Below are 57671 nucleotides of genomic sequence, written 5' to 3'. Positions count from 1 at the left end.
AGATTGATATAAGATGGGTCAAACTTTTCCATCCGATGAATCAAGCCAGCATAATCATGCTTATCAGCAAGAGCAATCCCAATCAAGACTGGCCCTGTCCCCTTGCTTGCTCGTTTGATATATTCAAAACGAGTGATGTCATCATTTGGCCCCAAAATGTCATTTACAAACTCCCGTAGAGCTCCTGGACGCTGTGGGAAGTTCACAACAAAGTAATGCTTGATGCCATCATAAATCAAGGCACGTTCTTCCATCTCCGGCATACGGTTGATGTCGTTGTTCCCTCCAGAGATGATACAACAAATGGTCTTACCTTTGATATAGTCCGATAGAACTTCCAAGGCTGCAATGCTGGCCGCTCCAGCAGGTTCGGCGACAATTCCTTGCTTGGAATAAAGATCAATCAAGGTCTCCGAAATCAAACCCTCATCTACTCCAATAAGAGTTTCAACATTCTGACGAGTTGCTTCATAAGTCAACTGCCCAACTTTCTGCACAGCTATTCCATCAGCAAATTTGTCAATTTCTTTGAGTTTAACTGGTCCTCCAGCCTCAAAGGCTGCCTTCATCGAACGGGCACCATTGGCTTCTACACCAATTACTTCGATAGCGGGATTGGTTTCTTTGATATAGGTCGAAACCCCTGCAATCAGTCCGCCACCACCTACCGGAACTAGTACTGTATCAAAATCAATAGACTCTTTACGGGCTTCTTCAAGAATTTCATAGGCTACAGTCCCTTGACCAGCCTGAACATGGATATCATCAAAAGGATCAATGAAGGTACGGTTTTCTGACAACGTAAACTCTTGCGCTGCCTTAGCAGAAGCATCAAAGGTATCCCCAACCAACTTGATTGTCACAAACTCTCCACCAAAAAAGCGAACCTGCCCAATCTTTTGTTGCGGTGTTGTGATGGGCATAAAAATTGTTGCAGGAATCTTCATCTCCTTACAAGTATAGGCGACACCTTGGGCATGATTTCCCGCAGAGGCACAGACTACACCACGCTCACGTTCTTCTTTTGATAGTTGAGAAATGGCATAATAGGCTCCGCGAATCTTAAAGGAACGAACACGCTGGGCATTTTCCTTCTTCAAATAAATCTTAGCACCATACTTCTCCGATAAATAATGATCATATTCTAGTGGTGTATCAACTACTACACCACTCAAAACTTTGTGGGCTTTCACCACATCTGTTGCACTTAGCATGTCTCCTCCTCAAATACTTTACAAGGTAAAAAGCGAGTTAGGTACCCCCCAACTCGCCTTCTGTTTTTATTCTAAGAATTAGTTATAGATTTTGAAAGCATCGTCATCGTTTTTACCAACGAAAGGCATTGCTTTACGTAATTCAGCACCAACTTTTTCAATTTCAAGATTAGCTGCTTGTTCACGGTAAGCAGTGAGTTTTGGACGACCAGCCTTGTAGTCATTTACAAAGTCATTTGCAAATGTACCATTTTGGATGTCTGCAAGAACTGCTTTCATGTTTTCTTTAACTTGCTCAGTAATCACACGTGGGCCTGATACATAGTCACCGTACTCAGCAGTATTTGAAATAGATTGACGCATTTTCTTGAATCCACCTTCATAAATCAAGTCAACGATCAATTTCATTTCATGAAGAACTTCAAAGTAAGCCAATTCTGGGGCATAGCCTGCTTCTGTCAAGACTTCAAAACCTGCTTCGATAAGGGCAGTCAAACCACCACAAAGTACAGCTTGTTCACCAAACAAATCTTCTTCAGTTTCTTCTTTGTAAGTTGTTTCAAGCAAACCTACACGAGCTGCTCCAACACCTTTACACCAGTCCATAGCAATGTTTTTCGCATTTCCTGTGGCGTCTTGGTAGACTGCATAAAGAGCTGGAACACCAAATCCTTCTTCATAAGTACGGCGCACCAAGTGTCCTGGCCCTTTAGGAGCACACATGAAGACATCTACATCTGCAGGAACTTTGATAAATTCAAAGTGAATGTTGAAACCATGAGCAAATCCAACTGCGTTTCCAGCTTCCAAGTTTGGAGCGATTTCTGCTTCGTACAATTCTTGTTGGATTTCGTCTGGCGCCAAGATCATGATAACGTCAGCCAATTTAGTTGCTTCTGCTACTGTGTAAGTGTCAAATCCATCTTCTTTTGCTTTGTCAAAAGATTTACCTGGACGCACACCAATGATGACATCACGACCTGAATCGCGCAAGTTTTGCGCATGCGCATGTCCTTGTGAACCATAACCGATAACGGCGATTTTTTTACCGTCAAGCGCTGCTACTTTAACATCTTTTTCGTATTCCATTTGAACTGCCATAGTTTTTCTCTCTTTTCTATTATTTATTGCCTCTTAGGCGGTTTTACCAAATTTAAGCTGGATTTTTAATCGCGGGTAAATCCAGTTGCACCCGTACGAGCGATATTTTTAATACCGTATGGTCGAATCACTCGCAATAAAGCTTCACTCTTTTCAGCATTTCCCGTCATCTGAATAGTGATGGAGCTTGGAGCCACATCTACTACCGTTGCACGGAAAGGTTGGATAATGGCCAAGATTTCTGCACGCTTTTCAGCAGGAGCAGATACCTTCACCAAGATAACCTCTCTTTCCAAGTGTGGTTTATCTGTGATATCTCGAATGCGAATCACATCAATCTGACGATTGAGTTGCTTGATAATTTGCTCTACTTCGTCGTGTGAAGCTACATCGATAATGATAGTAATCCGTGATACATCAGGATTCTCTGTCGCACCAACTGAGATACTCTCAATGTTGACCTGACGACGAGATAGGACACCTGTAAAGCGATTGAGGACTCCTGAACGATTTTGTAGTTTTGCTGTTAACATTCTACGCATGGAACTTCACCCCCAACATCTCATGATTGCTCTTACCAGCTGGTACCATCGGTAAGACCTGTTCCTTACGAGAAATATCCACCTCGATAAACATCGGCACATCCTCCAGAATAGCCTCTAGATCTTTTTCTATCGTTTCTGGATTGTCAAATTTATAATTTTTAATGCCGTAAGCCTGTGCCATCAGCTGGAAGTCAGGAAGAGTGTCAAAGACCGACTCTGAAGTTCTACCCTCATAGAAGGATTCTTGCCACTGACGAACCATTCCCAGGGAGTGGTTATTCAACATGACAACCTTAATCGGCACCTTGTAGATGTTTAGGATAGCTAGTTCTTGGTTGGTCATTTGGAAACCACCATCACCGACAAAAAGAACTACTTCTTTTTCTGGATTGGCAATCTTGGCTCCGATAGCTGCAGGAACTCCGAACCCCATGGTACCCAAACCACCTGAAGTGACTAATTGACGCTCATTTTGGTAAGGATAATACTGAGCTGTCCACATTTGATGTTGCCCTACGTCAGTGACAACAATGGCATCTCCATTCGTCAACTCGCCGATGCGTTCAATAACGGCCTGAGGTTGAACCACACGTTCTTTCTTATCATAAGAACGAACACGATTCTTGTCCTTGGTAACTTTGTCAATCCACTTTTCAGTATTGTTATGAACAGTTGGTTCTGCTAAAAGCATCTGCAAAGCTTTCTTAGCGTCCCCGACCACTGGAATATCTGCACTGATAATCTTACCAATCTCAGCTGGGTCAATGTCGATATGAGCAACCTTGGCATTTTTAGCAAAGGTCTTAGGATTTCCAGTTAAGCGGTCATCGAAACGGCAACCAATACTAATCATAAAGTCCGCTTCGGTCATGGCAATGTTAGCTGCGAAAGAACCGTGCATACCTCCCATTCCTAGGAAGAGCGGATGGCTAGTCGCAATCGTACCTTGCCCCAAAAGACTGGTCACGACTGGAATTTGGTAACGTTCAGCAAACTCATTGAGCTCGGCAGCCGCTTCTGCATAACTAACCCCGCCACCAGCTAGCAATACAGGTTTCTTAGCCTTAGACAATTGTTTCAAGATTTTCTTGATTTGCATGTCATTCGGATCAAGCGTCGGTTGATAGCTTGGTAAATTTACCTCTGGTGAATAGATGAAGTCCGTCTCTAAGGCAGATACATCCTTTGGCAAGTCAATTACAACTGGACCTGGACGACCAGTCGTTGCGATATGCACAGCTTCCGTAATGATACGAGGAATGTCAGCCGTTTCACGGACTTGGTAATTGTACTTGGTAATGGGCATGGTAATACCGACAATATCCGCCTCCTGAAAGGCATCCTTCCCAATGCCTGCTCGAGCGACTTGTCCCGTAAAGACCAAGAGGGGAACGCTATCGCTCATGGCATCCGCGATTCCTGTAATGGCATTTGTTGCTCCCGGTCCACTCGTGACGACGGCAACGCCCAACTTTCCAGTTGATTTGGCATAACCTTCAGCTTCATGCAAACAGCCTTGTTCATGGCGACCCAAGATGTGGCGTATGCCTTTGAAATTATAAATCGCATCATATAAAGGCAAGACAGCCCCACCAGGATAACCAAATATGGTATCAATTCCTAAATCACGGAGGGTTTCCAAAACTAGATCCGATCCCGTCTTAGGAGCGTCTAAACTGATTTTTTCCATTGTTCCCCTTTCTCTTCTCTTAAAAATAGCTTGTTACTATCATACCATTTTTTCAAAAATTTTCAAGACAAAAGAAGCAATTTTCTGAATTTTCTATCTAAACGTGTTTTTATGAATGTTTTTCCTATTTTTATAAATATGAATAGGGAATTGAACGATTTTATTACTGCCAAATTTAGTTTAGAGTATATTTTTCTAACCTTCCTTGACATAGAACATAAAAAGGAAGCCACTAAGTGACTTCCTTCTAGAGTGAGGACTGATTAGTCTTCACCTTTGTTTTTCTTAATGATTTCTTCTTGTACTGACTTAGGTACATCTTCGTAGTGGTCGAATACCATCATGAAAGTACCACGTCCTTGAGATGCAGAACGAAGAACTGTTGCGTAACCAAACATTTCAGCAAGTGGAACGTAAGCACGAACGATTTGGCTGTTACCGTGTGCTTCCATACCATCTACACGTCCACGACGAGCAGTTACGTGACCCATAACATCACCAAGGTTCTCTTCAGGAACAGTGATGGTTACAAGCATCATTGGCTCAAGGATAGCTGGTTGTGCAGTCTTAGCAGCTTCTTTAAGAGCAAGTGAAGCCGCGATCTTGAAGGCAGTTTCAGATGAGTCGACATCGTGGTATGAACCATCGTAAAGCTTAGCTTTAACGTCAACCATTGGGTAACCAGCAAGAACACCGTTAGCCATAGATTCTACCAAACCTTTTTCAACCGCTGGGATAAATTCACGAGGAACCACACCACCGACGATTGCGTTTTCGAATTCGAATCCTTTACCTTCTTCGTTTGGAGTAAATTCAATCCATACATCACCGAATTGACCTTTACCACCAGACTGACGTTTGAAGAATCCACGTGCTTGAGTAGAAGCGCGGAATGTTTCACGGTAAGATACTTGAGGAGCACCTACGTTCGCTTCAACTTTGAACTCACGACGCATACGGTCAACAAGGACGTCAAGGTGAAGCTCACCCATACCTGAAATAACTGTTTCACCAGTTTCAACGTTTGTTTCAACGCGGAATGTTGGATCTTCTTCAGCCAATTTTTGAAGGGCGATACCCATCTTATCTTGGTCAGCTTTAGATTTTGGCTCAACCATCAATTGGATAACTGGTTCTGGAACGTTGATTGACTCAAGGATGATTTTAGCTTTTTCATCTGTCAATGAGTCACCAGTTGTAGTATCTTTCAAACCAACGGCAGCAGCGATGTCACCTGAGTAAACAGTGTCGATTTCTTGACGGCTGTTAGCGTGCATTTGAAGGATACGTCCGATACGTTCACGTTTACCTTTAGAAGTGTTCAATACATAAGAACCTGATTGAAGAACACCTGAGTAAACACGGAAGAATGTCAAACGACCTACGAATGGGTCTGTCATGATCTTGAAGGCAAGAGCTGCAAATGGCTCTTCGTCAGATGCTGGACGAGTTTCTTCTTCGTCTGTATCTGGGTTGATACCTTTGATTGCTGGGATATCAAGTGGGCTTGGAAGGTAGTCGATAACTGCATCAAGCATCAATTGAACACCCTTGTTCTTGAAGGCTGAACCACACAATACTGGGAAGAATTCAACGTTGATAGTCGCTTTACGGATACCAGCTTTCAATTCTTCGTTAGTGATTTCTTCACCTTCGAGGTATTTCATCATCAATTCTTCGTCAGTTTCAGCAACTGCTTCGATCAATTTTTCACGGTATTCTTGAGCTTGGTCAAGGTATTCAGCTGGAATATCTTCTTCAAGGATATCTGTACCAAGATCGTTAGTATAGATTTCAGCTTTCATCTTGATCAAGTCGATGATACCACGGAAGTCATCTTCAGCACCGATTGGCAATTGGATTGGGTGTGCGTTTGCTTGAAGACGGTCGTGAAGTGTGCTTACTGAGTAAAGGAAGTCAGCACCGATTTTGTCCATTTTGTTGGCAAATACGATACGTGGAACTCCGTACTCAGTTGCTTGACGCCAAACTGTTTCAGTTTGAGGCTCAACACCTGATTGTGAGTCAAGAACAGTAACCGCACCGTCCAATACACGAAGAGAACGTTGTACTTCGATTGTGAAGTCCACGTGTCCTGGTGTGTCGATGATGTTTACGCGGTGGTTGTTCCATTGAGCTGTTGTCGCAGCAGATGTGATAGTGATACCACGTTCTTGCTCTTGCTCCATCCAGTCCATTTGTGACGCACCTTCGTGAGTTTCACCGATTTTGTGGATTTTACCAGTGTAGTAAAGAATACGCTCAGTAGTTGTTGTTTTACCAGCATCGACGTGAGCCATGATACCGATATTACGAGTTTTTTCAAGTGAAAATTCGCGTGCCATGAGGTTAGTTTCTCCTATTTTTTATTTTACAATCTATTATAACATTATTTAGAAAAAACGGATAGGCAGGACCTACCCGTTCTCAATGTTTATCTTGTTTTTGTTGGTTTCAACTTACGAGCTGGTAAGTTGAATTGAACTCGGGCTAAAAGCTCGGAAAATAGATAAGCTCTCCTAGAATCGTTGATTCTTCGTCAAGCTTCCTAATTTTCAGTCACTTTTTTAACGCCCTTAGTATCTTAATCTTACCAACGGAAGTGTGCGAAGGCACGGTTAGCTTCAGCCATACGGTGAGTGTCTTCACGTTTCTTAACTGCTGCACCAGTGTTGTTAGCAGCGTCCAAGATTTCTTTAGCAAGACGGTCTTGCATTGTGTGTTCACCACGAAGGCGAGCGATGGTTACCAACCAACGAAGTCCAAGTGTTGTACGACGTTCTGGACGAACTTCAACTGGGACTTGGTAGTTAGATCCACCAACACGACGTGCACGTACTTCAAGTACAGGCATGATGTTTTCCATAGCTGTTTCAAATACTTCAAGTGCATCGTTTCCAGTAGCTTCTTTGATTTGCTCAAAAGCACCGTAAACGATTGAAGCAGCTGTACCACGTTTACCATCAAGCATAACGCGGTTGATAAGACGAGTAACTAGTTGTGAATTGTAAAGCGGATCTGGCAATACGTCACGTTTTGGAGCTCTATTTTTACGACTCATTTCTCTTTATCCCCTTTCCTTATGCTTTTGGACGTTTAGTACCGTATTTAGAACGGCCTTGTTTACGATCGTTAACACCTGCAGTATCAAGTGCACCACGGACGATATGGTAACGTACCCCTGGAAGGTCTTTTACACGTCCACCACGAAGAAGCACCACGCTGTGCTCTTGCAAGTTGTGTCCGATACCTGGGATGTAGGCAGTAACTTCGATAAGGTTGCTCAAACGTACACGAGCGAATTTACGAAGGGCTGAGTTAGGTTTTTTAGGTGTCATTGTTCCTACACGAGTTGCAACACCACGTTTTTGTGGTGAAGAAACGTTTGTTTGAACTTTTTTATGACTGTTGTAACCAACGTTCAAAGCTGGTGATTTAGATTTTTCTACTTTTGATTTACGCGGTTTGCGAACCAATTGGTTAATTGTAGGCATCTACATTCTCCTGTGTTTTTTTATTTTTGGTGATGATACACTTGGTGACAGCTACCATCTGTGTGTACTTTTGCAACATTTGTCAGCACGTCCCTGTACACTTTTGAGAGACCAAAAGTAAAAAGTACCGTCTATTATTGTAACACAATTTTTCCTTCATTGTCAAGATATTTTTCATTTTTATTCTGATCTTTTAACTCTTTGACACTAGCTTTCACCGCTTTTCTAAACCAGAAAAGGAGGCGATTTGCCTCCTCCTTTCTAGTATGGATTTCCTTCGATTCAAGTTATCGTTTCGGAATTGTTTAACCCTTCTTATCAAAGCCAACCAGATTCTTTTGCAATGTTGGCTGCCTCTGTTCGATTACCAGCATCTAGTTTCGAAAGAATATTGGTGACATAGTTTCGGACGGTTCCATTTGATAGATAGAGTTGGTCTGCGATTTCTTGGTTAGACAAGCCCTGAGCGATTCCCTTTAAGACAGCAATCTCTTGTTCTGTCAATGGATTGGGATGCGTCATCACCACTTCCATCAATTCAGGCGAATACTCCTTGCGCCCTTCGAGAACAGTGTGCAAGGTTTGCATGAGGTCTGCAATGCTTCTTTCTTTCAAGACATAGGCATCCACTCCAGCCTTAATCGCGCGTTCAAAATAGCCGGGGCGCTTGAAGGTCGTTACTACAACTACCTTTGTTTCTAGCTTTTCTGCTCGTATCCACTCCAAGACTTCGAGGCCTGTCTTAACAGGCATTTCTACATCAAGGATGGCAATATCGACAGTCTCTTTTTCTAAGAGTTGGATTGCTTCTTGGCCATCCTTAGCTTGTAGGACAGAATCTACATCTGGTTGGAAGGTAAGCAACTGGCACATAGCATCTCGCAACATACTTTGATCTTCTGCAACAAGTAGTTTCATCTTAGTTTCTCTCCTTATAAGGTAGTCGAACCTGCACTTCAGTTGGATGTTTCTGACTGATCACCTTTACTTCTCCAGAAAAAGGAAGGACACGATCTCGGACAGTATGGAGTTCATCCCCCTTTAGAGAAAAAAAGCCACAGCCATCATCTCTCACTGTTAAAACGAGTTCTTTCTCTGTTCGTTCTAATTTTAAGTAGGCTTTAGACGCTTTGGCATGTTTGATGATATTGGTCACCAATTCAAGCAAAATCATGGAAGCCGTTGACTCCAATTCCTGAGTTAAGCTAGCAGCATCTAGTTGGTGATTGATTTCCGTTTCAATTCCTGCAATTTCCAGCATTTTTTTAACAGTCACAAACTCGGAGGCAAGGGTTCTGGTTTTAAGATTTTCAATGATGGTACGAACTTCACTCATGGATTCTTTACTGATCTGATGAATTTCTTTTAATTCTTTTTCCACTTGAGGATAGGCTTGCATTTGAAGTAGCTGGAGGGCAAGGTCCGTCTTCACACTCAGCATAGCAAAGGTATGACCTAGGCTGTCATGGAGATCCTGCCCGATACGACTGCGTTCATTTTCAGCTAAGAAAAGACTGAGCTTGGCATTTTGTTTCATCTTTTCTTCTTTTATCTGTTCAGATACCTGAATACGATAAAGACCGAAGGTCAAGGCATCAGAAACGATAAAGGTCACCAAGAAAAAGAGGAGGTGCCAGGGACTAACTTGATCAACCATATAAATGCCTGTCAAAATCAAGGGTTGCAAGACAATAAAACTGACAAAACGCCAAGAGTGAAAAGAAATCTCATCCAGCTCATAAATAAGGAGATTAGATAAATAAAAGATAAACCAAGCGAAGCTCGCATTTAGCCAGATGGAACTGTAAAAAATGTAGGCAAGCATGATCCACCAAGCCAGCCACTGCACGGTGCGATTCTGACTGATTAAAACCGAGTAGAAGGCAAGGACAAATAGTAAAGTCCATAACAAGGTTAAAAGCGGGTACTCTCCAACGATGACACCCGCTATAGGAAAGATGATAAACACTATTGAAATATGAAACATATAATGCGTGTTTTTTAATTTTTCCAACAATTTATTTTACCTCAATCCGTTTTTTCAGTTGAATGACCAATACACCAAAGAAAACTGTATAACCTAGTACAACCAAGGCGGCAAGAATGTTAAACTCGTGGTGCTCCAAATAAGTAGAGACGACCTGCATCAGTTGATAGGTTGGGGTCAGTTTTCCAATGGATTGGAGCCATTCTGGGAAGGAACTCAAAGGGAACCAGAGTCCACCTAGGACAGCCAAAGCGATATAGGCAATATTTCCAATCACCGTCATCAATTGAGCACTGGGAAGCAAACTCACCAAGACACCCATGCTGATAAAGACCACGCTTCCGACCAGCAACATAACTCCAATCACCAACCAATCAAGCCAAGGAAGAGTCACTCCACGGACAAAATGACCAACCGAAAAGACAACAATAATTGATAACAAGAAAGTCAGTAGGGTACTGAACAGTTTTGATACATAATATTCTACCATAGATACGGGAGAATGTTGAATCAATTTTTGCCAGTTGTTTGTCTTATCAGACTCGAGTGTGCTAGGGATGCTGAAAAAGGCGCTTGACATGATACTAAAGAGCGTCATGGCAAAAAGATAGGCTTGAAGAGCAATTTCTGGAATGTCTGAGCCTGACATCATACCAGAAAAAATAAGGTAAAACACACTTGGGAGTCCGATGGACAGCAAGTAGTAGACAGCTTGCCGTTTCATCAGAATGATTTCCACTTTCATGAGACTTGTCATATTTTTCATCGTCAATCTCCTTTAGTCTTGAGTCGTTTCGAAGATACTGTCTAAGAGAGTTCGATTCCGAACTTCAATTTCTTCGATCGTGCAACCCTGTTCTTGCAAGACTTTCCATACCTGGCTGGCTTCTTTGGTTGTGAAGGAAAGAGCATTTTGCTTGATTTCAATCTCTTGAACCATAGTCAGGGTACTGACAAAATCCTGATAAGTTAGAGGTACCGTAAAGTGTTTTTCTTGTTCTTCACCACGCATGGCATAAGGCGTCGTATCGCGAATCAATTCTCCCTTGTGGAGGACCAAAATGCGGTCAGCCGTATGCTCCACCTCTTCGATATAGTGAGAAGAATAGACAATGGTCACACCATTTTTCTTTAACTGATTGACAATTTCCCAAAAATGCTGACGTGTCGAGGTATCCATGGCAGCAGTTGGCTCGTCTAAAAATAGAATTTTCGGACGACCGATTAAAGCCAACACAAAAGAGAACAAACGTTTTTGCCCACCAGACAACTTGCCCGCTAGCTGATTTTTCTGCTTGTCTGAGAATCTCAGCAAGTCATCAATTTCTTTGTCTGAGAGACTGTCGGGATAAAGTGACTTGAAAAATGATAGAAGTTCTTTCACTTTCAAGCTTTGAACAACTGCATTTTCTTGAGGCAAGACAGAAATAAGCTGCTTTAATCGAGGATCTGTTGGTGCAAACCCTTGAATGGCTATCTGACCTGAGCTCATGAACTTGTCGCCCAAGAGGCAATCAATCAAGGTTGTTTTACCTGCTCCGTTAGGCCCGATCAAGGCGACACATTCACCATGGTGGATTTCAAAAGAGATGTTCCGCAAGATCTCCTTGTCTTTTATTTTCTTACTCAATTTCTCAACTTTAATCACAGTCATGAGATTCTCCTTTCAACCACTCCATTCCCATAGGGAAAACAACGAAAATCATAAATCCAAAACCCCAAGCACCACGAATGAATTGGCGAAGCAAGGTTTGGTCAAACCAACCAGTAAACATTTCCACTAACCATACCAAGAGTGACAGGCCGATAAAGAAATAGATGATTGTTTTTTTCATTCCTCAAACTCCTTTTTCACATCTCTGAATAATTTCAAACCTTCTCTGACAAGCCAAGACATCATTCCAAAGCCAGCAAAGAGCTCCCAAGGAAAATGATAGAAACCCTCATCCAATCCTGAAAACATGAGATAGGTCATAACTCCCGCTGCTACTAAACTCACTGCGATAATCATTTTATTTTTCATTTCTTCTTCCTCCAGTTTCTACTTCAATTATAGTCTTTTGAAGTTGGCGGAGCTAGATGCTTCTGTCACTGGGAAATATGACAAATGTCATAAAAAAAGAAAGTTGCAAAATCAACTTTCTTTTTAATCTATTAAATTTTTATTCCACACTGAAAAGATATGGGTAAACTGGTTGTTGTCCTTGGTGGATTTCGACTTCAACGTCTTCGAATTCTTCTGCGATTTCTTGGGCAATTTCATTGGCAAGTTCTTCGCTTCCGTCTTCACCGACATAGAAAGTCACGATTTCACTATCTTCGTTTAGCATGTGTTTCAATGTTTCAGTCAAGGTTTGGTGCATGTCAGGGTTTGACACAAGGATTTTGCCATCTACCATACCAAGATTGTCATTTTCATGAATTTCCAAGCCATCGATAGTTGTGTCGCGAACGGCAGTCGTTACACTACCGCTGATGACATCACCAAGGGCTGCAGTCATGCGTTCTTTGTTTTCTTCGATTGATTTGCTTGGATCAAAGGCAAGAAGACTGGTCAACCCTTGAGGAATTGTACGTGCTTCTACCACAACAGCTGGTTGTTCCAATACCTCTGCGGCAGATTGAGCTGCCATAAAGATATTTTTGTTGTTTGGCAAGAAGATGATGTTACGAGCATTAACTTGCTCAACAGCCTTGATAAAGTCCTCTGTTGAAGGATTCATCGTTTGACCACCTTCGATGACATAATCCACACCTTGAGCACGGAAGATATCTGCCAAGCCTTGACCAGCTACTACTGCGATAAGGGCATATTCCTTCTCTTCAGCTGGCTTGCTGACTTGTGCTGCTTCTTTTTCAACTTGTGCTTCGTGTTGGTTGCGCATGTTGTCCACTTTAACCTTGACCAAGCTACCATATTTAAGCCCTTCTTGCATAACAAGACCTGGATCTTCTGTATGGACGTGGACTTTGACGATTTCATCATCGTTGACAACAAGGAGCGAGTCCCCAAGTTCATTCAAGTAGTTACGGAATTCATCATAATCAAAATCTTTGGCATAAGTTGGACCTTGTTTGAGAGCAACCATAATCTCAGTACAGTAACCAAAAGTGATATCTTCTGTTGCCACATGACCTGCTACAGACTTGTGGTGCTCTGCATTAATCATTTCACTCATGTTGGCAGGAGTTGCTACAAAGTCCTCAGAAGCGCTGTATTCACCAGTGAGTGCTGAAAGGAAACCTTCATAGATGAAGACCAAACCTTGACCGCCTGAGTCTACCACACCAACCTCCTTAAGAACTGGAAGCATTTCCGGTGTCTTAGCTAGAGCTCTCTTAGCACCTTCCAAGGCCGCACGCATGACCTCAACAGCATCATCTGTCTCCTCAGCTTTTTTCTTGGCACCGATAGCTGCTCCACGAGAAACTGTCAAAATAGTTCCCTCAACTGGTTTCATAACCGCCTTGTAGGCTACTTCGACACCAGATTGGAAAGCAAGAGCCAAGTCTTGACCTGTTAATTCATCTTTATCTTTGATAGCTTGGGAGAATCCACGGAAAAGTTGAGACGTGATAACTCCTGAGTTTCCACGCGCACCCATCAAGAGCCCCTTAGCAAGAATGCTCGCTACTTCTCCAACTGTAGAAGCTGGCTTGTCTGCTACTTCTTTGGCACCATTCTCGATGGTCATTCCCATGTTTGTCCCAGTATCTCCATCTGGAACTGGAAAGACGTTTAATGAATTGACATATTCTGCTTGCTTATTCAAACGAGTTGATGCAGCCTGCACCATCTCTTGAAATAAGCTGGTAGTAATTTTTGACACGATTATTCTCCTACAACTTTGATATTTTGAATGTAGACATTCACAGTCTGAGCAGTGATTCCTAGTTGGTTTTCCAAACTAAAACGAACACGCTCTTGGATGTTTTTTGAGACTTCACTAATCTTTGTTCCGTAGCTCAAGACGGTATAAACATCAACTGCAATACTGCCATCCTCGGCTGCCTTCACGACAACACCTTTTGCATAATTTTCCTTACCAAGAAGGGCTTGGAAATTATCTTTGAGGGTATTTTTGCTAGCCATACCGACCACACCAAAAATCTCAGTTGCTGCACCACCTACAACGGTTGCAATCACTTCATCTGTCAGTTCGATTTGACCATCTTTTGTATTAATTTTTACAGTCATTTTTTTTACCTCAACTAGTTGATACTCTATTTTATCATATTTCATTCCAAGTGTAAAAGCAGAATGCTGTATCGGCGGATATTTACTCTATTTTTCAAATGGTTTTATCTATAGAGCAAAAGAAAAAGACCAGTTAGGTCTTTTCATTTTTATTAAACGCGTTCAACTTTACCTGATTTCAAAGCACGAGCTGAAGCCCAAACTTTTTTAGGTTTACCATCGATAAGAACAGTAACTTTTTGAAGGTTTGGTTTTACGGCACGTTTTGTTTGGTTCATCGCGTGTGAACGGTTGTTTCCTGATACAGTCTTACGACCTGTAAAGTAACATACTTTAGCCATTGTGTTTTCCTCCTATTAGATCTAATATAGCGGATGTGCTAGCACCACATACCGTACTATGTTATCACACTTTCTTGAATTTATCAAGAGAATTAAAATATTTTTTTATTTGACGTAAACAACACCAAGTTTACCAAAAGCAACTTCCCCGCGAATAATCAAGGTTTTGTTAGTTGGCGCTACAGGAGCATCTGCTTTTGCTGCACCAAAGGAGGTTTCTACTTTCAAATCGACACGCCAGTGTTGTGGAACATAGACAGTTGCATTACCAAAAGCCACTTCGATATTCAGAGTGGCAAAATCACCTAACATCTCTGCGTTATCATAGTAGATTTTTGCGTCACCAAAAGCGACTTCCACTTGGTCATCTACAAGATCTTGATCTTGTTTATAGAAGGTTCCACTACCAAAAGCGACTTCCTTATCCGTGATGACTGTTCGCTCACCATTGTACCACCATTTTTTCCCATACCAAAACTTACTTGAGTGAGTGAGATAGCCAACACCTAGCACTGCTAAGATACTAGCCCAAAATAAAGACTGATTTGGGATAGGCAAAATGTTATAAAAATGATTCGCAATCATTAAGGCTACTAGAGCAGTAAACACTGCTGATGTCAGGTGACGACGAAGCAAAGCTTCAACTGACTGGTAGGCAAAAAAGGCGATACCAATCAAAGGCCATATTTTACCATCCAAAGAAGGAATTCCAAAGTTTCCTTGCAGCAAAATCCAGGCCGCTAGAACCAATAAAACAATACCAAATGCTTTCTTTTTCATGTCTTTTACCTCATGTTTCTAAGATTTTCTTTTAGGAGGGATTGGTAATGTCGTGAGACATGAACCTCCTTGTGGGTCTGATAAAAGGAAATGGTGCCAGTCCCTGAAAAGGACTTGTCCACTGAGTAAATCTGACGGATGTTTGCGATAGTTGACTTGGATACTCGAATAAAATAACGAGGCAAAATGGACTCCAACTCATAAAGTTTGAGACGAACTTCATAGGCTTCCTTCTGGTTATGAGCGTAGATCTTGCTCCCTTCTGTTTCAAAGAAGAGAATTTCTGACAGGTCTAGATAATATTCACCTGTCCCCTTGTAAAAAGTCAACCTCGGAGCCTTTGACTCTTGCAAGAGTCGTTGCAAGTCTGCAATTTCATCTGTCAAATTGGGGGTCTTGATGACAATTTCAGTCTCCTCTAAATTGCCGTCAATCTCAATTCGTAACTTCATCAAATCTCCTTTCTGACTCTACTATATCAAAGCTAGGATAGGAAAACAAGGGCAAAAAAGCAAGTGGTGAATTTGAAGCAGTAAGTGGTTGTAGGACTAGCTTGACTTACATATCAGAATAGGAAGAAAAGGAATCCCCACACCAGACCACAAGCATAGCCAACCAAGACATCCTTGGGATAATGAACACCCCCTAAAACCCTCACCAACCCCAGCAAAACTGAAAAGAGCAAGCATGCCAATCCAACAGGTAGACTAGCATGCAGACAGGCCATGGAGATGATAGTTGCCGAAAAGACATGGCGACTGGGCATCGACTGTCCCGAACTATCTTTTTCAAGCAGGGGACGGATGTCCCAAGTTTCGTAGGGGCGCGGATGATTGATTTTCTTACGGAAAAGAGACAAAATTATAAAACCTGTTGCAGGAATAAGCACATAAACCCCAACTTGCTTCCCAAGTCCTAGTTGCAGGTAAGTGGTGACTAGCAAGGTCAGGTAGACCAGGGGCATGGCGACTGTCATCAAGCGATTGAAACTGCGTAATAGAAATAAAAGGGTGGAATGACTGATTAGTCTGGAGCTGATGTTTTGATACCATTCTTGATAATTTTTCATTTATGTTTCTCATATTTTTCTAGAACTTGTTGAGATGTTTTCCCCTTGGCAAGCCAATCCACTAGTTTGTCCAACCGACGTATTTCCTGCATCAGAGGGTCATCAATTTCCTCAATACGGACACCGCAAATCTTCCCTGTAATCGCAATTCGTTCAGGGACATAATAAGGTGCTTGGCGAAAAAAATCTCCGTAAGTAACATCCCTATCCAGACAAGCAAGAACGTCACTCACTTCATACCCTGTCAACCAACTGGTCACTTGGTGAACTGACTCTGCCTTTCCACCCTTTCGCTCAACTTTTGCAATCAAGGCTGAGTAGACAGCAGCAAATTTCATATTGTATAATTTCTGACTCATACTTCTCTCTTTCTATGTGTACTAGTATAAATAAGAAAAAGAAGGCCGTCAAGCCTTCTTTTGATTTATTCTTCTGCTTCGTCTTCTGTAAACTGACTATTGTACAAGTCAGCATAGAAGCCACCTTGCGCCATCAGCTCCTCGTGGTTGCCTTGTTCGATGATATTGCCATCTTTCATGACCAGAATCAAGTCAGCGTTACGGATGGTTGACAAGCGGTGGGCAATGACAAAGGATGTGCGTCCTTCCATCAAACGGTCCATGGCTTTTTGAATCAATTCCTCTGTACGTGTGTCGACTGAGGATGTCGCCTCGTCCAAAATCAAGAGCGGTGCATCCTTGAGAAGGGCACGAGCAATGGTCAAGAGCTGTTTCTGTCCGACAGACAAGGTCACGGTATCATCCAAAACAGTATCGTAGCCATCTGGCAAAGTCATGATAAAGTGGTGGATTCCCACAGCCTTGCTGGCTTCCATCATTCGTTCATCACTGATGTCTGTCTGATTATAGATCAAGTTCTCTCGAATCGTTCCTTCAAAGAGCCAAGTGTCCTGCAAGACCATAGAAAAGGCATCATGCACTTCTGAACGCTTCATGTCCTTGGTATCCACACCATCGATACGGATACTTCCCTTATCTATCTCATAGAACTTCATCAAAAGATTGACAATGGTTGTCTTACCAGCCCCAGTCGGTCCAACGATAGCGACTTTCTGACCTGCATGAGCCGTCGCAGAAAAGTCATGGATGATGGTGCGCTCTGGTATATAGCCAAAGGACACGTGATCAAAAACCACTTCCCCTTTCATATGGGCCAATTGTCTGTTCTTATGAGATTCATCCTGCATCTCTGCTTCAGCTAGAAATTCTAATACACGAGTCATGGCTGCACTCGCTTGTTGCAGGCTCGTAATCCCTTGGGCAATCTGTGACAGAGGTTGGGAGAAGGTCCGTACGTAAACCATAAAGGCTACAATAATCCCTATTGTGATATGCCCTTCTAACGCCAGCGCAGCTCCAACGATGATGACTAATACATAACTAAAGTTTCCAACAAAGAACATAGCTGGCATCATGATACCAGAGATAAACTGAGATTTCCAGATACTATCATGCAAGTCTTGATTTAAACCTGCAAATCTTGCTTTGGAGGTGTTCACAGCGTTGTAGCTGGTCACTACATTATGGCCAGAGTACATCTCTTCCACATAACCATTGACGGCCGCTAGATTATTTTGTTGAGCTTTAAAATAACCCTGTGACTTGGCCATGATTACGGAAACCGCCGCAAAACCAACAAGGGTTGATACAACTGTTACCAATGCCAAAATCCAGTTCATCTCAAACATGGTCACCAAGACAGCAATCAACAAGAAACTAGCTGAAAGAACTGTCCCAAGACTTTGGTTGAGAGATTGCGCTGCTGTATCCACATCATTGGTCACGCGCGAAAGGGTATCTCCTTGTGAATGACGGTCAAAATAGCCAAGTGGCAAACGATTAATCTTTTCAGCGATAGCCGTCCGCAAGCGTTTTGAAAAATGCTGAATGCTCGTTGAAAAGATATAGGCCTGTGTATAGTTAAGGATAGCTCCAAATACATATAGGACAACTAAAAATCCAGCAATGTTTGATACAGCTACCAAGTTGATTTCTGTAGCCAAACCATCTGAAATCAAGTTAGTAATTTCTTTAATCTTAGTTGGCCCATAAACAGTAATGATGCTTGAAATGACTGCAGCCACAACTGCTATTAGAAGAGGGAGTTGGAGGCCTGCCATATAAGGTTTGCACTGTTTCCAGAACGACACTTTTTTATTTTCCATGTTCCAATTCCTCCTTCGATAGTTGTGAGTAGGCAATTTCTTGGTAGACTTCGTTGGTAGCTAGAAGTTCCTTGTGGGTGCCTTGTCCCACGACTTTTCCTTGATCCAATACTAAGATCAGGTCAGCATCCATAATGGTAGAAATCCGCTGCGCTACGATGAGCTTGGTCATGGATTTTGTTTTCTGAGCTAGCTCTTGGCGCAGGACACGATCTGTCTTGTAGTCCAAGGCTGAGAAAGAGTCATCAAAGATGAGAATCTCTGGTTTACGAGCCAAGGCACGCGCAATGGCCAAACGCTGTCTTTGACCTCCTGAGAAGTTGGTTCCGCCTTGGGCCACTTCTGATGCAAGTCCTGCTTCCTTATCCTCGATGAAGCTTTTAGACTGGGCCAATTCTAGAGCTTGCCACATAGCAGCTTCGCTTAGAGGAGTTTCTTTGCTCTTACCAAAGTCTAAGTTCTCCTTGACATCTCCAGAAAAGAGGACAGCTTTTTGTGGAATATAGCCGACCTTATTGCGCAAATCTTCCAAATCGTAATCTTGAACATTAACTCCGTCCACTAGGATTTCTCCATCTGAAACATCATAAAAACGTGGCAAGAGGTTGACAAGCGTAGATTTACCTGATCCAGTCGATCCGATGAAAGCCACGGTTTGACCCGCTTCTGCTTTGAAAGTGACATGTTCCACGACTGCTTCAGAGTTTTTAGAGTAGCGGAAAGTCACATCACGGAATTCCACTTGTCCTTGAACTGAAGGATCCGCTGTCTGTGCATGACTAGGATTTTCAATAGAAGAATGCAGATCCAATACTTGATTGATACGTCCTGCCGAAACCAAGGTACGAGGAAGAACGATAAAGAGTGCTCCCATGAGAAGGAATCCCATTACGACCTGCATAGCATAGGACATGAAGACCACCATATCACTAAAGAGTGGCAGACGTTCTGTCACACTTGCATCGTTGATGATATAGGCACCAATCCAGTAAATGGCTAAACTTAATCCACTGGAAATCCCCATCATAATCGGGTTCATAATCGCCATCAATCGATTGACAAAGAGATTGAGACGCGTTACCTCATCGTTGGCTGCTTCAAATTTCTTATCTTGGTAATCCTCGGCATTGTATGCGCGAACAACTCGAATCCCAGTCAAACTTTCACGAGTGATGCTATTGAGTTTATCTGTCAATTTTTGGATGACCGATTGTTTTGGAAAGGCCAGAGTCATAAGAACGGTGGTCATCAAGACATTGACAATAACAGCTACAACGACCGCCCAGAGCCAGTATTCCGATTTCCCAAGGATTTTTCCAATGGCCCAGATAGCCATAATTGGCCCACGAGTAACCACCTGCAAGCCCATGGTAAAGAGCATCTGTACCTGGGTAATATCATTGGTCGTCCGAGTCAAAAGACTTGGGATTGAAAAGCGCTTGATTTCTGTCTGCGAAAAATCTAAAACGCGATGAAATACGTCTCTACGTAGATGGGTTGTATAGGATGCTGCAACGCGAGCGGCAAAGAAACCAACCATAACAGATGAAAAGAAAGCCAATAAAGACAAACCAATCATCTTCGCAGCTGGTGACCAGAGTTCACCCAACTGCGTTCCAGATGTTCCGAGTAATTCTGTAATTTGTGAAATATAGGTCGGCACCTCTAACTCGAGATAGACCGAGAAACAAGTGAAAAGAAGCGTAAGGATTATCATCCCCCACTCTTTTCCTGTAATACGTTTAGCGAGTTTCTTCATTCTCTCCTCCTATCTTCTCAACATTTGCTTGCAATTGCCCGAGTACCTTTTCAAAGATTGCCAAGTCAGACTTTGAAACCCCGTCTAGCAGACTCTGATCAATCTGATCAAAAAACGCCTTAACTTCTTGCATCTGCGATCGTGATTTGTCGGTCAAACGAACAAATTTTGCTCGTTTATCACTTGGACTGACCTCTAACTCGACCAAACCATTTTGTACCATACGCTTGACTAAATTACTAGCAACGGACTTGGTGACATTGAGTTCTTGTTCAATATCCTTAATCAAAACCAGATCCTGGTCTTGCTCACGACGATCTAAAAATCTCAGGACCTGCCCTTGCGGTCCACCCATAAATTCAATACCACAGCGTTTGGCTTCTTTCTGCACCATCAGGTGAACCTGGTGCCCAAAGCGTTTAAAAATCAACATCGGTTTATCCATAATTTTCCCCTTCTAAATAAAAATAGTTCTCTTGAGAACAATTAAGTTTTCATGAGAACTATTTTACCACTTGCACAAAATATGTCAAGAAAAAAGTTTCCTTGAGAACTATTCTAGTCTGAATTGACATTGGAGAATATTTTCTCTATAATAAGCACTAGCTACCATGGATAAGAATCCATTCACTCGATGAAGGGAGAAAACTTTCAAATGAAACCAGAAGAACAAAGAGTTTTAGGAATCTTAGCAACTATTTTTGGAGCCATCGCACTTTTAGGATCCTGGATCCCGTTTATTAACTATCTATCGTTTTTCATCGCTATTGTTGCTTTGATTTTGGGAATTATCGGCCTTATCGTCAACCTCAAAAAACGAAAAATAATGGCCATTATCGGAACATCCCTCGCAGTTGCCTCTGTTGTACTTTTCTTTACGACCCAGATACTGTACGCTAATATCTACAAAGAGTTTGCCAGGGAGTTTAACCGTTCCTATAGAGAGGCAAGTTCCTCAATGGAACGCGAAGAAGAAAGCGACTTGACAGATGATAGTGCCTATTCCATCCCTGAGGAGGAAGAAGCCGATACCTTCACTTGGACCCAAGAACAGTTCGACGCTTTAATCGAAGGTGACCTTGACAACAAAGGAAAAGGTGGTACCAACTACAAGGATATTATCAACAAACACGGACTGCCAGATTCCGAGTTTGACTTCACTCTTGGGGGTTACAATACGAAAAAAATCACCTATATCTCTATTGGAGACAAGACCAAGACTATTACCTTAACTTTTGCAAAAGATGACAATGGAGAGCTCTTGCTCGTCCAAAAACATGCAGTCGGTCTAGGTCTAGAAAAAAGCAAGCAACAAAACGATTCTGAAACCAGAGTCTAAGTTCAAATATCAAAAAAACGAACAGCTAGTAAAACTGTTCGTTTTTCTATTAGAATCCATCTACGTTGGTATAGATTTTTTGTACGTCTTCGTCGTCTTCAAGGACGCCGTAAAGTTTTTCAAAGGTTTCAAGGTCATCACCTGACAACTCAACCTCTGATTGAGGAATCATTTCCAATTCAGTCACTTGGAATTCTTCGATGCCAGACTCACGAAGGGCAACGATAGCCTTATGAAGGTCAGTTGGAGCTGTGTAAACCGTGATTGTTCCATCTTCTGCTTCTACATCATCCACATCCACATCAGCTTCGAGCAAAAGTTCAAAGATTGCATCCGCATCATCACCTGCAAATACGATAACACCCTTGTTGTCAAAGAGGTAAGAAACAGAACCTGAAGCCCCCATGTTTCCGCCGTTTTTACCAAAGGCAGCACGGACATTAGCTGCGGTACGGTTGACGTTTGAAGTCAAGGTATCCACAATCAGCATAGAACCATTTGGTCCAAATCCTTCGTAACGTCCTTCTGTAAAGGTTTCGTCTGTGTTTCCTTTTGCTTTATCAATCGCTTTATCGATAACGTGCTTTGGCACTTGGGCTTGTTTAGCACGGTCAATAACGAATTTCAAAGCAGTGTTTGATTCTGGGTCTGGATCACCTTTTTTAGCTGCTACATAGATTTCTACACCAAATTTTGCATATACTTTAGAGTTAGCTCCATCTTTAGCCGTTTTCTTGGCTACGATATTGGCCCATTTACGTCCCATTAGGAATCTCCTTTTTTCACATTTTAATCTTTCTTATTATAACACAAGTTTTTTCGATTTTCACTAGAGGAAATGGATTTTGTTCAGCAAATCCAGCTAGGATTGTCCTTTGGCTTCCAAGATTTCCTTGCCTTCTTTTATCAGGGGATGGCGGAAAAGTGAAAAGTACAGTTGGATAGTCATGGCAACCCAGATAAGAGGTTCACAGAGGATAACTCCCGTATACCCTGCCCAAGGGATAATCAAAACCACAAAAGCAATTTTACCGATTAATTCAATAAAACTAGAAACCAGAGGAAGGACTTTTTGCCCCAAACCCTGCAAACAATTGCGATAAATCAACAAGAGGCTCAAAATCGGATAAAAGACTGAACTGATTTGCAGGTAGAGGCTACCATTTTCAACCAAGTAACCATCTGTCGAACTGGCCAAGAAGGAAACTAAGGTCGGACTAGCAAAAAAGAGGAATACACAAACAAAAACTGCCCAGGATATACTCAATCGACTCCCAATACCAAGACCTTGAACAATGCGGTCGGGTCGTTTCGCACCAAGATTCTGAGAAGCAAAGGTCGTCATGGCAGAAGAAATAGCCGTCATAGGAAGCAGAGCAAAGGCCATAATGCGTCGAGCCGCTGTTTGGGCACTAATAATCACGGCTCCAAAAGTATTGACAGAAGACTGTAAAATCACACTACCAATGGACACAATCGAACTCATCAAACCCATAGCCAAACCTTGCTCCAAAAGATCCGCATACAAGGCCTTGTCCCATTTGAAATGTTTAAACTGTGGCAAGAGTTCTGGAACGCTTTTGCGGATATAATAAAAACAAAGAACCGCTGATAACCCTTGTGAGACAATAGTAGCAAGTCCCGCAGATTGAACTCCCAGTTGTAGCTGCGTAATAAAATAGAGATCTAGAACCACATTGACCAGAGCAGAGAAAATCAGAAAACCAAGCGCAGCCAGACTGTCACCAATAGACCGCAACAAGCCTGCAAAGAGATTATAAGCGAAGCTGACGCCTACACAGGTCACAATCATAGAAATATATTGATAGGATTGGGGGAGGATTTCTGCAGGAGTATCTAAGTATTGCAAGAGTGGATACAGGCCGACAAATCCCATCAGCATAACTAAAATACTTAGAAGCCCTCCTAAAATCCAGGTTGCAGCGACCGCTTCCTTGATTTTGGTGAAATTACGAGCCCCATAATAGCGGGCAATGACAATCCCCATGCCATTTCCCACACCAAGCGTAAAGCCTATAATCAAGTCAAAAATGGCCGTTGTCGCTCCTACTGCTGCCAAGGATTCTTGGCCAAGAAAACGCCCAACAATCAAGACATCAGCCGTATTATAAAGCTGTTGAAAGATATTAGACAGTAAGATTGGAAAGGCAAAGCTTAAAAGCGAAGGAAGGATTGGACCATTGACCAAATCCACTTTTCTTTTCTTATTCATAAAGCTATTATATCAGCTTTCTAAAGGAGCGACAAGAATTGCTTGGATTTCTTAAAATCAATTGCTTACAGAGGGACAATTTGCTATAATCAAGAAAAGGAGGTCATTTATGAGTTTGACCAGTCAATTAATAACAGATGCATTTCCGGATCTTGATAAGGTTGAAAAGCTAAACAAGGAAGCTTTCCCTGAGGAAGAACGAGTCCCTCTGTCAGAGTTTTTACGCTATCAAGACCGAGATGACGCCCACTTCTTTGCCTTTTATAACCAGGAAGAGTTTGTCGGCTTTGCTTTCTCTATTTCCAACCCCAAAGCTTTCTATATCAGCTTTTTTGCCATCATGCCCCACCTGAGAAGCCACGGGTACGGAAAGGAAATTATCGAAAAGCTAACAGATTTTTACCAGCGAACCATGTTGCTGGAAGTCGAGCGATTAGATGAAGAATGCGATAACTTGGAGCAAAGGAAGGCTAGAATGGACTTCTATCGCCAAAATGGTTTCAAAACAGCCAACGCTTTTCTAGAGTACGATGATTTGAGTTTTGAAATTCTCTACCGCGGTGACCATTTCGACGAGGAAGCCTATCGTGACATCTTCCAGAAGTTACAGGATGAACATTACTTTGACTTTCATATCGAGTATCGTCGTTTTAGTGACCATTAGTTCTTTCATCCTAAATAAACATAAAAAGTAGCAGTTCCTATCTGCTACTTTTTATGTTATTCTTCGATTTCGATTTCAAGTCCATCGCCTAGGTCAAGTGTTACTTCTTGGTTAGGTGCTAGATCCTCAACGCCAGAAGTAGGAGTTGTCCCTTCTTCATCTTCAATCAAACCGTATTGAACACGAACCTGATGGTCAATCTCATCAAAAATCTCTGGGTGATCTGCCAAGTATTTCTTAGCATTTTCAGATCCTTGCCCGATCTTTTCACCCTTGTAAGAGTACCATGCTCCTGCTTTTTGGATAATATCGAGATCACTTGCAATCTTCAAGAGCTCACCGGTCTTAGAAATCCCTTCTCCGTACATGATTTCAACAAAAGCTTCCTTAAATGGTGGAGCCACCTTGTTTTTCACGACCTTGATCTTGGTTTCCTTACCGACATTGGTATCTTTTTGGTCACCAGTTCCTTTGATTTGTGTGCTCCCACGAACATCCAAACGGACCGAAGCGTAGAATTTCAGAGCACGTCCACCAGGTGTTGTTTCTGGATTTCCAAACATGACCCCAACTTTTTCACGCAACTGGTTGATAAAGATGGCAATTGTTTTGGTCTTATTGATAGAAGCACCAAGTTTACGCATGGCCTGGCTCATCATACGAGCTTGCAAACCAACGTGGCTGTCTCCAATATCTCCATCAATTTCTGCACGAGGTACAAGGGCCGCAACTGAGTCAATAACGACGAGGTCAACTGCACCTGAGTCAATCAATTTTCCAGCAATTTCAAGACCTTGCTCCCCTGAGTCTGGTTGTGACAAGAGCAATTCATCAATATTTACACCAAGGGCTGCTGCATAAGCCGGATCAAGGGCATGCTCGGCATCGATAAAGGCCGCAATGCCACCTTCCTTCTGCGCTTGCGCGACAGCATGAAGGGCAACTGTTGTTTTACCAGATGATTCTGGTCCATAGATTTCGATGATACGTCCCTTAGGATAACCACCTGATCCAAGTGCAATATCAAGCGCCAATGAGCCTGAGCTCATCACTTGCACTTTTTGCTCCGCACGCTCACCCAAGCGCATGATTGAGCCTTTACCGAAGTCTTTTTCAATCAATTTAAGGGCATCGTTCAAAGCCTTTTCACGATCCGCTCCAAACTTTTTTGAAATTTCATCTAATTTTTTTGGTTTTTTCGCCATTCTATTCTCCTGTATTCTAATAGTCCTAAGGCCTATCTACTATTATATCAAAAGTTAGTCACTTAATAAAGCCTTGCGAACTAGGTTAAAGGCATGCATGACCGCAATCTGACGAACATCTGCTCGGCTCCGCCCTGCGATATTAGCCTTGATCACCTCTGTTCCTTTTGCATGTGCCAAGCCAATAAAGACTGTCCCAGCTGGATGCCCCTCTAGGCTATCTGGCCCAGCCACACCCGTCAAACTGACTCCATAATCAGACTGAGTCTTTAGCCGTGCCTGCTCTGCCATCTTTTGAGCCGTAAACTCTGAAACGACCCCGTGTTCTTTCAGCTCTTGCTCGGAAATATCCAGCATCTTAGACTTTTCTTCTAAACTGTATGTGACAAAACCGCCATTAAAAATGGCAGAAACGCCTGAAAAGTCTGCTAATGTCGCTTGAAAAAGGCCTGCCGTCAAGCTCTCTGCTGCAGTAATGCTTTTCTTTCTCTTCTTAAGCTCTTCTACAACGACACTTGCTAGGCTGGCCTCTTCGCCATATCCATAACATATGTCTCGCAGAGAAAGTCCCTCGAAAGTCTGGCGATTCAAGATTTGATTTTCCAAAATGTCCAGTGCTTGATCAGCCTTTTCTTGACTGACTGCTTTTGTAGACAAACGCAAGGTCACTTCTCCCGTTTTGGCATAAGGCGCCAAAGTCGGATCGGTTTGATAGTCAATCAAATCCGCTAAAATGGTCACCAACTGACTTTCACCAATCCCAAAGAAACGGAGCACTCGTGAGTACAACTTGGCACCAGTCATTAACTTAGGTAAGAGTTGATTTAAGACCATAGGTTTCAACTCACTAGGAGGTCCTGGGAGAACCACGTAGGTCACACCATCCACTTCCAACACCCCTCCTACTGCTAAACCTGTCTCATTTGGCAGTGGAGTCGCCCCTTCTACAATTTGGGCTTGGCGCTCATTATTCGGTGTCCGAGCATAGTCAGGTCTATGAGCAAAAAAGATATCTAATTTCTCTTGCGCTTGAGGGTCAAACACTAGATCTTTTCCTAAAAATTTTGCCAGAGTTTGTTTGGTCAAATCATCCTCAGTTGGCCCTAAGCCCCCTGTCAAAATGACTAGACTACTACGCGAACTCGCAATCTCTAGCAAGGACATGAGACGCGCTTCATTATCTCCGACAGCTGTTTGGAAGTAGACATCTACTCCAATTTCTGCTAGCTTTTCTGATAAAAACTGGGCGTTGGTATTGACGATCTGCCCTGTTAAAATTTCCGTTCCTACAGCAATAATTTCTGCTTTCATCTTTCCTCCTACTTATCTATTCGGATTCTTTTTGAAAAAATCGCAGGAAAGTCCCACGATTTGATTCTTCGTTTTATTCTATCTCTTCGTTTGAAGCATTTGTGGAAGGTGCTGTTCGACCATAAAGATTTTCATATAGAACAGCGTTGGTCTCCAACTCTGCAACGCCCTCTCTCCCTAGGGAACGACGCAAGAGATTTTGCATTTCCAGCATATGCTCCGTCGTTACGATTTGATAAGAGATTCCTTGCAACTCAGCATCTTCACCACGAAGTTGATGAGTTTCGATGTTTTTAAAGGAATCTTGGTAACCAAGTAGTTGTGGAATACTGGAGGCAGACAAATCAACATTTGTCTGCATATTATCACTAAGCGCTTTTAAGATAGCTTGATAATGACTGATACTATTGAGGCTCAAGACCTTTTCCATAATCTTTTGAATGACTTCACGTTGACGTTTTTGACGACCATAGTCTCCCTCAGGATCCTGATAACGCATCCGTGAATAGACCAGAGCTTCCTCACCATTCAAAGTTTGCTCACCGACTCCAATCGAGATTTTATTAAATTCTTCCTGATCAGCAATCGAAATTGGAAAACCGAGTGTGTTGTTGACTGTGATGCCCCCAACTGCATCAACTAGCTGTTGGAGTCCTTGCATGTTGACCATCACATAACGATCGATATGAATATTCATCATTTTTTGAATGGTTGAAATAGCCAACTCTGCACCGCCATTGGCATAGGCAGCATTGAGTTTCGCCTCCTGAACTTGGCCATTTCCAGTTTCAATCTTGGTCAAAATATCCCGTTCTAAACTCATCATAGTGGTTTTCTTGGTTTTTGGATTGACTGTCAAAAGAATCATGGAATCACTATTCCCCGCCCAAGGGTCTGTACGTTCTACATTTCCCGTATCTACCCCCATCAAAAGAATGGTCAAAGGCTCTGTCGCCTCGATAACGTTGGTTTCTTCACCAATTTTCTTATAAGTTTTTTTACTTAAGGTTTCAGTTCCTTGATAATAAATAGTATAGGCATACGCACCCACACCTAAAGCCGTTACGGTTAGAAAAGCTAGTAGCATTCCGATTATTTTTTTTACCATCTTATCATTTATCTATCAGTCTACCCATCAGGTAAACGTCTAAAAATATCCCTTCTTTTAAATAGGCTCCTCTTTCTTGTAAGCCTTCTGTAACAAATCCAAATTTTGAATAGAGGTGGATAGCTGCCTCGTGGCGCTTTTGTACACTGAGCTGCAAACGACACAAAACTCCACTGGTTTTAGCCCACTCAATGCCTTCTTCAAGGAGTATGCTTCCTAAGCCATGATTCCAAAACTTCCTTTGGATGACCAGAAAGATATCCCCAATATGACGAACACGTATACGTTGCTCTGCCGTGATGTTCAAAACACCTGCAATTTCATCATTCAGGAGTGCTAGGAGAGTGATTTGGTTATCTGAAGTCGCTTGCTTTTCAATAAAAAGCGCCATTTCAGATTCTGTCATCAGGATACTATTTTCATCCAGACTGGTGAAATCTGTCTCCTGTCCAACTAAATCCAAGAATGCAACCAAAGCAGCTGCATCATGAGCTTCAGCCTCACGAATACAAAGTTCATACTCCATCTTGAAGCTCCTTAATCAATTCCTCAGCACGAGGACCCTGAGCGGAAAAATAGAGGCGACGACCCTCAGCCTCTTTCAAGAGTTCCAATTCCAAGTAGGAATCTGGCAAATCCTCACCCAAAAGATGTCCCCACTCGATAACGGTCACACCATCACCAAAGAGAAACTCATCCAAGTCAATCGAATCAGCATCCCCCTCAATCCGATAGACATCCAAGTGGTAGAGCGGAAGGCGACCCTCATACTCTCTCACGATGGTGTAAGTTGGACTTTTGATCATCTGACGAATACCCAAGCCCTTGGCAAGACCCTTGGTAAAGGTTGTTTTACCAGCACCCAATTCCCCAGACAAGATCAAAACATCATTTTTTTGGAGCAAGGTTCCTAGGCGTTCTCCCAGATTGATTAGCTCTTCTTCATTTTTTGTGTACATGTTACTATTATACCAAAAAGTTTTCTTTTGTGTGAATTTTCTTTACAAACTTACTATAACAACTTTGGTAAAATAAGGGATTTTTATTGATCGAAAAGTGGTTTTAGAAGAATATACACATGGCGCTAACAAGTAAAATATCTCGGATTACATGCCCGTAAAAGGAAAATTCTCTTCTCATAGATTTTGGAAATAAAAAACGAGCAAAAACGAAGCCTAAACCGACATAAAAAACAATGGATAAAACTGTCATTGGATTTCTCAAGAACAGCAAGGTTGCCAGAACTGTCAGGACAACTGTTTTTTTCTTATTGAGAGTGGCTCCCAAATCTCGGCTGTATTTTTCAAACGGTAAAAAAACAAGTAAATCAATGCCAAACAAGAAAAAGAAGGAAGGCAAGAAAAGGTCTACCAACTCTTTCTGAAAAGCTGTCTGTGTTAAGATAGTCTCCGACAACACAAGACAGACACCTACTAGGTTTAAGACCAACAAGGTACTATAAAATAGTTTCACTTTTTTCTGACTGTTTATAATGCTATGAACATCCTGATTTTGGGTATAAAAGAAATTCATCCCCGCGCACAGACCTGATGCCAATACGATAAACACTAGAAAATAGGCGCTTGATTGCTTTAAGGTTAAGATGGTTCCCTTCCACAGCAAGCAGCTACTTAAACTAATCTGGATCAAAGCTAGTAACAATAAGATACGAATTGATTTTATCATTTTCAGTTCTCCCTTCGTATACATGATTATACTCTGCGAGAAAGATAAAAATTCCTCTCTCTTCTCAAGTGTCCTGTTTTAACGCTCAACTGACAAAAATGGAAAATTATTAGTGAGGATTATTTTTAAGTTCTGACAGCCCCCTATTCGATATTTTTTGCTTTTTTGAGAATGAACTATAAAAATTGTTGAAGCGATTTGAGAGATATTGCGTCGTGCTCACCTAACCCCAATAGGTAGAAGAGTAAAACAAAGAGAACCCAAAGGTTCTCTTGTTTACTTTTATTCTACTGTTTCTTCAACTTGGATTTCCACAGTTTCATCTACTGAAGCGTTTTCTGTCTCTTCTTGTTCAGGAGCCAGATATGATGCTTCATTGATAGCCTGTGGTTCAAGGTTACGGTAGCGAGCCATACCAGTACCTGCTGGGATGATCTTACCGATGATAACATTTTCCTTGAGTCCAAGGAGATGGTCTTTCTTACCACGGATAGCCGCATCTGTAAGGACACGAGTTGTTTCCTGGAAGGAAGCCGCTGACAAGAAACTGTTGGTTTCAAGTGAGGCTTTGGTGATTCCCATAAGAACTGGGCGACCAGTCGCTGGAACTCCACCTGCGATAAGGACATCTTTGTTAGCATCTGTAAAGTCGTTGATATCCATGAGGGTGCCCATGAGAAGATCTGTGTCACCTGGATCCATGACACGAACTTTACGGATCATTTGACGAACCATTACCTCGATGTGTTTGTCACCGATTTCTACCCCTTGGCTGCGGTAAACTTTTTGTACTTCACCGAGTAGGTAGGTTTCAACAGACAAAACATCACGAACAGCAAGAAGACGTTTTGGTTGGATAGAACCTTCTGTCAATGCTGCACCGCGAGAGACTTGGTCTCCGACTTCGACACGCATACGTGCTGTAAATGGTACCACGTATTCACCTTCGCCAGTTTCACCCTTAACAAAGACTTTCTTGGTACGAGTTGAAGCATCTTCTTCGATGGCTGTAACCTCACCCTTGACCTCTGTGATGACCGCTTCCCCTTTAGGATTGCGGGCTTCAAAGATTTCTTGGACACGAGGAAGACCCTGAGTGATATCAGTATTTGAGGCAACCCCACCCGTGTGGAAGGTACGCATTGTAAGCTGTGTACCAGGTTCCCCGATAGATTGGGCAGCGATTGTACCAACTGCTTCACCAACTTCGACCGCATCACCAGTCGCCAAGTTGATACCGTAACAGTGACGGCAGACACCATGACGAGTGTTACATGTAAATACGGAACGGATAGTCACTTCTTCCACGCCAGCATTGACAATTTCACGCGCCTTGTCTTCTGTAATCAACTCATTTGGACCGATGATCACTGCACCAGTTTCTGGATGTTTAACAGTTTTCTTAGTGTAACGACCATTGAGACGCTCTTCGAGAGACTCGATCATCTCTTTTCCTTCTGCGATAGAGCGGATCAAGAGGCCACGGTCTGTTCCACAGTCGTCCTCACGGATGATAACGTCTTGGGCCACGTCAACCAAACGACGAGTCAAGTAACCTGAGTCGGCTGTCTTAAGGGCCGTATCGGTCATACCTTTACGAGCACCGTGAGTTGAGAAGAACATTTCAAGTACTGACAAACCTTCGCGGAAGTTTGAAAGGATTGGCAATTCCATGATACGTCCGTTCGGAGCGGCCATCAGACCACGCATACCGGCAAGCTGTGAGAAGTTTGAGATGTTACCACGGGCTCCAGAGTCCATCATCATAACGATTGGGTTCTTAGGATCTTGGTTGGCAACCAAACGTTTCTCCAATTTTTCACGGGCTGCACGCCATTCAGCGGTAACAGCGTTGTAGCGCTCGTCGTCTGTGATCATACCACGACGGAATTGTTTGGTAATTTGTTCTACTCGTTTGTGTGATTCTTCGATAATTTCAGCCTTGTCTTCAACGACTGGGATATCGGCTATACCCACTGTCAATCCTGCAAGAGTTGAGTGGTGGTAACCGAGATCCTTCATACGGTCAAGTAGGGCAGAAGTTTCTGTCGTACGGAAACGTTTGAAAATTTCAGCGATGATATTTCCAAGGTTTTTCTTCTTAAATGGAGGGTTGAGTTCAAGATTGCTGATTGCTTCCTTGATATCTCCACCAAGCGGCAAGAAGTATTTAGCTGGAACACCTTCTGTTAAGTTAGCATTTGTTGGTTCTTGCAGGTAAGGTAGACCTTCTGGCATGATATCGTTGAAGAGGATTTTACCAACAGTTGTCAACAAGACCTTGTGTTTTTGCTCTTCTGTCCAAGGTTTGTTGAGGCTGTCTGTTGCAATACCAACACGTGAGTGGAGGTGAACATAACCATTACGGTAAGCCATAACAGCTTCGTCACGGTCTTTGAAGACCATTCCTTCACCTTCACGACCAGCTTCTTCCATAGTCAAGTAGTAGTTACCCAAAACCATATCTTGAGATGGAGTAACAACTGGTTTACCATCTTTCGGGTTCAAGATATGCTCAGCAGCCAACATCAAGATACGAGCTTCTGCTTGAGCTTCTTCTGAAAGCGGTACGTGGATGGCCATTTGGTCCCCGTCAAAGTCGGCATTGTAGGCTTCACAGACAAGTGGGTGCAAGCGAAGGGCCTTACCATCAATCAAGACTGGCTCGAAGGCTTGGATACCCAAACGGTGAAGGGTCGGTGCGCGGTTCAAAAGTACTGGGTGTTCTTTGATTACTTCTTCAAGGATATCCCAGATACGTTCATCTCCGCGTTCCACCAAGCGTTTAGCTGCTTTGACGTTTTGCACGATATCACGCGCAACGATTTCACGCATCACAAATGGTTTAAAGAGCTCAATCGCCATTTCACGTGGCACACCACATTGGTACATCTTAAGAGTTGGACCAACGGCGATAACGGAACGTCCTGAGAAGTCAACACGTTTACCGAGCAAATTTTGACGGAAGCGTCCTTGTTTCCCTTTAAGCATGTGGCTCAATGATTTCAGCGGACGGCTACCTGGTCCTGTGATCGGACGACCACGACGGCCATTATCAATCAAAGCGTCAACCGCTTCTTGAAGCATACGCTTCTCATTTTGAACGATGATACCTGGTGCATTCAACTCAAGCAAACGAGCCAAGCGGTTGTTACGGTTGATAACACGGCGGTAAAGGTCGTTCAAGTCAGATGAGGCAAAACGGCCACCATCCAACTGCAACATTGGACGAAGATCTGGTGGAATAACTGGAAGGATATTGAGAATCATCCATTCAGGTTTATTTCCAGACTTGTAAAAGGCATCCAAAACATCCAAACGACGGATGGCTTTGACACGTTTTTGTCCAGTAGCTGTTTTCAACTCTTCTTTGAGTTCAGCAATTTCTTTTTCAAGATCTACTTGTTTCAAAAGGTCTTGGATAGCTTCGGCACCCATCTTGGCAACGAATGATCCATAGCCATACTCACGCAAGCGCTCACGGTATTCGCGCTCTGTCATGATAGACTTGTGCTCAAGTGGTGTATCCTTCGGATCAATCACTACATAAGCCGCAAAGTAGATAACTTCCTCGAGGGCACGAGGGCTCATATCAAGGGTCAAGCCCATACGACTTGGAATCCCCTTGAAATACCAGATGTGAGATACAGGAGCTTTCAACTCGATGTGCCCCATACGCTCACGACGAACTTTTGTACGCGTTACTTCAACCCCACAACGGTCACAAACAATCCCTCTGTAACGAATGCGTTTGTACTTACCACAAGCACATTCCCAGTCCTTTGTAGGACCGAAGATGACTTCGTCAAAGAGTCCTTCACGTTCTGGTTTCAACGTACGGTAATTGATTGTTTCAGGTTTTTTGACTTCTCCATAAGACCATGAACGGACTTTGCTTGGAGAAGCTAGGGTGATTTGCATACTTTTAAAACGATTTACATCAACCACTATTTCTTCCCTTTCTATTCTAAGTGAACTGCTTATTCTTGGTCAGCAGCTTCTTCTGTTGCTTCCGCTTTTGCAGTTTCTTCAGCTTCAAATGCTGCTTTTGCATCTTGGGCTGCTTTTTCGCGGGCTTTTTCAAGGTCATCTACGTGGATGACATCTTCGTCCATTCCTTCATCCAAGTCACGAAGTTCCACTTCTTGATCATCTTCGTCAAGGACACGCATGTCAAGACCAAGAGATTGCAATTCTTTTACAAGAACTCGGAAGGATTCTGGGACACCTGGTTTTGGAATTGGTTTTCCTTTTGTGATAGCTTCATAAGCTTTCAAACGTCCGTTGATATCGTCAGACTTGTAAGTCAAGATTTCTTGGAGAACATTTGACGCACCGTAGGCTTCAAGAGCCCAAACCTCCATCTCACCGAAACGTTGTCCACCAAACTGAGCTTTACCTCCGAGTGGCTGTTGGGTAACGGTTGAGTATGGTCCGACTGAACGCGCGTGCAATTTATCGTCAACCATGTGGTGGAGTTTGATCATGTACATGACACCAACTGACACACGGTTATCAAACGGCTCACCTGTACGTCCATCGTAAAGAATCGTCTTAGCATCGCTATCCATACCTGCTTCTTTAACGGTTGACCAAAGGTCTTCAGAACTTGCTCCGTCAAAGACTGGCGTTGCGATGTGAATACCAAGAGTACGGGCTGCCATACCAAGGTGGAGTTCCATAACCTGACCGATATTCATACGTGATGGCACCCCAAGTGGGTTCAACATGATATCGACTGGAGTTCCGTCTGGAAGGTAAGGCATGTCTTCTACAGGAACGATACGAGAGACAACCCCTTTGTTTCCGTGACGTCCAGCCATCTTATCTCCGACCTTGATCTTACGTTTTTGAGCGATGTAGACGCGAACCAGCATGTTAACACCTGATTGCAACTCATCTCCATTTGCACGGGTAAAGATCTTAACATCACGAACGACACCATCAGCACCGTGAGGTACACGAAGAGAAGTGTCACGCACTTCACGAGACTTGTCTCCGAAGATAGCGTGCAAAAGACGTTCTTCAGCTGAAAGGTCTTTCTCACCCTTAGGTGTTACTTTACCTACAAGGATATCACCTTCTTTAACCTCAGCACCGATACGGATAATACCCATTTCATCAAGGTCTTTAAGCGCATCTTCCCCAACGTTCGGAATTTCGCGAGTGATTTCTTCAGGCCCAAGCTTTGTATCGCGTGTTTCTGATTCGTATTCTTCGAGGTGAACAGATGTGTAGACATCGTCTTTGACCAAGCGTTCGCTCATGATAACGGCATCCTCGAAGTTATAACCTTCCCAAGTCATGTAGGCAACGATTGGGTTTTGTCCAAGCGCCATTTCCCCTTTTTCCATAGAAGGTCCGTCAGCGATAAAGTCGCCTTTTTCAACGACATCACCAACTTTTACGAGAGTCCGTTGGTTGTAAGCAGTACCTGAGTTTGAACGACGGAATTTTTGGATGTGGTAAACATCAAGTGAGCTATCTTCACGGCGTACTTCTACCTTGTCAGCATCTGCGTATGTAACTTTACCATCATACTGAGCAATCACAGCCGCTCCAGAGTCATGGGCTGCTTGATACTCCATACCAGTACCAACGTAAGGAGCTTTTGGATCAATCAATGGCACAGCCTGACGTTGCATGTTGGCACCCATGAGGGCACGGTTGGAGTCATCGTTTTCCAAGAAAGGAATACATGCAGTCGCAACGGCAACTACCTGTTTCGGTGACACGTCCATGTAGTCAACCACTTCTGCTGGATACTCTTGGTTGACCCCTTGATGACGTCCCATGACAACTTTCTCAGCAAAAGTACCATCTTCGTTGAGGCGAGAGTTAGCCTGCGCTACAGTAAATTCATCTTCTTCATCGGCTGTCAACCAAACGATTTCGTTTGTGACTACACCTGTTTCACGGTCAACCTTACGGTATGGAGTTTGAACAAATCCATACTTGTTCAAGTGTCCGTAAGATGACAAGTTGTTAATCAAACCGATGTTAGGTCCTTCAGGTGTCTCGATTGGACACATACGACCATAGTGAGTGTAATGCACGTCACGGACTTCATATCCAGCACGGTCACGTGTCAAACCACCAGGTCCTAAGGCTGACAAACGGCGTTTGTGAGATAACTCAGAAAGTGGGTTGTGTTGGTCCATGAACTGTGACAACTGTGATGAACCAAAGAATTCTTTAACCGCAGCTGTTACAGGACGAATATTGATAATTTGTTGTGGTGTTAAAACTTCATTGTCCTGAACAGACATACGTTCACGGACATTACGTTCCATACGAGAAAGTCCAAGACGCACTTGGTTGGCAAGCAATTCGCCAACTGCGCGGATACGACGGTTCCCAAGGTGGTCGATATCATCCACACGTCCAATACCTTCCGCCAAGTTGAGGAAGTAGCTCATTTCTGCAAGGATATCCGCAGGAGTCACAACACGCACCTTGTCGTCTGGATTGGCATTTCCGATGATGGTTACAACACGGTCCGGGTCCGTTGGGGCAACAACCTTGAATTTTTGAAGCACAACTGGTTCTGTCAGAACAGCTGCATCGTTTGGAATATAAACGATCTTGTTCAAGTCGCCATCCAAGTGACTCTCGATACTTTCAATCACGTTGCGAGTCATAACGGTACCAGCTTCTACCAAGATTTCACCAGTTTCAGGGTCTACCAATGGCTCCGCAATGGTTTGGTTGAGCAAGCGTGTTTTAACGTTGAGTTTTTTATTGATCTTGTAACGACCAACTGCTGCCAAATCGTAGCGGCGTGGGTCGAAGAAACGTGCCACAAGCAAGCTACGTGAGCTCTCAGCAGTCTTAGGTTCACCTGGACGAAGGCGTTCGTAGATTTCTTTCAAGGCTTCGTCTGTACGAGAGTCCATTGGATTCTTGTGGATATCTTTTTCAACAGTATTGCGAACCAATTCACTGTCACCGAAGATATCAAAGATTTCATCATCACCTGAGAAACCAAGTGCACGAACCAAGGTCGTAAATGGAATCTTACGAGTACGGTCGATACGAGTATAAGCGATGTCTTTTGAGTCGCTTTCAAGTTCCAACCAAGCTCCACGGTTAGGGATAACAGTTGAGCCGTAGCCCACTTTACCGTTCTTGTCTACTTTGTCATTAAAGTAAACACCTGGTGAGCGGACCAACTGAGAAACGATAATACGTTCACCACCATTGATGATGAAAGTACCCATTTCGGTCATGATTGGGAAATCACCAAAGAAGACTTCTTGGGTCTTGATTTCGCCTGTTTCTTTATTGATCAAGCGGAAGGTTACAAAAATTGGTGCTGAGTAGCTAGCATCGTGGATACGAGCTTCTTCGAGCGTGTATTTTGGTTCCTTGATTTCATAGCCAACAAATTCCAACTCCATTGTGTCTGTGAAGTTTGAAATTGGCAATACATCTTCAAACACTTCCTTAAGACCGTGATCTAGGAAATCTTTGAATGAATCCGTTTGAATTTCAATCAAATTTGGTAAGTCAAGAACTTCTTTGATTCTTGAAAAACTACGACGGGTACGATGTTTCCCGTATTGAACGTCATGTCCTGCCAAGATGATTCTCCTTTGTAAATAAATTCCAAGCCTTGTCAATCAGGCTTTTCTAATCGTCATATGGTTATAAAAAACCTTATCACCATGTCCTTCTGATAAATTTTCAGAATCTTTAAATCTTTGTTACAAGCACTCGAAAACCTGAAAAAAAGCACAAAAAGAGCAGCTAAATCTGACTTTTTCAGAAGATTTAACTGCTGTGAGCCTTGTCTGGACAATATTTCAGACAAAACCTACGACAAATGATTATTCATATTATACCTTATTTAGCTAGATTTTTCAAGATTTTTTTACTATTTTTTAAACAATCTTTTCCTATATATTATTGCTAAATTTCGAGTTCAAGTTAGCCAGCAAGCAGAAATTCTCTGGGAGACTTGTAGCCCAAGCATTTTTTAGGATAGTTGTTAATCCAATTTTCGATGAAGGCGACTTCCTTAGGAGTCGTTTTCTTAGTACCTTTTCTAGGATAAAGGGGATTCTGTTTGTTCAATCCCAATTTTACATGATGAATCCAGTAGTAGATGGTTGACATTCCCAATGTAAGACCCTTAACCTTGACCATCATTTCAGGAGACAACTTTTGGTTATGATAGTGGAGAATCTTTTGTTTTAGTTCTTTGGTCAAGATTGATTTCTTCACGAAGCGCTTCCGATTGGTTTCATAAAGCATTTGAGCATAGTCGGCATAATAAATCTTTTTGAATCGTCCCTTTTCTAGACATTGCAGGACTGTCCCACGCTTGATTTCATTGTGGATGGTCTGAGGAGCTTTTCCAAGTAGAGAGGCGATTTCTCTATTTGATTTCCCTTATATTTTCCATCGTTCGATTAAGCGACGACTATGGATTGTCAAGTGTTTAGCTTTTGTAGTATAATTGATTTGCATCTCTGTTCCTTTCTTGTGTTTGTGGTGAACAACAAGTATAACACAGAGGTGTTTTCTTATGCCTATATGATCTTTCATTTGACAACATCTTCAAGCCTATTATCAAATGAAATCAGGAGCTAACTATAAGTTAGTTAAATCATTACATTTTTAGGAAGGCTAGGTGGGGCTCTATAATATTTGTAGTGGGTAAATCCCCTATAGATATGATGGAGCCTATTTTGTTGTAGAAAAAAAGTCCCATGAGATCTATAATGAAAAGCGACCAAACCGTCATTAGAAAGAATCATATGGAACCATTATATTTTATCACAAAACTACTAGACATTAAAGACCCTAATATCCAAATTATGGATGTTGTTTATAGAGATACCCTCAAGGAAATCATCGCTAAACTGGACTACGACGCCCCATCTTGTCCTGATTGCGGAAGTCAAATGAAGAAATATGACTTCCAAAAACCTTCTAAAATTCCTTACCTTGAAACAACTGGTATGCCTACAAGAATTCTTCTGAAAAAGCGTCGTTTCAAGTGCTATCAGTGCTCGAAAATGATAGTCGCTGAGACTTCCCTAGTCAAGAAAAATCATCAAATCCCTCGTATTATCAATCAAAAGATTGCTCAAAAGTTGATTGAAAAGACTTCTATGACCGATATTGCTCATCAGCTGGCCATTTCAACTTCAACTGTCATTCGCAAGCTCAATGACTTTCACTTAAAGCATGACTTCACCTGGCTTCCAGAAATTATGTTCTGGGATGTTGAAACAGTCAGGGGAGTGACTGTTTCAATCGGGAGATGAAGATGAGTTTCATTGCACAAGATTTTGACAAGTTTCATATCATCACTGTTCTTGAAGGTAGAACACAAACTATCATAAGAAATCACTTTCTGCACTACGATCGAGCTGTTCGTTGTCAGGTGAAAATCATTACGATGGATATGTTTAGTCCCTACTATGACTTGGCTAAACGACTTCGCTTTCGAATTTCTAGGCTCAGGCTGAAACAGTCTACCAGACTGTTTCACTCCCAAATGCAAAAATTGTACTTGATCGTTTTCATACTTGTCCAACACTTAAGTCGTGCTATGAGTTGTGTTCGTGTCCAAATTATGAATCAGTTTGATAGAAAATCGCACCAATATAAGGCGCCGAAACGCTACTGGCAGCTCATTCAACAGGATAACCGTAAACTCAGCGATAAGAGATTTTATCGCCCTACTTTTCGTATGCACTTAACGAATAGAGAAATTCTAGACAAGCTTTTGAGCTATTCCGAAGACTTAAAACACCACTATAATCTCTATCAGCTCTTGCTTTTTCACTTTCAGAATAAGGAACCGAAGAAATTTTTCGGACTCATTGAGGACAACCTAAAGCTGGTTCATCCTCTTTTTCAGACTGTCTTTAAAACCTTTCTCAAGGACAAATAGAAAATCGTCAACGCCCTTCAGTTACCCTATTCTAATGCAAAATTAGAAGCGACTAATAATCTCATTAAACTCATCAAACGAAATGCCTTTGGTTTTCGAAATTTTGAAAACTTCAAAAAACGGATTTTCATCGCTCTCAACATCAAAAAAGAAAGGACGAAATTCGTCCTTTCTCGATCTTAGCTGACTTCAACCCACTACAGTTGACAAAGAGCCAAATTGGCAGACGCACCAGATTTAGAATCTGGCGCTTAACGGCGTGAAAGATACTCACTTAAGTATCTTGGTCAATAAATCAATCGGGAAGACAGGATTCGAACCTGCGACACCTTGGTCCCAAACCAAGTACTCTACCAAGCTGAGCTACTTCCCGAGTTAAATAGAAAAAATGCACCCTAGAGGATTCGAACCTCTAACCGCCTGATTCGTAGTCAGGTACTCTATCCAGTTGAGCTAAGGGTGCTCATTATTATATGCCGAGGACCGGGATCGAACCGGTACGATCGTTTCCAATCGCAGGATTTTAAGTCCTGTGCGTCTGCCAGTTCCGCCACCCCGGCCTCTCTAAGCGAACGACGGGATTCGAACCCGCGACCCCCACCTTGGCAAGGTGGTGTTCTACCACTGAACTACGTTCGCATCGACCTCTTCTAGTTTTAATGCCGGCTACATGACTTGAACACGCGACCCTCTGATTACAAATCAGATGCTCTACCAACTGAGCTAAGCCGGCTAATTTCTACTATGCGGGTTAAGGGACTTGAACCCCCACGCCGTTAAGCGCCAGATCCTAAATCTGGTGCGTCTGCCAATTCCGCCAAACCCGCAAATATGACCCGTACTGGGCTCGAACCAGTGACCCATTGATTAAAAGTCAATTGCTCTACCAACTGAGCTAACGAGTCTAAAATAACTTCTGTTATCTTACGGTCCCGACGGGAATCGAACCCGCGATCTTCGCCGTGACAGGGCGACGTGATAACCGCTACACTACGGGACCTATATGGGAGTTAACGGGATCGAACCGCTGACCCTCTGCTTGTAAGGCAGATGCTCTCCCAGCTGAGCTAAACTCCCTAGAGCTAAGCGACTTCCATATCTCACAGGGGGCAACCCCCAACTACTTCCGGCGTTCTAGGGCTTAACTACTGTGTTCGGCATGGGTACAGGTGTATCTCCTAGGCTATCGTCACTTAACTCTGAGTAATACCTACTCAAAATTGAATATCTATCAAATACCAAGTAAACCTTACACTTCGTATCCTCAGTTACTTTGGATAAGTCCTCGAGCTATTAGTATTAGTCCGCTACATGTGTCACCACACTTCCACTTCTAACCTATCTACCTGATCATCTCTCAGGGCTCTTACTGATATATAATCATGGGAAATCTCATCTTGAGGTGGGTTTCACACTTAGATGCTTTCAGCGTTTATCCCTTCCCTACATAGCTACCCAGCGATGCCTTTGGCAAGACAACTGGTACACCAGCGGTAAGTCCACTCTGGTCCTCTCGTACTAGGAGCAGATCCTCTCAAATTTCCTACGCCCGCGACGGATAGGGACCGAACTGTCTCACGACGTTCTGAACCCAGCTCGCGTGCCGCTTTAATGGGCGAACAGCCCAACCCTTGGGACCGACTACAGCCCCAGGATGCGACGAGCCGACATCGAGGTGCCAAACCTCCCCGTCGATGTGAACTCTTGGGGGAGATAAGCCTGTTATCCCCAGGGTAGCTTTTATCCGTTGAGCGATGGCCCTTCCATGCGGAACCACCGGATCACTAAGCCCGACTTTCGTCCCTGCTCGAGTTGTAGCTCTCGCAGTCAAGCTCCCTTATACCTTTACACTCTGCGAATGATTTCCAACCATTCTGAGGGAACCTTTGGGCGCCTCCGTTACCTTTTAGGAGGCGACCGCCCCAGTCAAACTGCCCGTCAGACACTGTCTCCGATAGGGATAACCTATCCGGGTTAGAGTGGCCATAACACAAGGGTAGTATCCCAACAACGTCTCCTTCGAAACTGGCGTCCCGATCTCATAGACTCCTACCTATCCTGTACATGTGGTACAGACACTCAATATCAAACTGCAGTAAAGCTCCATGGGGTCTTTCCGTCCTGTCGCGGGTAACCTGCATCTTCACAGGTACTAAAATTTCACCGAGTCTCTCGTTGAGACAGTGCCCAAATCATTACGCCTTTCGTGCGGGTCGGAACTTACCCGACAAGGAATTTCGCTACCTTAGGACCGTTATAGTTACGGCCGCCGTTTACTGGGGCTTCAATTCATACCTTCGAGTTACCTCTAAGCACTCCTCTTAACCTTCCAGCACCGGGCAGGCGTCACCCCCTATACATCATCTTACGATTTAGCAGAGAGCTGTGTTTTTGATAAACAGTTGCTTGGGCCTATTCACTGCGGCTGACCTAAATCAGCACCCCTTCTCCCGAAGTTACGGGGTCATTTTGCCGAGTTCCTTAACGAGAGTTCTCTCGCTCACCTGAGGCTACTCGCCTCGACTACCTGTGTCGGTTTGCGGTACGGGTAGAGTATGTTTAAACGCTAGAAGCTTTTCTTGGCAGTGTGACGTCACTAACTTCGCTACTAAACTTCGCTCCCCATCACAGCTCAATGTTATAGATATAAGCATTTGACTCATATCACACCTCACTGCTTAGACAGACACTTCCAATCGTCTGCTTTAGTTAGCCTACTGCGTCCCTCCATCACTACATACTCTAGTACAGGAATATCAACCTGTTGTCCATCGGATACACCTTTCGGTCTCTCCTTAGGTCCCGACTAACCCAGGGCGGACGAGCCTTCCCCTGGAAACCTTAGTCTTACGGTGGACAGGATTCTCACCTGTCTTTCGCTACTCATACCGGCATTCTCACTTCTATGCGTTCCAGCACTCCTCACGGTATACCTTCATCACACATAGAACGCTCTCCTACCATACCTATAAAGGTATCCACAGCTTCGGTAAATTGTTTTAGCCCCGGTACATTTTCGGCGCAGGGTCACTCGACTAGTGAGCTATTACGCACTCTTTGAATGAATAGCTGCTTCTAAGCTAACATCCTAGTTGTCTGTGCAACCCCACATCCTTTTCCACTTAACAATTATTTTGGGACCTTAGCTGGTGGTCTGGGCTGTTTCCCTTTCGACTACGGATCTTAGCACTCGCAGTCTGACTGCCGACCATAATTCTTTGGCATTCGGAGTTTATCTGAGATTGGTAATCCGGGATGGACCCCTCACCCAAACAGTGCTCTACCTCCAAGAATCTCTAATGTCGACGCTAGCCCTAAAGCTATTTCGGAGAGAACCAGCTATCTCCAAGTTCGTTTGGAATTTCTCCGCTACCCACAAGTCATCCAAGCACTTTTCAACGTGCCCTGGTTCGGTCCTCCAGTGCGTCTTACCGCACCTTCAACCTGCTCATGGGTAGGTCACATGGTTTCGGGTCTACGACATGATACTAATGCGCCCTATTCAGACTCGGTTTCCCTGCGGCTCCGTCTCTTCAACTTAACCTCGCATCATATCGTAACTCGCCGGTTCATTCTACAAAAGGCACGCTCTCACCCATTAACGGGCTCGAACTTGTTGTAGGCACACGGTTTCAGGTTCTATTTCACTCCCCTCCCGGGGTGCTTTTCACCTTTCCCTCACGGTACTGGTTCACTATCGGTCACTAGGGAGTATTTAGGGTTGGGAGATGGTCCTCCCAGATTCCGACGGGATTTCGCGTGTCCCGCCGTACTCAGGATACTGCTAGGTACAAAGACTATTTTAAATACGAGGCTATTACTCTCTTTGGCTGATCTTCCCAAATCATTCTTCTATAATCTTTGAGTCCACATTGCAGTCCTACAACCCCGAAGAGTAAACTCTTCGGTTTGCCCTCCTGCCGTTTCGCTCGCCGCTACTAAGGCAATCGCTTTTGCTTTCTCTTCCTGCAGCTACTTAGATGTTTCAGTTCACTGCGTCTTCCTCCTCACATCCTTAACAGATGTGGGTAACAGGTAGTACCTGTTGGGTTCCCCCATTCGGAAATCCCTGGATCATCGCTTACTTACAGCTACCCAAGGCATATCGTCGTTTGTCACGTCCTTCTTCGGCTCCTAGTGCCAAGGCATCCACCGTGCGCCCTTATTAACTTAACCTTATTAACCTAATTTTTTCAAAAATTAGAAAACTCATTAAATACTTACAGCGTTTCGGTTTATTTTCTTGTTACTATTTGATATAGATATTCAATTTTCAATGTGCATTACTTGGTGATCTCTCACCAATGGAGCCTAGCGGGATCGAACCGCTGACCTCCTGCGTGCAAAGCAGGCGCTCTCCCAGCTGAGCTAAGGCCCCACAAGACCTCTCAAGACTAAACAAGACCAATGTGCAGTTCCTTATCCTTAGAAAGGAGGTGATCCAGCCGCACCTTCCGATACGGCTACCTTGTTACGACTTCACCCCAATCATCTATCCCACCTTAGGCGGCTGGCTCCTAAAAGGTTACCTCACCGACTTCGGGTGTTACAAACTCTCGTGGTGTGACGGGCGGTGTGTACAAGGCCCGGGAACGTATTCACCGCGGCGTGCTGATCCGCGATTACTAGCGATTCCGACTTCATGTAGGCGAGTTGCAGCCTACAATCCGAACTGAGACTGGCTTTAAGAGATTAGCTTGCCGTCACCGGCTTGCGACTCGTTGTACCAGCCATTGTAGCACGTGTGTAGCCCAGGTCATAAGGGGCATGATGATTTGACGTCATCCCCACCTTCCTCCGGTTTATTACCGGCAGTCTCGCTAGAGTGCCCAACTGAATGATGGCAACTAACAATAGGGGTTGCGCTCGTTGCGGGACTTAACCCAACATCTCACGACACGAGCTGACGACAACCATGCACCACCTGTCACCTCTGTCCCGAAGGAAAGCTCTATCTCTAGAGCGGTCAGAGGGATGTCAAGACCTGGTAAGGTTCTTCGCGTTGCTTCGAATTAAACCACATGCTCCACCGCTTGTGCGGGCCCCCGTCAATTCCTTTGAGTTTCAACCTTGCGGTCGTACTCCCCAGGCGGAGTGCTTAATGCGTTAGCTGCGGCACTAAACCCCGGAAAGGGTCTAACACCTAGCACTCATCGTTTACGGCGTGGACTACCAGGGTATCTAATCCTGTTTGCTCCCCACGCTTTCGAGCCTCAGCGTCAGTTACAAGCCAGAGAGCCGCTTTCGCCACCGGTGTTCCTCCATATATCTACGCATTTCACCGCTACACATGGAATTCCACTCTCCCCTCTTGCACTCAAGTTAAACAGTTTCCAAAGCGTACTATGGTTAAGCCACAGCCTTTAACTTCAGACTTATCTAACCGCCTGCGCTCGCTTTACGCCCAATAAATCCGGACAACGCTCGGGACCTACGTATTACCGCGGCTGCTGGCACGTAGTTAGCCGTCCCTTTCTGGTAAGATACCGTCACAGTGTGAACTTTCCACTCTCACACTCGTTCTTCTCTTACAACAGAGCTTTACGATCCGAAAACCTTCTTCACTCACGCGGCGTTGCTCGGTCAGACTTCCGTCCATTGCCGAAGATTCCCTACTGCTGCCTCCCGTAGGAGTCTGGGCCGTGTCTCAGTCCCAGTGTGGCCGATCACCCTCTCAGGTCGGCTATGTATCGTCGCCTTGGTGAGCCGTTACCCCACCAACTAGCTAATACAACGCAGGTCCATCTGGTAGTGGTGCAATTGCACCTTTCAAACAGTTATCATGCAATAACTGCTATTATGCGGTATTAGCTATCGTTTCCAATAGTTATCCCCCGCTACCAGGCAGGTTACCTACGCGTTACTCACCCGTTCGCAACTCATCCAGAGAAGCAAGCTCCTCCTTCAGCGTTCTACTTGCATGTATTAGGCACGCCGCCAGCGTTCGTCCTGAGCCAGGATCAAACTCTCATTAAAAGTTTGAGTTCTCACTCATTTCTGTCACTGACAGATTTATTGTTTTTTCATTGTTCAGTACTATAACCTTAGTTATAGTGCCCTGCACATTGGTTCGTCTTGTTCAGTTTTCAAAGGTCTTTGTCACTCAATCTCTCTCAAGCGACAACTATATTAGTATATCACAGCTGTTGACCTATGTCAACAGTTTTTTGAAACTTTTTTTACTTTTTTCGTCCCTGCGATACACACATAGTCCGTACGGGATTCGAACCCGTGTTACCGCCGTGAAAAGGCGGTGTCTTAACCCCTTGACCAACGGACCTTGAGTTTTTCAACTCTTTCTATTATACCTACTTTTCAAACTTTGTCAAGATCTTTTTTGCCTATTTTCAGTTTATCTAAAATCACTCAATACCACTCTTAATTCTCCTAGAAGTGCCTTGCGTCCTTTGAAACATTCTCCTCCCATCAGACGTTCTAGTTGTTCTTGTTTTTCTTTCCCCTGACTTGCCTTGTAATTCTTTAGAAGCTCATGAAAGAGATAATAATCATCCAGTCTCAGTCCTTTTTCTCCTAGGCGATGGCTGATTTCACTCACCTCCTCATAAGGCTCTTTGTCGAAACGGCGCTTGTGACTTTCCTGTTTACGGATGTAGTCTAGGATGCGATTGCGGAATTTGGTTTTAAAGCACACATATAATCGGCGACGTTCACCAACTAGTAACTCTGGATGGTGACTGACCAGCTCATACAGGCACAGCATCCCCTCCTGGTCCCAGTCCTCTTTCTCCCACAGATGTAAATGGTATTCTTTGCGGCACTTATGGACAATCCCTTTACTTTCTTCATACAACTCTTTTAGATTCATAGACCTCTCCTTTCTGCATTTAGTTTAACAAAATGCACGAACCCATGGTCTATTTCCTCTATTCTATACTTCTTCCTCTCTCAACGGCACATAAAAAGAGAGACAAGGTCTCTCTGGGGTTATAATTCTGCAATTTGGTTGAGATTCACTTCTGCAATCGTATCATTACCAAACATAGAGATAATCATCTTCACTTTGTTGTTATCGATTTCAGTAATTTTCCCTGTGTAATCTGCAAAAGCGCCATCAATGATGCGGACAGTCTGGCCAACTTCAACGTCAATATCGAACTCTTGAACCGTTTGTCCCATAGAAACCAGAATATCACGGATTTCTTGTTCCAATAGCGGAGTTGGTTTTGATCTGTTTCCATGTGACCCGACGAATCCTGTTACGTTAGGTGTGTTTCGAACAACGAACCACGCTTCATCTGTCATGACCATTTCTACAAGGACATAACCCGGAAAGCGATTCTCTTCAATTTCCTTTTTCTTTCCATTTTTCTCAACTTGCACGGTTTGTGTTGGAATCTCAACGCGTAGAATATTATCCAACATGTTATATGTTTGCGCACGTTGCAATAGATTTTCTTTTACCTTATTTTCATAGCCAGAATAAGTTTGTAGAACAAACCATCCTTTGTCAAAACTATCCATGATATTTCCTTTCATACATAATAGAAGAAAGCCAGCAGAAGTCTTCCGCTTTTCTTCTAAAAAATGTTAATAAATCGAATCAAACCTGAAACAATCAACTGGTCAAAAATGTAAATGATAACCACAAAGAAGGCTGTGTATTCCATAATTGAGCGAAAATCTCTCCAGCTTTCTTTGCGAGTTGGCCAAGTTGTTTCTTTAAGAAGTTTAAAAATATCCTTAATAAAACCCATCGTTCTCTCCTATCTCGTTTCTCTATGTGTCGTATATTTCCCACAATGTTTACAAAATTTATTTACTTCTAGTCGTGTTGGCTTGGGGTTCCCACTAATTTTGATTGAATAATTTCTTGAACCGCAAACTGCACAAGCTAGGCTTGCTTTTTTTAGTGCCATAACGCCTCCATCTTATCTATTATAACAAGAAACCTAGGCTTTGACAAGCCTCTTAACGAAAGAGATTGACGAAAGAGTCCCAGATTGTCTGGGCTTTTTCTTTTATCTTTGCATCCGAAATCGCACGTCCCGCTTCGTCTACAAGATTTTGAGCACGACTACGAATATCTCCTAGCGGATCCTCGGAGTGGTTCGTCTCATTTTCAACGACCTGCTTTTTCGTATTTTCTGGCTCAATACCATTTTGTTTATAAGCATTCTCAACCGTAAAAGTGCTGCCGGGAGTATAAGGCAAGATAGTATTGGCCATGCTTCTAAAGACATGGGCTGCTCCATTAGAAGTCGACCCTGCTAGATAATGATTCTCATCTGTTGTTGGGAAGCCGAGCCAGTGGCTGATTACCACATCCGGAGTATAACCAATCACCCACTGGTCACTCGTATATTCCGGGTTGAAAACAGCTTCAGTCGTACCCGTTTTACCAGCCATAACATAATCTGCTGGCGACGAACTGATTCCTGTACCATTGGTAAATGTTCCTAGCATCATGCTGGTCATTTTATCAGCTACAGACTTATCAATCACTCGTTTTTGGGAATTTTTATGACTCTTAATGACCTGACCACTGGCATTTTCGATACGAGTGATGAAATGCGCCTCAGGCATCAGTCCTTCATTAGCAAAGGCTGCATAGGCTTGTGCCATCTGAAGAGGATTCGTCTCTACTCCTCCACCTAGAGCAACTCCGAGAACACGGTCAACTTTATCCATATTCAGGCCAAATCTCTCACCAGCGTCAAAAGCTTTGTCAATCCCCAATTTATTTACAGTCGCAACTGCTGGTAGGTTGAGTGATTCCGCCAAGGCCTGATACATAGGTACTTCTGGAGATGTCTTAATACCCGCATAGTTGTCTACTTGATAACTGTCATACTGCATGGTGTGGTTGTCCAGTTGCTTGTTCAGAGCCCATCCGGCTTCTACTGCAGGTGTATAAACAACTAAAGGTTTAATGGTTGAGCCTGGGCTACGCTTAGACTGAGTTGCATAGTTGAAATTGCGAAAGCCTAGTTTGTCATCACCAGCTACGCGACCGACAACTCCACGCACTCCACCAGTCTTGGGTTCTAGAGCGACACTACCTGATTCGGCATGTGTTCCGTCTTCTGCTGTTGGAAATAGCGAAGTGTTTTCATAAATAACCTGCATGTTTGCTTGGTAGTTTTGGTCAAGCTCTGTGTAGATTCGATAGCCGTTGTTGACAATCTCTTCTTCTGTGAGATTGTACTTGGAAACTGCTTCGTTGACAACTGCATCAAAATAGGACGGGTAACGATAATCCGAAACTTTGCCTTCATACTTATCTTGCAGTTGAGAAGCCATATCTACTCCAGCCGCTTCAGTCTCTTGATTTTTATCAATATAACCCGCTGCAACCATATTTTGCAAAACAGTATCCCTGCGGTTGGTCGAATCTTCAATGGAATTCAACGGATTATACAACTCTGGCCCCTTGAGCATTCCAGCTAGAGTCGCCGCCTGATTAAGTGTTAGTTGCGAAGCGGATACACCGAAATATTTCTTACTTGCATCTTCAACACCCCATACTCCATTTCCAAAGTAGGCGTTATTGAGGTACATCGTAAGTATTTGCTCCTTGCTGTATTTTTTTGTCAACTCTAAGGCAAGGAAAAACTCCTTGGCCTTCCGTTCAACGGTCTGGTCCTGGGAAAGATAAGCATTTTTTGCCAACTGTTGAGTGATGGTGGATCCCCCTCCAGAACGGCCTGCTGTAAGGATGGCTAGAAAGAAACGACCGTAGTTAATCCCATCATTTTTATAGAAGGAACGGTCCTCTGTCGCAACGACCGCATTCTGCAAGTCTTTACTGATATCTGTCAGCTCAACATAAGTCCCCTTTTGACCGGAAAGGGCGCCTGCCTCTTTTTCTTCGCGGTCAAAAATCAGAGTTCGCGTTTTCAAGGCATTTTGCAAGTCATTGACATTGGTCGACTTGGCTATCGCAAACAAGTAGGTTCCTACTAGCAAACCTGCACTTAACCCTAAAATGATGACGATCTTTGTCAGATGGTAACGACGCCAAAATTTTCGAATTGGGCCTACTTGGGACAATTTTTTTCTATCGCTCCGTGAACGACGCATGCTAGTCGAATCAGAGTCCGCTGATTCATTCGTTTCTTTTTTAAAGAGAGAAAGGAACTTCTCAAATAATTTATCTAATTTCATGCGTTTATTTTATCATCTTCACCATTGGAACTCAAGAATTTAGCTATTCCCTATTCAAATAGGGCTTTTTTTGTTACAATATCTGTATGCAATTAACATTTACATTACCATCATCCCTGCCTCAAATGACGGTCAAACAATTCCTAGAGGAACAACTCCTCATTCCTAGAAAGATTCGCCATTTTCTAAGAATCAAGAAGAACATCTTGATCAATCAAAAACAAGTTCACTGGAACGAGATGGTCAAACCAGGGGATATTTGCCAATTGACTTTTGACGAGGAAGATTATCCCAAAAAGGAAATCCTTTGGGGCAATCCAGACCTCGTTGAGGAAGTTTATCAAGACCAACATCTCATTATCGTCAACAAACCTGAGGGTATGAAAACCCATGGAAATCAACCTGATGAAATCGCCCTTCTCAACCATATCTCTGCCTACGTTGGCCAAACCTGCTATGTCGTTCATCGCCTGGATATGGAAACAAGCGGTTTAGTGCTTTTCGCTAAAAATCCTTTTATCCTTCCTATTCTCAATCGTTTATTGGAGAAAAAGGAAATCGCTCGTGAATACTGGGCATTCGTAGAGGGGCAAGTAGGGAGCAAAGAACTTATCTTCCGAGATAAAATTGGTCGTGATCGACACGATCGCAGAAAACGAGTAGTAGATTCTAAGAAGGGGCAACATGCCGAAACTCAGGTAAGCCGACTGAAGCAATTTCCAAATAAGACTTCTCTTGTTCGTTGCAAACTAAAGACTGGTCGAACGCATCAAATCCGTGTTCACCTCTCTTATCACAAGCATCCTATCCTAGGCGATCCTCTCTATAACTCTAGATCAAAAGCAAGCCGGCTGATGCTCCACGCCTTTCGACTTTCCTTTACCCATCCGCTTACTTTAGAGAAATTAAGCTTCACTGCTCTTTCTGATACATTTGAGAGAGAATTAAAAAAGAATGGATGACCGCTAAATCATCCATTTTGTTTTATCTAAAAATAGAAAAAGCAAGACCTTCTGGCCTTGCTTTTATCGACTCAAGAATTATTTAGCAATTTTTGCGAAGTATTCAAGAGTACGAACAAGTTGTGCAGTGTATGACATTTCGTTGTCGTACCATGATACAACTTTAACCAATTGTTTGCCGTCAACGTCAAGAACTTTAGTTTGAGTTGCGTCGAACAATGAACCGTAAGACATACCTACGATATCTGAAGATACGATTGGATCTTCAGTGTATCCGTATGATTCGTTAGCTGCTGCTTTCATAGCTGCGTTTACTTCATCAACAGTAACGTTCTTTTCAAGAACTGCTACCAATTCAGTAACTGATCCAGTTGGAGTTGGAACACGTTGTGCAGATCCGTCAAGTTTACCGTTCAATTCTGGGATTACAAGACCGATAGCTTTAGCAGCACCAGTTGAGTTAGGAACGATGTTTGCAGCACCAGCGCGAGCACGGCGAAGGTCACCACCACGGTGTGGTCCGTCAAGGATCATTTGGTCACCAGTGTAAGCGTGGATAGTAGTCATCAATCCTTCTACAACACCGAAGTTGTCTTGAAGAGCTTTAGCCATTGGAGCCAAGCAGTTTGTAGTACATGAAGCACCTGAGATAACTGTTTCAGTACCGTCAAGAACGTCGTGGTTAGTGTTGAATACAACTGTTTTAACGTCGTTTCCACCAGGAGCAGTGATAACAACTTTTTTAGCTCCGCCAGCGTGCAAGTGTTTTTCAGCAGCTGCTTTCTTAGCAAAGAAACCAGTTGCTTCAAGAACGATTTCTACACCGTCAGTAGCCCAGTCGATTTGTTCTGGATCACGTTCAGCAGAAACTTTAACGAATTTACCGTTAACTTCAAATCCACCTTCTTTAACTTCTACAGTACCGTCGAAACGACCTTGAGTTGTGTCGTATTTCAACAAGTGTGCAAGCATAACTGGATCTGTAAGGTCGTTGATGCGAGTAACTTCAACACCTTCTACGTTTTGGATACGGCGGAAAGCAAGACGACCGATACGTCCGAAACCGTTAATACCAACTTTAACTACCATTAGTGATTTCCTCCTTATGAAAATCATGAAATTTTTATTGTGAAAAGAGTAACTTGAATCACTACAAATCACCTTTCAACAAATCTATTATATAACTATTTGAGTTGAATTGCAAGCGCTGGCCTTGTTTTTCTATGTCAGTTTCTTTTTGATAGGAAGCCTCTGTAATTTCTTTCCCTACTCATAGCGTAAGGATTCTACAGGATCCATTTTACTAATCTTACGTGCTGGGAAGAATGCTGAACCATAGCCAAGAAACAAAGCAAAAACGAAAGTCCCTAAAATAGAGAGAATATTTAATTCAAAAACTTTAGAGATAGACGGAGAGAAATGTACAAAAAAGAGACAGGATTTCTCCTGCCTCTAGGCTGATAAACGATTATTTACGACGTCCTGGACGTTCTGCATAACCATAGTAAGCATCTGCCATGATTTCTTCCATGTCAGCTACCATTGGCAAGCGAGGGTTTGCAGGTGAACATTGGTCTTCATAAGCAAGCAAGGCAATTTCATGCAAGCTGTCTTTCCAAACTTTTTCATCGATTCCAAAGCCTTTGAAGTTCATTGTGATACCAACTGCTTCACCAAGTTCGTAAACAGCTTTAGCGTATGCTTCAACTGCTTCTTCTGGAGTTGAGTGAGGCAATCCAAGCATTTTCGCGATGTCTTGGAATTTCTCATCAGCTTTCCAGTAGTTGTATTTAGGCCATGTAGTCGTCTTAGATGGACGAGTTCCGTTGTAACGAATAACGTATGGAAGCAAGATTGCGTTTGTACGTCCGTGAACAGTATGGTGAACCGCACCGATCTTGTGGGCCATTGAGTGGCTCATACCAAGGAAGGCATTGGCGAAGGCCATACCAGCCATTGTAGACGCGTTATGCATTTTTTCACGTGCTTCTGGGTCAGCTGTCTTAACAGATTTTTCCAACCATTCAAAGACAAGCTTGATGGTTTGAAGCGCAATCCCGTCTGTGTAGTCGTTCGCGAAGTTTGAAGTGTAAGCTTCAGTCGCGTGAGTCAAGACGTCCATACCAGTGTCAGCTGCAATGAAGTCTGGAACTGATTCAACCAAAGCAGGGTCAACAATCGCAATAGTTGGCGTCAATGAGTAGTCAGCTAATGGATATTTGCGGTTGTTTTTCTTATCAGAGATAACGGCAAATGGTGTTACTTCTGAACCTGTACCTGAAGTTGTTGGGATACCGATGTACTTCGCTTTCTTACCAAGTGATGGGAAGCGGAAGGCACGTTTACGGATATCCATGAATTTTTGAACCAAATCACGGAAGTCGATTTGTGGTTGTTCGTAGAAGAGCCACATCACTTTCGCTGCATCCATTGGAGAACCACCACCAAGAGCGATGATTGTGTCTGGTTCAAATGCTCTCATCACTTCAGTACCACGTTCCACTGTTGTGATATCTGGATCTGGTTCAACATCTGAGAAGACTTGGACAGTAACACGGTTGCTACGTTTGTTCAATTGGTCAATAATGCGTTGAACAAAGCCAAGTTTTTCGATAGATTTATCTGTAACAATCATAACGCGTTCAATATCTTCACATGTTTGAAGGTATTGGATAGAATTGCGTTCGAAGTAAATTTTTGAAGGAACTTTAAACCACTGCATATTATTTCTACGTTTCCCTACTTTCTTGATGTTTAGAAGGTTGATAGCGCTCACGTTATCACCAACTGAGTTGCGTCCGTATGAACCACATCCAAGTGTCAATGATGGGATGAAGGCATTGTATACGTCACCGATACCACCGAAAGTAGATGGAGAGTTCCAGATAATACGCATTGCTTTGATTTCTGTACCAAAGCGTTTAGCAAGAGCTTCGTCTTTTGTATGGATGGCCGCTGAGTGACCAAGTCCGTTAAACTCAACCATTTGACGTGCTTTTGTAAGACCGTCTTCTGTATCTTCAGCTTTTAGGACAGCGATAACTGGTGACAATTTTTCACGAGTCAATGGTTCTTTTGGTCCTACTTCTGCACATTCTGCAGCCAAGATGTTTGTTCCTTCTGGAACGCTGAATCCTGCTTGTTCTGCAATCCATGCTGCTGGTTTACCAACGATGTTTGCATTTAGTTTAGCACCTGCACAGTTTTTGCTGTTTGCTTTCACGCCAAAACAGAATTCTTCAAGAAGTGCTTTTTCTTTTTTGTTTACAAAGTAAGTGTGGTATGATTTGAATTCTTCTACAAATTCGTCATAGACTTCTTTATCAATGATAACCGCTTGCTCTGATGCACAGACCATACCATTGTCAAATGATTTAGACATGACGATATCATGAGCAGCTTGACGGAGGTCAGCAGATTTTTCTACATAAGCAGGAACGTTTCCGGCACCTACCCCAAGAGCTGGTTTCCCACATGAGTAAGCCGCCTTAACCATAGCATTACCACCAGTTGCAAGGATAGTTGCAACACCTTCGTGGTTCATAAGCGCTCCAGTTGCTTCCATAGATGGTTCTGTAATCCATTGAACACAGTTTTCAGGTGCTCCAGCTGCGATAGCTGCATCACGAACGATTTGTGCTGCGTGAGCAGAAGATTCTTGAGCTGATGGGTGGAAAGCAAACACGATTGGATTACGTGTTTTCAAAGCAATCAATGATTTGAAAATAGCTGTTGATGTTGGGTTCGTTGTTGGAGTGACACCACAGACTACTCCGACAGGCTCTGCAATTTTAGTCAAGCCAGTAACAGGGTCATCTTCAATGACACCGACAGTTTTAACACCACGCATGTTATTGACAACGTGTTCACAGGCAAAAAGGTTTTTTGTAGCCTTATCTTCAAATACTCCACGACCAGTTTCTTCAACTGCATGTTGTGCAAGGATACCGTGCGCGTCAAGTGCTGCAACCGAAGCTTTTGCCACGATATAGTCAACTTGCTCTTGGTTCAACTTGCGCATTTCATCAAGCGCAACCAAGGCTTTTTTCACTAACCCGTCGACATGCTTTTCAGCAGCGAGTTGTTTTCCCTCAGGTGTTAACGTTTTTTTATCAGCCATATTGTCCTCCATAGACTTCAAGGATTTAATCCTTTGTTAATTTTTTCACAAGTTTATTATAACTCTTTTTCAAGACTTTGTAAACCGTTTCATAAGCATTTCACAAAGAAATTTTATGAGATTGTGATTTTTTTCTCAATACGGCTACGCAATAGAGTTTTGCTTGGATGATTGTGAAATTGTGATAAAAAATTTTTTATTTCACAAAGTTTTTTCTCATTGATAATCAGACATCGACTCCACTTCTAGAAAGCGTTTTCTTTTTCGTTTTTGACAATAGCCCCCTGATTAGGAGGCTATTATTTTTGTTGAAAGACACCTTGTTTAAAGCTGCCTTGATAGACAACTTCTTGCTCTGTAGTCAACTTCCCTTGACCTTCAGCCTGGCCATTTACAAAATCACCTTCATATTTCCAGCCAGATTTGGACTGGAAGGTTCCTTTACCATTGAAGGCCCCATTGTTGAACTCACCTGTGTATTGATCACCATTTTCAAAGGTCAGGGTTCCTTGACCATTCATCTTTCCTCTTACCACGGTTCCATCATAAACAAGTGCACCATTATCAAGTGTCATAACACCCTGTTTAGGTGTGTTTAGTAGAAAAACCGAGATGGCACAGATAGCGATTAGAAGGACTGTTACAATCTCTATACGTGGGCGAGTTAGATAAACTCGATATTTTTCAAAGATTTCTTTAAGCTTTTCCATTGTCACTCTCATTTTCTAAACGATCTAGCCAGCTTTGGCATCCATTTGTGATACGCGCATAGGTTTCCTCAAAATCTCCTGTATACCAAGGATCTGGGACACTTTCAACCGCAAAAGAGTAGATCTTGTACTGTAGTTCCTGAGGACACATGTGACGCAGATCTGAAACGTTTGAGGCATCCATACCGATAATGTAATCAAACGACTCAAAGTCTTCTCTGCCAATCTGGAGTGATGTTTTGTCTTTGTCATACGGGATCCGATATTGCTGGAAAATCCCTTGCGTTCCCCTATGAATCGGATTGCCATGTTCCCATGATGACGTTGCCCGGCTTTCGACGTGGTAATCGCTCGTTATGGACTTCATCACAAACTCTGCCATGGGACTTCGGCAAATATTTCCTAAGCAAACAAATACTATTTTTTTCATCCCTTTTCCTCTCGTCTCATAGAAAAACGGGAGTGACAGGTCCCGTTTTATTCTTCGATTGCTCCGCCTTCGTCAACAACTGTTCCTTCTGGTGTCACAGCTTCTTTGAGTGGCAAAACAGTCTTAATCGCAGCCAATTCAAAAGTCAAATAAACGCCATCTACATCCAGTACGATTGTACCTTTCTCAGTATCTACTTCATCCACTGTTCCGTAAAGGCCACCGATTGTAATCACTTCATAGCCTTTTTGAAGCTTGTTCAAGCTTTCCATACGCTTTTGTGCTTGTTTCTTTTGAGAACGTTGCATAAAGAACATCAAGGCAAACATACCTACAAGCATGATCACAAATGTTAAATTTGGACTAATATTTTCCATAGTATTTTCTCCTTTGTATTTTACATAGGACTACTATATCAAATTTCAGCTACTTTTACAAGATTGTGCCTTGTTTTTATGATTATAAAAAATCAGAGCTTTCACTCTGATTTCTACGATTATTTCAAGTTTTGGACAACTTTGACTAGATTTTCTACCGTAAATCCATGCTCTGCCAAGACTTTTGGTGCTGGGGCAGATGCTCCGAAGGTATCAATACCGAGAACTGCACCATCAAGACCGACATATTTGTACCAGTTTTGAGTTGCACCCATTTCAACTGCAACACGACGGCGGATTGCACTTGGAAGGATTTCTTCCTTGTAAGCTGCATCTTGTGCGTCAAAGACATCTGTAGATGGCATGCTAACTACACGGACTTTTGCGCTTTGACTAGCCAATTCTTTGGCAGCTGCGACAGCCAAATTCACCTCTGAACCTGTTGCAATCAAGATAGTATCAAAGTCTGCTGCATTTTCATAGACAACATAGGCACCTTTTGCAACCTTGTCAAAGTCTGTTCCCTCTTCGACAGTCAAGTTTTGACGTGTCAAGACAAGGGCAGTTGGTGTTTTTTCGCTTGTCACTGCAAGGTACCAAGCCGCTTGAGTTTCACGCGCATCTGCTGGGCGGAAAACATTCAGATTTGGCATAGCACGGAGACCAGCTAAGTGTTCAACTGGTTCGTGAGTTGGACCATCTTCACCAACTGCAATAGAATCGTGGGTGAAGACATAAGTCACAGGAAGTCCTTGCAAGGCTGACAAACGGACAGCTGCTTTCACATAGTCAGAGAAGACAAAGAAAGTACCACCGTAAACACGAAGTCCACCATGAAGAGCCATCCCGTTCAAAATCGTTCCCATTGCAAATTCACGAACACCAAACTGAATGTTGCGGTTCAAGCGATTGGCATCATCTTGAAGTCCATCCGTTTTGATGTAAGTCATGTTTGAGTGAGCAAGGTCAGCTGAACCACCTAAGAAAGTTGGCAATTTAGCAGCTACAACGTTCAAAGCATCTTGACTTGAATTACGAGTTGCTTGAGAGAAGCCATTTTCTAAGGCTGGGAAGTCTGCTGGAGTCACTTTAACTGGATCACGGCCGTCGATAATGGCTTCTACTTCTGCA

At 43.1% G+C, this 57671-nt stretch carries 48 protein-coding genes, 11 tRNA genes, 3 rRNA genes and 3 pseudogenes (2 of these 65 running past the window's edge); 5 read left to right on the top strand and 60 right to left on the bottom strand.

The features are described 5' to 3' along the window. The 23 genes from ilvA to EJF26_RS08695 form a co-directional block, all read right to left on the bottom strand. A protein-coding gene (gene ilvA / locus EJF26_RS08810) for a threonine ammonia-lyase IlvA (RefSeq protein WP_000947402.1) crosses the window boundary here: on the bottom strand, positions 1-1214 show its 5' portion. Its footprint begins 37 nt before the window's first position; the window shows 1214 of its 1251 coding nt (coding positions 1-1214); it begins with the start codon at positions 1212-1214; its stop codon lies off the left edge, out of view. 78 nt (positions 1215-1292) lie between these two features. Next, complete coding sequence (ilvC, locus tag EJF26_RS08805) at positions 1293-2315, bottom strand: ketol-acid reductoisomerase (protein WP_000290685.1); 1023 nt, start codon at positions 2313-2315, stop codon at positions 1293-1295. A 65-nt stretch (positions 2316-2380) separates the two neighbouring features. Then, complete coding sequence (gene ilvN, locus EJF26_RS08800; protein WP_001253806.1) at positions 2381-2857, bottom strand: acetolactate synthase small subunit; 477 nt, start codon at positions 2855-2857, stop codon at positions 2381-2383. Next, complete coding sequence (locus tag EJF26_RS08795; protein WP_000411730.1) at positions 2850-4550, bottom strand: acetolactate synthase large subunit; 1701 nt, start codon at positions 4548-4550, stop codon at positions 2850-2852. The genes ilvN and EJF26_RS08795 overlap by 8 nt, the downstream gene beginning before the upstream one ends. A gap of 263 nt (positions 4551-4813) precedes the next feature. Further along, the gene (gene fusA, locus EJF26_RS08790) at positions 4814-6895 is read right to left on the bottom strand and encodes an elongation factor G (protein ID WP_000090331.1); all 2082 of its coding nucleotides are present in this window, start codon (positions 6893-6895) and stop codon (positions 4814-4816) included. 245 nt (positions 6896-7140) lie between these two features. Beyond that, positions 7141-7611 (bottom strand): 30S ribosomal protein S7, encoded by a 471-nt coding sequence (gene rpsG / locus EJF26_RS08785; protein WP_000087873.1) that lies wholly within the window; start codon positions 7609-7611, stop codon positions 7141-7143. Positions 7612-7630: 19 nt separating this feature from the next. Next, positions 7631-8044 carry a 30S ribosomal protein S12 gene (gene rpsL / locus EJF26_RS08780; RefSeq protein ID WP_001142332.1) on the bottom strand — a complete coding sequence of 138 codons (414 nt, stop codon included), beginning with the start codon at positions 8042-8044 and terminating at the stop codon, positions 7631-7633. A 318-nt stretch (positions 8045-8362) separates the two neighbouring features. Further along, complete coding sequence (locus EJF26_RS08770; RefSeq protein WP_000772062.1) at positions 8363-8962, bottom strand: response regulator transcription factor; 600 nt, start codon at positions 8960-8962, stop codon at positions 8363-8365. A 1-nt stretch (position 8963) separates the two neighbouring features. After that, positions 8964-10061 carry a sensor histidine kinase gene (locus EJF26_RS08765; protein WP_025168955.1) on the bottom strand — a complete coding sequence of 366 codons (1098 nt, stop codon included), beginning with the start codon at positions 10059-10061 and terminating at the stop codon, positions 8964-8966. A 1-nt stretch (position 10062) separates the two neighbouring features. Continuing rightward, positions 10063-10797 (bottom strand): ABC transporter permease, encoded by a 735-nt coding sequence (locus EJF26_RS08760; protein ID WP_000794223.1) that lies wholly within the window; start codon positions 10795-10797, stop codon positions 10063-10065. A gap of 12 nt (positions 10798-10809) precedes the next feature. Further along, positions 10810-11685, bottom strand: coding sequence for an ABC transporter ATP-binding protein (locus EJF26_RS08755; protein ID WP_000216037.1), 876 nt, complete (start codon positions 11683-11685; stop codon positions 10810-10812). Further along, positions 11672-11866 carry a hypothetical protein gene (locus tag EJF26_RS08750; protein WP_000750981.1) on the bottom strand — a complete coding sequence of 65 codons (195 nt, stop codon included), beginning with the start codon at positions 11864-11866 and terminating at the stop codon, positions 11672-11674. The genes EJF26_RS08755 and EJF26_RS08750 overlap by 14 nt, the downstream gene beginning before the upstream one ends. After that, positions 11863-12069: a hypothetical protein gene (locus tag EJF26_RS08745; RefSeq protein ID WP_025168956.1), complete on the bottom strand. Its 207-nt coding sequence runs from the start codon at positions 12067-12069 to the stop codon at positions 11863-11865. The genes EJF26_RS08750 and EJF26_RS08745 overlap by 4 nt, the downstream gene beginning before the upstream one ends. A 124-nt stretch (positions 12070-12193) precedes the next feature. Beyond that, the gene (locus EJF26_RS08740) at positions 12194-13861 is read right to left on the bottom strand and encodes a DAK2 domain-containing protein (protein WP_000036653.1); all 1668 of its coding nucleotides are present in this window, start codon (positions 13859-13861) and stop codon (positions 12194-12196) included. A gap of 2 nt (positions 13862-13863) precedes the next feature. Beyond that, the gene (locus EJF26_RS08735) at positions 13864-14229 is read right to left on the bottom strand and encodes an Asp23/Gls24 family envelope stress response protein (protein ID WP_000216441.1); all 366 of its coding nucleotides are present in this window, start codon (positions 14227-14229) and stop codon (positions 13864-13866) included. A gap of 152 nt (positions 14230-14381) precedes the next feature. After that, complete coding sequence (gene rpmB, locus EJF26_RS08730) at positions 14382-14570, bottom strand: 50S ribosomal protein L28 (RefSeq protein ID WP_001140948.1); 189 nt, start codon at positions 14568-14570, stop codon at positions 14382-14384. Between the two features lie 105 nt (positions 14571-14675). Beyond that, complete coding sequence (locus EJF26_RS08725) at positions 14676-15350, bottom strand: LiaF transmembrane domain-containing protein (protein ID WP_000725735.1); 675 nt, start codon at positions 15348-15350, stop codon at positions 14676-14678. A 5-nt stretch (positions 15351-15355) separates the two neighbouring features. Beyond that, complete coding sequence (locus tag EJF26_RS08720; RefSeq protein WP_000776585.1) at positions 15356-15802, bottom strand: LytTR family DNA-binding domain-containing protein; 447 nt, start codon at positions 15800-15802, stop codon at positions 15356-15358. Between the two features lie 113 nt (positions 15803-15915). Continuing rightward, positions 15916-16419 carry a phosphatase PAP2 family protein gene (locus EJF26_RS08715; RefSeq protein WP_000800918.1) on the bottom strand — a complete coding sequence of 168 codons (504 nt, stop codon included), beginning with the start codon at positions 16417-16419 and terminating at the stop codon, positions 15916-15918. Then, a complete protein-coding gene (locus EJF26_RS08710; protein WP_000078812.1) occupies positions 16416-16778 on the bottom strand; it encodes a DUF2200 domain-containing protein in 363 nt (120 codons plus the stop codon). Before EJF26_RS08710 ends, EJF26_RS08715 begins: the two co-directional genes overlap by 4 nt. A gap of 65 nt (positions 16779-16843) precedes the next feature. Continuing rightward, positions 16844-18604 (bottom strand): ABC transporter ATP-binding protein, encoded by a 1761-nt coding sequence (locus tag EJF26_RS08705; protein WP_000428380.1) that lies wholly within the window; start codon positions 18602-18604, stop codon positions 16844-16846. Beyond that, positions 18594-20363: an ABC transporter ATP-binding protein gene (locus EJF26_RS08700; RefSeq protein WP_000731795.1), complete on the bottom strand. Its 1770-nt coding sequence runs from the start codon at positions 20361-20363 to the stop codon at positions 18594-18596. Before EJF26_RS08700 ends, EJF26_RS08705 begins: the two co-directional genes overlap by 11 nt. Then, positions 20347-20808, bottom strand: coding sequence for a MarR family winged helix-turn-helix transcriptional regulator (locus EJF26_RS08695; RefSeq protein ID WP_000360515.1), 462 nt, complete (start codon positions 20806-20808; stop codon positions 20347-20349). Before EJF26_RS08695 ends, EJF26_RS08700 begins: the two co-directional genes overlap by 17 nt. A gap of 189 nt (positions 20809-20997) precedes the next feature. Here EJF26_RS08695 and EJF26_RS08690 point away from each other — a divergent pair, with 189 nt between their 5' ends. Beyond that, positions 20998-21702 carry a DUF308 domain-containing protein gene (locus tag EJF26_RS08690; protein WP_000675585.1) on the top strand — a complete coding sequence of 235 codons (705 nt, stop codon included), beginning with the start codon at positions 20998-21000 and terminating at the stop codon, positions 21700-21702. Positions 21703-21751: 49 nt separating this feature from the next. On the opposite strand, the gene EJF26_RS08685 is transcribed toward EJF26_RS08690, so the two are convergent. Continuing rightward, complete coding sequence (locus EJF26_RS08685) at positions 21752-22468, bottom strand: YebC/PmpR family DNA-binding transcriptional regulator (protein WP_000532888.1); 717 nt, start codon at positions 22466-22468, stop codon at positions 21752-21754. A 96-nt stretch (positions 22469-22564) separates the two neighbouring features. Then, positions 22565-23935 carry an MATE family efflux transporter gene (locus EJF26_RS08680; RefSeq protein ID WP_001036201.1) on the bottom strand — a complete coding sequence of 457 codons (1371 nt, stop codon included), beginning with the start codon at positions 23933-23935 and terminating at the stop codon, positions 22565-22567. Between the two features lie 109 nt (positions 23936-24044). Between EJF26_RS08680 and EJF26_RS08675 the strand changes: the two genes are divergently transcribed. Further along, a complete protein-coding gene (locus EJF26_RS08675; RefSeq protein ID WP_000060279.1) occupies positions 24045-24599 on the top strand; it encodes a GNAT family N-acetyltransferase in 555 nt (184 codons plus the stop codon). Between the two features lie 56 nt (positions 24600-24655). On the opposite strand, the gene recA is transcribed toward EJF26_RS08675, so the two are convergent. The 9 genes and pseudogenes from recA to EJF26_RS08630 form a co-directional block, all read right to left on the bottom strand. After that, the gene (recA, locus tag EJF26_RS08670; RefSeq protein ID WP_001085445.1) at positions 24656-25804 is read right to left on the bottom strand and encodes a recombinase RecA; all 1149 of its coding nucleotides are present in this window, start codon (positions 25802-25804) and stop codon (positions 24656-24658) included. 54 nt (positions 25805-25858) lie between these two features. After that, a complete protein-coding gene (locus EJF26_RS08665) occupies positions 25859-27115 on the bottom strand; it encodes a competence/damage-inducible protein A (protein WP_000642698.1) in 1257 nt (418 codons plus the stop codon). 73 nt (positions 27116-27188) lie between these two features. After that, the gene (gene lytR, locus EJF26_RS08660; protein ID WP_025168957.1) at positions 27189-28223 is read right to left on the bottom strand and encodes a glycopolymer--peptidoglycan transferase LytR; all 1035 of its coding nucleotides are present in this window, start codon (positions 28221-28223) and stop codon (positions 27189-27191) included. Positions 28224-28227: 4 nt separating this feature from the next. Next, positions 28228-28749 (bottom strand): GNAT family N-acetyltransferase, encoded by a 522-nt coding sequence (locus tag EJF26_RS08655; protein ID WP_000455508.1) that lies wholly within the window; start codon positions 28747-28749, stop codon positions 28228-28230. Then, positions 28739-29182 (bottom strand): tRNA (adenosine(37)-N6)-threonylcarbamoyltransferase complex ATPase subunit type 1 TsaE, encoded by a 444-nt coding sequence (gene tsaE, locus EJF26_RS08650; protein WP_000288225.1) that lies wholly within the window; start codon positions 29180-29182, stop codon positions 28739-28741. Before tsaE ends, EJF26_RS08655 begins: the two co-directional genes overlap by 11 nt. Before the next feature lie 103 nt (positions 29183-29285). After that, positions 29286-29909 (bottom strand): hypothetical protein, encoded by a 624-nt coding sequence (locus EJF26_RS08645; RefSeq protein WP_004246590.1) that lies wholly within the window; start codon positions 29907-29909, stop codon positions 29286-29288. A 282-nt stretch (positions 29910-30191) separates the two neighbouring features. Continuing rightward, positions 30192-33857 carry a DNA-directed RNA polymerase subunit beta' gene (gene rpoC / locus EJF26_RS08640; RefSeq protein ID WP_000228751.1) on the bottom strand — a complete coding sequence of 1222 codons (3666 nt, stop codon included), beginning with the start codon at positions 33855-33857 and terminating at the stop codon, positions 30192-30194. Positions 33858-33889: 32 nt separating this feature from the next. Beyond that, positions 33890-37492, bottom strand: coding sequence for a DNA-directed RNA polymerase subunit beta (rpoB, locus tag EJF26_RS08635; RefSeq protein ID WP_000907168.1), 3603 nt, complete (start codon positions 37490-37492; stop codon positions 33890-33892). A 315-nt stretch (positions 37493-37807) separates the two neighbouring features. Next, a pseudogene (locus EJF26_RS08630) lies at positions 37808-38381 on the bottom strand (transposase). A 290-nt stretch (positions 38382-38671) separates the two neighbouring features. Here EJF26_RS08630 and EJF26_RS10360 point away from each other — a divergent pair. Both EJF26_RS10360 and EJF26_RS10355 read left to right on the top strand, forming a co-directional pair. Further along, positions 38672-39184 (top strand): ISL3 family transposase, encoded by a 513-nt coding sequence (locus EJF26_RS10360; protein ID WP_025168959.1) that lies wholly within the window; start codon positions 38672-38674, stop codon positions 39182-39184. Next, positions 39181-39999 (top strand): annotated as a pseudogene (locus tag EJF26_RS10355) (transposase). Before EJF26_RS10360 ends, EJF26_RS10355 begins: the two are co-directional and overlap by 4 nt. 116 nt (positions 40000-40115) lie before the next feature. Here the strand turns inward: EJF26_RS10355 and EJF26_RS08620 are convergent. From EJF26_RS08620 to pbp2a, 19 genes are all read right to left on the bottom strand, one after another. Next, positions 40116-40189: transfer RNA gene (locus EJF26_RS08620), tRNA-Pro, on the bottom strand. A 16-nt stretch (positions 40190-40205) separates the two neighbouring features. Further along, positions 40206-40279, bottom strand: a tRNA-Arg gene (locus EJF26_RS08615). Positions 40280-40290: 11 nt separating this feature from the next. Next, positions 40291-40376: transfer RNA gene (locus EJF26_RS08610), tRNA-Leu, on the bottom strand. A gap of 7 nt (positions 40377-40383) precedes the next feature. Further along, positions 40384-40455, bottom strand: a tRNA-Gly gene (locus EJF26_RS08605). A 21-nt stretch (positions 40456-40476) separates the two neighbouring features. Next, positions 40477-40549, bottom strand: a tRNA-Thr gene (locus EJF26_RS08600). Positions 40550-40561: 12 nt separating this feature from the next. After that, positions 40562-40643: transfer RNA gene (locus EJF26_RS08595), tRNA-Leu, on the bottom strand. Between the two features lie 5 nt (positions 40644-40648). After that, positions 40649-40721, bottom strand: a tRNA-Lys gene (locus EJF26_RS08590). Between the two features lie 22 nt (positions 40722-40743). Beyond that, positions 40744-40816 (bottom strand) — tRNA-Asp (locus tag EJF26_RS08585). A gap of 4 nt (positions 40817-40820) precedes the next feature. Next, positions 40821-40893 (bottom strand) — tRNA-Val (locus EJF26_RS08580). 4 nt (positions 40894-40897) lie between these two features. Next, positions 40898-41013, bottom strand: a 5S ribosomal RNA gene (rrf, locus tag EJF26_RS08575). Between the two features lie 76 nt (positions 41014-41089). After that, positions 41090-43992: ribosomal RNA gene (locus tag EJF26_RS08570) — 23S ribosomal RNA — on the bottom strand. A gap of 129 nt (positions 43993-44121) precedes the next feature. Continuing rightward, positions 44122-44194, bottom strand: a tRNA-Ala gene (locus EJF26_RS08565). 51 nt (positions 44195-44245) lie between these two features. After that, positions 44246-45792 (bottom strand): 16S ribosomal RNA (locus EJF26_RS08560). Together the 16S, 23S and 5S rRNA genes with 11 tRNA genes alongside form the textbook arrangement of a ribosomal RNA operon. A gap of 232 nt (positions 45793-46024) precedes the next feature. After that, positions 46025-46096: transfer RNA gene (locus EJF26_RS08555), tRNA-Glu, on the bottom strand. A gap of 72 nt (positions 46097-46168) precedes the next feature. Beyond that, on the bottom strand, positions 46169-46642 hold the full coding sequence (locus EJF26_RS08550; RefSeq protein WP_001049381.1) for a hypothetical protein: 474 nt from the start codon (positions 46640-46642) through the stop codon (positions 46169-46171). 119 nt (positions 46643-46761) lie between these two features. Beyond that, complete coding sequence (gene nusG / locus EJF26_RS08545; protein WP_000376728.1) at positions 46762-47298, bottom strand: transcription termination/antitermination protein NusG; 537 nt, start codon at positions 47296-47298, stop codon at positions 46762-46764. Between the two features lie 56 nt (positions 47299-47354). After that, positions 47355-47531 (bottom strand): preprotein translocase subunit SecE, encoded by a 177-nt coding sequence (gene secE, locus EJF26_RS08540; protein WP_000505776.1) that lies wholly within the window; start codon positions 47529-47531, stop codon positions 47355-47357. 9 nt (positions 47532-47540) lie between these two features. After that, entirely contained in the window at positions 47541-47693 is a 153-nt protein-coding gene (gene rpmG / locus EJF26_RS08535) for a 50S ribosomal protein L33 (RefSeq protein WP_001809375.1), read from the bottom strand. A 52-nt stretch (positions 47694-47745) separates the two neighbouring features. Beyond that, the gene (pbp2a, locus tag EJF26_RS08530) at positions 47746-49941 is read right to left on the bottom strand and encodes a penicillin-binding protein PBP2A (protein ID WP_000762587.1); all 2196 of its coding nucleotides are present in this window, start codon (positions 49939-49941) and stop codon (positions 47746-47748) included. Positions 49942-50027: 86 nt separating this feature from the next. On the opposite strand from pbp2a, the gene EJF26_RS08525 reads away from it, so the two are divergent. Next, positions 50028-50903 carry an RluA family pseudouridine synthase gene (locus EJF26_RS08525; RefSeq protein WP_125845005.1) on the top strand — a complete coding sequence of 292 codons (876 nt, stop codon included), beginning with the start codon at positions 50028-50030 and terminating at the stop codon, positions 50901-50903. A gap of 78 nt (positions 50904-50981) precedes the next feature. On the opposite strand, the gene gap is transcribed toward EJF26_RS08525, so the two are convergent. From gap to tkt, 7 genes and pseudogenes are all read right to left on the bottom strand, one after another. Next, a complete protein-coding gene (gap, locus tag EJF26_RS08520; protein ID WP_000260677.1) occupies positions 50982-51992 on the bottom strand; it encodes a type I glyceraldehyde-3-phosphate dehydrogenase in 1011 nt (336 codons plus the stop codon). A 177-nt stretch (positions 51993-52169) separates the two neighbouring features. Beyond that, positions 52170-52325, bottom strand: a pseudogene (locus EJF26_RS08515) (ABC transporter permease); the annotation flags it as partial. Positions 52326-52371: 46 nt separating this feature from the next. After that, a complete protein-coding gene (adhE, locus tag EJF26_RS08510) occupies positions 52372-55023 on the bottom strand; it encodes a bifunctional acetaldehyde-CoA/alcohol dehydrogenase (protein WP_000763945.1) in 2652 nt (883 codons plus the stop codon). A gap of 299 nt (positions 55024-55322) precedes the next feature. Beyond that, the gene (locus EJF26_RS08505; protein ID WP_000413119.1) at positions 55323-55733 is read right to left on the bottom strand and encodes an MORN repeat-containing protein; all 411 of its coding nucleotides are present in this window, start codon (positions 55731-55733) and stop codon (positions 55323-55325) included. Further along, positions 55720-56163, bottom strand: a complete 444-nt coding sequence (locus tag EJF26_RS08500) for a low molecular weight protein-tyrosine-phosphatase (RefSeq protein WP_000724849.1) — start codon at positions 56161-56163, stop codon at positions 55720-55722. Before EJF26_RS08500 ends, EJF26_RS08505 begins: the two co-directional genes overlap by 14 nt. Positions 56164-56210: 47 nt before the next feature. Then, positions 56211-56531: a preprotein translocase subunit YajC gene (gene yajC / locus EJF26_RS08495; RefSeq protein ID WP_025168961.1), complete on the bottom strand. Its 321-nt coding sequence runs from the start codon at positions 56529-56531 to the stop codon at positions 56211-56213. Between the two features lie 128 nt (positions 56532-56659). Next, a protein-coding gene (tkt, locus tag EJF26_RS08490; RefSeq protein WP_000067898.1) for a transketolase crosses the window boundary here: on the bottom strand, positions 56660-57671 show its 3' portion. 965 nt of this gene lie beyond the right edge of the window; the window shows 1012 of its 1977 coding nt (coding positions 966-1977); its start codon lies off the right edge, out of view; its stop codon occupies positions 56660-56662.

The organism is Streptococcus oralis subsp. dentisani (assembly GCF_007475365.1).
GTDB classification, from domain to species: domain Bacteria; phylum Bacillota; class Bacilli; order Lactobacillales; family Streptococcaceae; genus Streptococcus; species Streptococcus mitis_AX.
The sequence above is the reverse complement of the archived record's forward strand: the minus strand, read 5'-3'. Positions and strand labels throughout refer to the sequence as shown.

Bases quoted from the DNA above. Each gene is read 5' to 3' on its own strand.
- EJF26_RS08675 (WP_000060279.1), top strand. From the start codon at position 24,045: ATGAGTTTGACCAGTCAATTAATAACAGATGCATTTCCGGATCTTGAT.
- recA (WP_001085445.1), bottom strand. From the start codon at position 25,804: ATGGCGAAAAAACCAAAAAAATTAGATGAAATTTCAAAAAAGTTTGGA.
- pbp2a (WP_000762587.1), bottom strand. From the start codon at position 49,941: ATGAAATTAGATAAATTATTTGAGAAGTTCCTTTCTCTCTTTAAAAAA.
- EJF26_RS08500 (WP_000724849.1), bottom strand. From the start codon at position 56,163: ATGAAAAAAATAGTATTTGTTTGCTTAGGAAATATTTGCCGAAGTCCC.
- EJF26_RS08795 (WP_000411730.1), bottom strand. From the start codon at position 4,550: ATGGAAAAAATCAGTTTAGACGCTCCTAAGACGGGATCGGATCTAGTT.
- EJF26_RS10360 (WP_025168959.1), top strand. From the start codon at position 38,672: ATGGAACCATTATATTTTATCACAAAACTACTAGACATTAAAGACCCT.
- EJF26_RS08760 (WP_000794223.1), bottom strand. From the start codon at position 10,797: ATGAAAAATATGACAAGTCTCATGAAAGTGGAAATCATTCTGATGAAA.
- lytR (WP_025168957.1), bottom strand. From the start codon at position 28,223: ATGGTAAAAAAAATAATCGGAATGCTACTAGCTTTTCTAACCGTAACG.
- rpmB (WP_001140948.1), bottom strand. From the start codon at position 14,570: ATGGCTAAAGTATGTTACTTTACAGGTCGTAAGACTGTATCAGGAAAC.
- rpmG (WP_001809375.1), bottom strand. From the start codon at position 47,693: ATGGCACTAAAAAAAGCAAGCCTAGCTTGTGCAGTTTGCGGTTCAAGA.
- EJF26_RS08695 (WP_000360515.1), bottom strand. From the start codon at position 20,808: ATGGATAAACCGATGTTGATTTTTAAACGCTTTGGGCACCAGGTTCAC.
- EJF26_RS08550 (WP_001049381.1), bottom strand. From the start codon at position 46,642: ATGAATCTAAAAGAGTTGTATGAAGAAAGTAAAGGGATTGTCCATAAG.
- EJF26_RS08685 (WP_000532888.1), bottom strand. From the start codon at position 22,468: ATGGGACGTAAATGGGCCAATATCGTAGCCAAGAAAACGGCTAAAGAT.
- adhE (WP_000763945.1), bottom strand. From the start codon at position 55,023: ATGGCTGATAAAAAAACGTTAACACCTGAGGGAAAACAACTCGCTGCT.
- EJF26_RS08505 (WP_000413119.1), bottom strand. From the start codon at position 55,733: ATGGAAAAGCTTAAAGAAATCTTTGAAAAATATCGAGTTTATCTAACT.
- EJF26_RS08750 (WP_000750981.1), bottom strand. From the start codon at position 11,866: ATGAAAAAAACAATCATCTATTTCTTTATCGGCCTGTCACTCTTGGTA.
- EJF26_RS08680 (WP_001036201.1), bottom strand. From the start codon at position 23,935: ATGAATAAGAAAAGAAAAGTGGATTTGGTCAATGGTCCAATCCTTCCT.
- ilvN (WP_001253806.1), bottom strand. From the start codon at position 2,857: ATGCGTAGAATGTTAACAGCAAAACTACAAAATCGTTCAGGAGTCCTC.
- EJF26_RS08725 (WP_000725735.1), bottom strand. From the start codon at position 15,350: ATGAAAAAGAAAGCATTTGGTATTGTTTTATTGGTTCTAGCGGCCTGG.
- fusA (WP_000090331.1), bottom strand. From the start codon at position 6,895: ATGGCACGCGAATTTTCACTTGAAAAAACTCGTAATATCGGTATCATG.
- nusG (WP_000376728.1), bottom strand. From the start codon at position 47,298: ATGGATAGTTTTGACAAAGGATGGTTTGTTCTACAAACTTATTCTGGC.
- EJF26_RS08655 (WP_000455508.1), bottom strand. From the start codon at position 28,749: ATGGAGTATGAACTTTGTATTCGTGAGGCTGAAGCTCATGATGCAGCT.
- EJF26_RS08525 (WP_125845005.1), top strand. From the start codon at position 50,028: ATGCAATTAACATTTACATTACCATCATCCCTGCCTCAAATGACGGTC.
- EJF26_RS08755 (WP_000216037.1), bottom strand. From the start codon at position 11,685: ATGACTGTGATTAAAGTTGAGAAATTGAGTAAGAAAATAAAAGACAAG.
- EJF26_RS08705 (WP_000428380.1), bottom strand. From the start codon at position 18,604: ATGGAAAATAAAAAAGTGTCGTTCTGGAAACAGTGCAAACCTTATATG.
- EJF26_RS08700 (WP_000731795.1), bottom strand. From the start codon at position 20,363: ATGAAGAAACTCGCTAAACGTATTACAGGAAAAGAGTGGGGGATGATA.
- EJF26_RS08770 (WP_000772062.1), bottom strand. From the start codon at position 8,962: ATGAAACTACTTGTTGCAGAAGATCAAAGTATGTTGCGAGATGCTATG.
- EJF26_RS08715 (WP_000800918.1), bottom strand. From the start codon at position 16,419: ATGAAAAATTATCAAGAATGGTATCAAAACATCAGCTCCAGACTAATC.
- EJF26_RS08690 (WP_000675585.1), top strand. From the start codon at position 20,998: ATGAAGGGAGAAAACTTTCAAATGAAACCAGAAGAACAAAGAGTTTTA.
- EJF26_RS08645 (WP_004246590.1), bottom strand. From the start codon at position 29,909: ATGATAAAATCAATTCGTATCTTATTGTTACTAGCTTTGATCCAGATT.
- EJF26_RS08710 (WP_000078812.1), bottom strand. From the start codon at position 16,778: ATGAGTCAGAAATTATACAATATGAAATTTGCTGCTGTCTACTCAGCC.
- rpsG (WP_000087873.1), bottom strand. From the start codon at position 7,611: ATGAGTCGTAAAAATAGAGCTCCAAAACGTGACGTATTGCCAGATCCG.
- secE (WP_000505776.1), bottom strand. From the start codon at position 47,531: ATGGGTTTTATTAAGGATATTTTTAAACTTCTTAAAGAAACAACTTGG.
- rpsL (WP_001142332.1), bottom strand. From the start codon at position 8,044: ATGCCTACAATTAACCAATTGGTTCGCAAACCGCGTAAATCAAAAGTA.
- gap (WP_000260677.1), bottom strand. From the start codon at position 51,992: ATGGTAGTTAAAGTTGGTATTAACGGTTTCGGACGTATCGGTCGTCTT.
- EJF26_RS08720 (WP_000776585.1), bottom strand. From the start codon at position 15,802: ATGAAGTTACGAATTGAGATTGACGGCAATTTAGAGGAGACTGAAATT.
- ilvC (WP_000290685.1), bottom strand. From the start codon at position 2,315: ATGGCAGTTCAAATGGAATACGAAAAAGATGTTAAAGTAGCAGCGCTT.
- tsaE (WP_000288225.1), bottom strand. From the start codon at position 29,182: ATGTACACAAAAAATGAAGAAGAGCTAATCAATCTGGGAGAACGCCTA.
- EJF26_RS08735 (WP_000216441.1), bottom strand. From the start codon at position 14,229: ATGACTGTAAAAATTAATACAAAAGATGGTCAAATCGAACTGACAGAT.
- EJF26_RS08665 (WP_000642698.1), bottom strand. From the start codon at position 27,115: ATGAAAGCAGAAATTATTGCTGTAGGAACGGAAATTTTAACAGGGCAG.